57 protein-coding genes (2 of these 57 running past the window's edge) are annotated in these 54,498 nt (G+C 67.0%); 29 read left to right on the forward strand and 28 right to left on the reverse strand.

Annotated elements, in window-relative coordinates; genetic code table 11:
* The 3 genes in view from AB3147_RS21490 to AB3147_RS21500 are tightly spaced (each overlapping or abutting the next) and all read left to right on the forward strand, a layout consistent with a single transcriptional unit that may run on beyond the window.
* Positions 1-758 carry the 3' portion of a branched-chain amino acid ABC transporter permease gene (locus AB3147_RS21490; RefSeq protein ID WP_175138222.1) on the forward strand. Its footprint begins 373 nt before the window's first position, so the window shows 758 of its 1,131 coding nt (coding positions 374-1,131); the start codon falls outside the window, past its left edge; it ends in the stop codon at positions 756-758.
* Positions 751-1,512, forward strand: a complete 762-nt coding sequence (locus AB3147_RS21495) for an ABC transporter ATP-binding protein (RefSeq protein ID WP_175186265.1) — start codon at positions 751-753, stop codon at positions 1,510-1,512. Before AB3147_RS21490 ends, AB3147_RS21495 begins: the two co-directional genes overlap by 8 nt.
* On the forward strand, positions 1,512-2,222 hold the full coding sequence (locus AB3147_RS21500) for an ABC transporter ATP-binding protein (protein WP_175125886.1): 711 nt from the start codon (positions 1,512-1,514) through the stop codon (positions 2,220-2,222). Before AB3147_RS21495 ends, AB3147_RS21500 begins: the two co-directional genes overlap by 1 nt.
* Positions 2,223-2,277: 55 nt before the next feature.
* On the opposite strand, the gene AB3147_RS21505 is transcribed toward AB3147_RS21500, so the two are convergent.
* The 5 genes from AB3147_RS21505 to AB3147_RS21525 form a co-directional block, all read right to left on the reverse strand.
* Entirely contained in the window at positions 2,278-3,837 is a 1,560-nt protein-coding gene (locus AB3147_RS21505) for an acetolactate synthase large subunit (RefSeq protein ID WP_367352919.1), read from the reverse strand.
* A 198-nt stretch (positions 3,838-4,035) separates the two neighbouring features.
* On the reverse strand, positions 4,036-6,444 hold the full coding sequence (locus tag AB3147_RS21510; RefSeq protein ID WP_105240175.1) for a TonB-dependent siderophore receptor: 2,409 nt from the start codon (positions 6,442-6,444) through the stop codon (positions 4,036-4,038).
* A gap of 96 nt (positions 6,445-6,540) precedes the next feature.
* On the reverse strand, positions 6,541-7,503 hold the full coding sequence (locus tag AB3147_RS21515; protein WP_367352920.1) for a FecR domain-containing protein: 963 nt from the start codon (positions 7,501-7,503) through the stop codon (positions 6,541-6,543).
* Positions 7,500-8,018, reverse strand: a complete 519-nt coding sequence (locus tag AB3147_RS21520; RefSeq protein WP_105240177.1) for a sigma-70 family RNA polymerase sigma factor — start codon at positions 8,016-8,018, stop codon at positions 7,500-7,502. Before AB3147_RS21520 ends, AB3147_RS21515 begins: the two co-directional genes overlap by 4 nt.
* Positions 8,019-8,205: 187 nt before the next feature.
* Positions 8,206-9,228, reverse strand: a complete 1,023-nt coding sequence (locus tag AB3147_RS21525; RefSeq protein ID WP_063953202.1) for an amino acid ABC transporter substrate-binding protein — start codon at positions 9,226-9,228, stop codon at positions 8,206-8,208.
* A gap of 354 nt (positions 9,229-9,582) precedes the next feature.
* Between AB3147_RS21525 and AB3147_RS21530 the strand changes: the two genes are divergently transcribed.
* From AB3147_RS21530 to AB3147_RS21545, 4 genes are read left to right on the forward strand one after another with little or no spacing between them, the layout of a single operon-like run.
* Positions 9,583-10,602 (forward strand): Bug family tripartite tricarboxylate transporter substrate binding protein, encoded by a 1,020-nt coding sequence (locus tag AB3147_RS21530; protein ID WP_367352921.1) that lies wholly within the window; start codon positions 9,583-9,585, stop codon positions 10,600-10,602.
* A 43-nt stretch (positions 10,603-10,645) separates the two neighbouring features.
* The gene (locus tag AB3147_RS21535; RefSeq protein ID WP_175186261.1) at positions 10,646-11,326 is read left to right on the forward strand and encodes a 3-oxoacid CoA-transferase subunit A; all 681 of its coding nucleotides are present in this window, start codon (positions 10,646-10,648) and stop codon (positions 11,324-11,326) included.
* A gap of 25 nt (positions 11,327-11,351) precedes the next feature.
* Positions 11,352-11,993 (forward strand): 3-oxoacid CoA-transferase subunit B, encoded by a 642-nt coding sequence (locus AB3147_RS21540; protein ID WP_175125880.1) that lies wholly within the window; start codon positions 11,352-11,354, stop codon positions 11,991-11,993.
* The gene (locus AB3147_RS21545) at positions 11,993-12,820 is read left to right on the forward strand and encodes an IclR family transcriptional regulator domain-containing protein (RefSeq protein WP_175125879.1); all 828 of its coding nucleotides are present in this window, start codon (positions 11,993-11,995) and stop codon (positions 12,818-12,820) included. The genes AB3147_RS21540 and AB3147_RS21545 overlap by 1 nt, the downstream gene beginning before the upstream one ends.
* A gap of 12 nt (positions 12,821-12,832) precedes the next feature.
* On the opposite strand, the gene AB3147_RS21550 is transcribed toward AB3147_RS21545, so the two are convergent.
* From AB3147_RS21550 to AB3147_RS21575, 6 genes are all read right to left on the reverse strand, one after another.
* A complete protein-coding gene (locus tag AB3147_RS21550) occupies positions 12,833-13,882 on the reverse strand; it encodes an L-threonylcarbamoyladenylate synthase (protein WP_367352922.1) in 1,050 nt (349 codons plus the stop codon).
* 11 nt (positions 13,883-13,893) lie between these two features.
* On the reverse strand, positions 13,894-15,084 hold the full coding sequence (locus AB3147_RS21555) for a 5-(carboxyamino)imidazole ribonucleotide synthase (RefSeq protein ID WP_367352923.1): 1,191 nt from the start codon (positions 15,082-15,084) through the stop codon (positions 13,894-13,896).
* Between the two features lie 5 nt (positions 15,085-15,089).
* Positions 15,090-15,611 carry a 5-(carboxyamino)imidazole ribonucleotide mutase gene (gene purE / locus AB3147_RS21560; RefSeq protein ID WP_175125876.1) on the reverse strand — a complete coding sequence of 174 codons (522 nt, stop codon included), beginning with the start codon at positions 15,609-15,611 and terminating at the stop codon, positions 15,090-15,092.
* A gap of 103 nt (positions 15,612-15,714) precedes the next feature.
* Positions 15,715-16,287: a disulfide bond formation protein B gene (locus tag AB3147_RS21565; protein ID WP_367352924.1), complete on the reverse strand. Its 573-nt coding sequence runs from the start codon at positions 16,285-16,287 to the stop codon at positions 15,715-15,717.
* 10 nt (positions 16,288-16,297) lie between these two features.
* Positions 16,298-16,456 carry a DUF5993 family protein gene (locus AB3147_RS21570; protein ID WP_175138208.1) on the reverse strand — a complete coding sequence of 53 codons (159 nt, stop codon included), beginning with the start codon at positions 16,454-16,456 and terminating at the stop codon, positions 16,298-16,300.
* Positions 16,457-16,642: 186 nt separating this feature from the next.
* Positions 16,643-17,524, reverse strand: coding sequence for a phosphoribosylaminoimidazolesuccinocarboxamide synthase (locus AB3147_RS21575; RefSeq protein ID WP_175125873.1), 882 nt, complete (start codon positions 17,522-17,524; stop codon positions 16,643-16,645).
* Between the two features lie 243 nt (positions 17,525-17,767).
* Between AB3147_RS21575 and AB3147_RS21580 the strand changes: the two genes are divergently transcribed.
* Positions 17,768-18,220: a GFA family protein gene (locus AB3147_RS21580; RefSeq protein ID WP_367352925.1), complete on the forward strand. Its 453-nt coding sequence runs from the start codon at positions 17,768-17,770 to the stop codon at positions 18,218-18,220.
* A gap of 105 nt (positions 18,221-18,325) precedes the next feature.
* Here AB3147_RS21580 and fba read toward each other — a convergent pair whose 3' ends face one another.
* A complete protein-coding gene (fba, locus tag AB3147_RS21585) occupies positions 18,326-19,390 on the reverse strand; it encodes a class II fructose-bisphosphate aldolase (RefSeq protein ID WP_239215970.1) in 1,065 nt (354 codons plus the stop codon).
* 216 nt (positions 19,391-19,606) lie between these two features.
* A complete protein-coding gene (locus AB3147_RS21590) occupies positions 19,607-20,506 on the reverse strand; it encodes an SMP-30/gluconolactonase/LRE family protein (protein ID WP_175125871.1) in 900 nt (299 codons plus the stop codon).
* Between the two features lie 271 nt (positions 20,507-20,777).
* Between AB3147_RS21590 and AB3147_RS21595 the strand changes: the two genes are divergently transcribed.
* Both AB3147_RS21595 and AB3147_RS21600 read left to right on the forward strand, forming a co-directional pair.
* On the forward strand, positions 20,778-22,091 hold the full coding sequence (locus AB3147_RS21595; protein ID WP_343738599.1) for a dicarboxylate/amino acid:cation symporter: 1,314 nt from the start codon (positions 20,778-20,780) through the stop codon (positions 22,089-22,091).
* Positions 22,092-22,228: 137 nt separating this feature from the next.
* Positions 22,229-22,615 (forward strand): hypothetical protein, encoded by a 387-nt coding sequence (locus tag AB3147_RS21600; protein ID WP_367352926.1) that lies wholly within the window; start codon positions 22,229-22,231, stop codon positions 22,613-22,615.
* A gap of 42 nt (positions 22,616-22,657) precedes the next feature.
* On the opposite strand, the gene AB3147_RS21605 is transcribed toward AB3147_RS21600, so the two are convergent.
* Both AB3147_RS21605 and AB3147_RS21610 read right to left on the reverse strand, forming a co-directional pair.
* Complete coding sequence (locus AB3147_RS21605; protein WP_175125868.1) at positions 22,658-23,092, reverse strand: hypothetical protein; 435 nt, start codon at positions 23,090-23,092, stop codon at positions 22,658-22,660.
* 186 nt (positions 23,093-23,278) lie between these two features.
* Complete coding sequence (locus AB3147_RS21610; RefSeq protein WP_343738601.1) at positions 23,279-24,247, reverse strand: LysR family transcriptional regulator; 969 nt, start codon at positions 24,245-24,247, stop codon at positions 23,279-23,281.
* A gap of 111 nt (positions 24,248-24,358) precedes the next feature.
* On the opposite strand from AB3147_RS21610, the gene AB3147_RS21615 reads away from it, so the two are divergent.
* The 7 genes from AB3147_RS21615 (at position 24,359) to AB3147_RS21645 (ending at position 30,265) form a co-directional block, all read left to right on the forward strand.
* Positions 24,359-26,194 (forward strand): gamma-glutamyltransferase family protein, encoded by a 1,836-nt coding sequence (locus tag AB3147_RS21615; protein ID WP_367352927.1) that lies wholly within the window; start codon positions 24,359-24,361, stop codon positions 26,192-26,194.
* A 57-nt stretch (positions 26,195-26,251) separates the two neighbouring features.
* On the forward strand, positions 26,252-27,226 hold the full coding sequence (locus AB3147_RS21620; protein ID WP_175125865.1) for a Bug family tripartite tricarboxylate transporter substrate binding protein: 975 nt from the start codon (positions 26,252-26,254) through the stop codon (positions 27,224-27,226).
* Positions 27,223-27,729: a GAF domain-containing protein gene (locus AB3147_RS21625; RefSeq protein ID WP_286898019.1), complete on the forward strand. Its 507-nt coding sequence runs from the start codon at positions 27,223-27,225 to the stop codon at positions 27,727-27,729. Before AB3147_RS21620 ends, AB3147_RS21625 begins: the two co-directional genes overlap by 4 nt.
* Before the next feature lie 262 nt (positions 27,730-27,991).
* Positions 27,992-28,444, forward strand: a complete 453-nt coding sequence (locus tag AB3147_RS21630; protein WP_191575995.1) for a GFA family protein — start codon at positions 27,992-27,994, stop codon at positions 28,442-28,444.
* A 36-nt stretch (positions 28,445-28,480) separates the two neighbouring features.
* Positions 28,481-29,020 (forward strand): SRPBCC family protein, encoded by a 540-nt coding sequence (locus AB3147_RS21635; protein WP_175125862.1) that lies wholly within the window; start codon positions 28,481-28,483, stop codon positions 29,018-29,020.
* Positions 29,021-29,554: 534 nt separating this feature from the next.
* The gene (gene infA / locus AB3147_RS21640) at positions 29,555-29,818 is read left to right on the forward strand and encodes a translation initiation factor IF-1 (protein WP_056570934.1); all 264 of its coding nucleotides are present in this window, start codon (positions 29,555-29,557) and stop codon (positions 29,816-29,818) included.
* 159 nt (positions 29,819-29,977) lie between these two features.
* On the forward strand, positions 29,978-30,265 hold the full coding sequence (locus AB3147_RS21645) for a hypothetical protein (RefSeq protein WP_175125861.1): 288 nt from the start codon (positions 29,978-29,980) through the stop codon (positions 30,263-30,265).
* Positions 30,266-30,342: 77 nt separating this feature from the next.
* On the opposite strand, the gene AB3147_RS21650 is transcribed toward AB3147_RS21645, so the two are convergent.
* From AB3147_RS21650 to mog, 3 genes are all read right to left on the reverse strand, one after another.
* Positions 30,343-31,209: a peptidoglycan DD-metalloendopeptidase family protein gene (locus AB3147_RS21650; protein ID WP_438861030.1), complete on the reverse strand. Its 867-nt coding sequence runs from the start codon at positions 31,207-31,209 to the stop codon at positions 30,343-30,345.
* Positions 31,210-31,214: 5 nt separating this feature from the next.
* A complete protein-coding gene (locus AB3147_RS21655; protein ID WP_279975375.1) occupies positions 31,215-31,553 on the reverse strand; it encodes a hypothetical protein in 339 nt (112 codons plus the stop codon).
* A gap of 137 nt (positions 31,554-31,690) precedes the next feature.
* Positions 31,691-32,323, reverse strand: a complete 633-nt coding sequence (gene mog / locus AB3147_RS21660) for a molybdopterin adenylyltransferase (RefSeq protein WP_218343135.1) — start codon at positions 32,321-32,323, stop codon at positions 31,691-31,693.
* 376 nt (positions 32,324-32,699) lie between these two features.
* Between mog and AB3147_RS21665 the strand changes: the two genes are divergently transcribed.
* From AB3147_RS21665 to AB3147_RS21680, 4 genes are all read left to right on the forward strand, one after another.
* Positions 32,700-33,824: a D-alanyl-lipoteichoic acid biosynthesis protein DltD gene (locus AB3147_RS21665; protein WP_367352928.1), complete on the forward strand. Its 1,125-nt coding sequence runs from the start codon at positions 32,700-32,702 to the stop codon at positions 33,822-33,824.
* Positions 33,821-33,946: a hypothetical protein gene (locus AB3147_RS21670; RefSeq protein WP_255595213.1), complete on the forward strand. Its 126-nt coding sequence runs from the start codon at positions 33,821-33,823 to the stop codon at positions 33,944-33,946. The genes AB3147_RS21665 and AB3147_RS21670 overlap by 4 nt, the downstream gene beginning before the upstream one ends.
* A gap of 83 nt (positions 33,947-34,029) precedes the next feature.
* On the forward strand, positions 34,030-35,505 hold the full coding sequence (locus AB3147_RS21675) for an inorganic phosphate transporter (protein ID WP_175125856.1): 1,476 nt from the start codon (positions 34,030-34,032) through the stop codon (positions 35,503-35,505).
* A 108-nt stretch (positions 35,506-35,613) separates the two neighbouring features.
* A complete protein-coding gene (locus AB3147_RS21680) occupies positions 35,614-36,270 on the forward strand; it encodes a DsbA family protein (protein WP_367352929.1) in 657 nt (218 codons plus the stop codon).
* Positions 36,271-36,279: 9 nt separating this feature from the next.
* Here the strand turns inward: AB3147_RS21680 and AB3147_RS21685 are convergent, their stop codons facing one another.
* The 5 genes from AB3147_RS21685 to AB3147_RS21705 all read right to left on the reverse strand — a co-directional run bounded on the left by AB3147_RS21685 (position 36,280) and on the right by AB3147_RS21705 (position 39,434).
* A complete protein-coding gene (locus tag AB3147_RS21685; protein ID WP_175138198.1) occupies positions 36,280-36,891 on the reverse strand; it encodes a glutathione S-transferase family protein in 612 nt (203 codons plus the stop codon).
* A gap of 44 nt (positions 36,892-36,935) precedes the next feature.
* Positions 36,936-37,283: an AzlD domain-containing protein gene (locus AB3147_RS21690; protein WP_367352930.1), complete on the reverse strand. Its 348-nt coding sequence runs from the start codon at positions 37,281-37,283 to the stop codon at positions 36,936-36,938.
* Positions 37,280-37,915 carry an AzlC family ABC transporter permease gene (locus tag AB3147_RS21695; protein WP_367353566.1) on the reverse strand — a complete coding sequence of 212 codons (636 nt, stop codon included), beginning with the start codon at positions 37,913-37,915 and terminating at the stop codon, positions 37,280-37,282. Before AB3147_RS21695 ends, AB3147_RS21690 begins: the two co-directional genes overlap by 4 nt.
* Before the next feature lie 260 nt (positions 37,916-38,175).
* On the reverse strand, positions 38,176-38,490 hold the full coding sequence (locus tag AB3147_RS21700) for a chaperone modulator CbpM (RefSeq protein ID WP_175124564.1): 315 nt from the start codon (positions 38,488-38,490) through the stop codon (positions 38,176-38,178).
* Between the two features lie 2 nt (positions 38,491-38,492).
* Entirely contained in the window at positions 38,493-39,434 is a 942-nt protein-coding gene (locus AB3147_RS21705; protein ID WP_218343317.1) for a DnaJ C-terminal domain-containing protein, read from the reverse strand.
* Positions 39,435-39,637: 203 nt separating this feature from the next.
* Here AB3147_RS21705 and AB3147_RS21710 point away from each other — a divergent pair, with 203 nt between their 5' ends.
* The 7 genes from AB3147_RS21710 to fabI all read left to right on the forward strand — a co-directional run bounded on the left by AB3147_RS21710 (position 39,638) and on the right by fabI (position 46,930).
* Positions 39,638-39,967, forward strand: coding sequence for a DHCW motif cupin fold protein (locus AB3147_RS21710; protein WP_175124563.1), 330 nt, complete (start codon positions 39,638-39,640; stop codon positions 39,965-39,967).
* A gap of 131 nt (positions 39,968-40,098) precedes the next feature.
* Positions 40,099-40,731, forward strand: a complete 633-nt coding sequence (gene yfcF / locus AB3147_RS21715) for a glutathione transferase (RefSeq protein WP_175138197.1) — start codon at positions 40,099-40,101, stop codon at positions 40,729-40,731.
* Positions 40,732-40,756: 25 nt separating this feature from the next.
* Positions 40,757-41,164: a VOC family protein gene (locus tag AB3147_RS21720; RefSeq protein WP_218343131.1), complete on the forward strand. Its 408-nt coding sequence runs from the start codon at positions 40,757-40,759 to the stop codon at positions 41,162-41,164.
* Positions 41,165-41,317: 153 nt separating this feature from the next.
* Positions 41,318-43,957 carry a DUF3141 domain-containing protein gene (locus AB3147_RS21725; RefSeq protein ID WP_367352931.1) on the forward strand — a complete coding sequence of 880 codons (2,640 nt, stop codon included), beginning with the start codon at positions 41,318-41,320 and terminating at the stop codon, positions 43,955-43,957.
* 5 nt (positions 43,958-43,962) lie between these two features.
* Positions 43,963-44,907, forward strand: coding sequence for a phosphate acetyltransferase (locus tag AB3147_RS21730; RefSeq protein ID WP_367352932.1), 945 nt, complete (start codon positions 43,963-43,965; stop codon positions 44,905-44,907).
* 68 nt (positions 44,908-44,975) lie between these two features.
* Positions 44,976-46,160 carry an acetate/propionate family kinase gene (locus AB3147_RS21735; RefSeq protein ID WP_367352933.1) on the forward strand — a complete coding sequence of 395 codons (1,185 nt, stop codon included), beginning with the start codon at positions 44,976-44,978 and terminating at the stop codon, positions 46,158-46,160.
* Complete coding sequence (gene fabI, locus AB3147_RS21740; protein ID WP_367352934.1) at positions 46,157-46,930, forward strand: enoyl-ACP reductase FabI; 774 nt, start codon at positions 46,157-46,159, stop codon at positions 46,928-46,930. The genes AB3147_RS21735 and fabI overlap by 4 nt, the downstream gene beginning before the upstream one ends.
* A 51-nt stretch (positions 46,931-46,981) precedes the next feature.
* On the opposite strand, the gene AB3147_RS21745 is transcribed toward fabI, so the two are convergent.
* From AB3147_RS21745 to tkt, 4 genes are all read right to left on the reverse strand, one after another.
* Entirely contained in the window at positions 46,982-48,670 is a 1,689-nt protein-coding gene (locus tag AB3147_RS21745; RefSeq protein WP_367352935.1) for a SulP family inorganic anion transporter, read from the reverse strand.
* 189 nt (positions 48,671-48,859) lie between these two features.
* A complete protein-coding gene (locus tag AB3147_RS21750; protein WP_175186239.1) occupies positions 48,860-50,056 on the reverse strand; it encodes a phosphoglycerate kinase in 1,197 nt (398 codons plus the stop codon).
* A 93-nt stretch (positions 50,057-50,149) separates the two neighbouring features.
* Entirely contained in the window at positions 50,150-51,160 is a 1,011-nt protein-coding gene (gene gap / locus AB3147_RS21755) for a type I glyceraldehyde-3-phosphate dehydrogenase (protein ID WP_056570971.1), read from the reverse strand.
* Positions 51,161-51,175: 15 nt separating this feature from the next.
* A complete protein-coding gene (gene tkt / locus AB3147_RS21760) occupies positions 51,176-53,212 on the reverse strand; it encodes a transketolase (RefSeq protein ID WP_367352936.1) in 2,037 nt (678 codons plus the stop codon).
* A gap of 207 nt (positions 53,213-53,419) precedes the next feature.
* Between tkt and AB3147_RS21765 the strand changes: the two genes are divergently transcribed.
* Positions 53,420-54,151, forward strand: a complete 732-nt coding sequence (locus tag AB3147_RS21765) for a 16S rRNA (uracil(1498)-N(3))-methyltransferase (protein WP_367352937.1) — start codon at positions 53,420-53,422, stop codon at positions 54,149-54,151.
* A gap of 1 nt (position 54,152) precedes the next feature.
* On the opposite strand, the gene AB3147_RS21770 is transcribed toward AB3147_RS21765, so the two are convergent.
* Positions 54,153-54,498, reverse strand: partial view of a barstar family protein gene (locus AB3147_RS21770; RefSeq protein ID WP_056570977.1) — the 3' portion only. 122 nt of this gene lie beyond the right edge of the window; the window shows 346 of its 468 coding nt (coding positions 123-468); its start codon lies beyond the right edge, outside the window; it ends in the stop codon at positions 54,153-54,155.

The following is a 54,498-nucleotide window of genomic DNA, read 5'->3' on the forward strand; positions in this document are numbered from 1 at the left end:
ACTACGTCTTTCACGACACCAAGATCGGCGGCGGCAGCGACGGCATCTATCTGTACTTCCGGCCCGAACTCTCGGTGGGCGGCTGGATGCCGTTCGATTTAAGCAATGGCAGCACGTTCTACTTCTTCGTCCTGGCGTGCCTGGCGCTGGCGTGGGGGTTTCTGGCGCTGTTGCGGCGCTCGCCCTTCGGCGCGGCGCTGGCCGGCATTCGCATCAACGAACAGCGCATGCGCGCGGCGGGCTATTCGACCTATCCGTACAAGCTGGCCGCGTACGTCATCGGCGCCACGCTCGCAGCGCTGGCGGGCTTTCTGTTTGCGTTGAAGGACGGCTTCGTCACGCCCGAACTGCTGGCGTGGGAACAGTCCGGCTTGGTGCTGCTGATGGTCATCCTGGGCGGCATGGGCAGTCTGGGCGGCGCGGTGCTGGGCACGGTGACGATGGTGCTGCTGCAGGAACTGTTCCAGTCGCAGGAGTTGTTTGGCGACTACGCGCGCCACTGGCATCTGCCGCTGGGCATCGCGATCATTGCGCTGGTGGCGTTGCTGCCGAACGGGTTGGCAGGATTGCCGGCGCAATGGCGCGAGCGCCGGCAGGCGCGCTTGGCGGATGCTGGAAAGGGCGCAGGCAAGGGCACCCGAATCGACTCCCGAAGCGACACCCGAAGCGACCCCAGCCGAGACGCCATCACGCCGTCACGCGCGCCCTCCAAAACGCCCGCACCCCGCCTGCCGATTCAGGGAGAACGCCATGTCTGATGTCCTGCTTGCCGCCACCGCGGTCACGCGCCGCTTCGGCGGTCTCACGGCGGTCAACGGCGTGTCGCTGCAATTGCAGCGCGGTCAGGTGCACGCCGTCATCGGCACCAACGGGGCGGGCAAGTCCACGCTCATCAACATCCTGTCGGGCGAACTGGCGGCCAGCAGCGGGCAGGTCACGCTGGCGGGCCGCGACATCACCGCCTGGCCGCAGCCCGAGCGTGCACGCGCCGGGCTGGGCCGCAGCTACCAGCGATCCACGATCTTTCCCGAACTGAGCGTGTTCGAGAACTGCAGGCTTGCGGCGCAGGCCAGCCGGCAGCGCTTCTGGCACTGGTGGCGCGACGCCGCGAGCTGCCGCCGCAGCGCCGACCTGGCCGGCGAGGCGCTGGACCGCACGGGCCTGACGGGCGACGCGATGCAACCCGCCGGTCTGCTGGCCCACGGCCGCAAGCGCCAGCTGGAGATCGCGATGTGCCTGGCGGGCGAACCGCAGGTGCTGCTGCTGGACGAACCGCTGGCGGGCATGGGCCCCGAGGAAACCGACCGCATCCTCGACCTGCTGCAAACGCTGAAGGCCGGCCACGCGATCCTGCTGGTCGAACACGACATGGACGCGGTGTTCCGCATCGCCGAAACCATCACCGTCATGGTCAACGGCAGTGCGATCGCGAGCGGCGCGCCGGCTCAGATCCGCGCCAATCCCGAGGTGCGCACCGCCTACCTGGGCGAAGACGGACAAGGAGCGCATTGATGCACACGCTGATCGAAGCCGGCGGCCTGCACGTGTACTACGGCGCCAGCCATGTGCTGCGGGGCGTGGACATGCACATCGCACCGGGCGAATCCGTGGGTCTGGTGGGTCGCAATGGCATGGGCAAGACCACGCTCATCCGCAGCCTGATGGGCCACGTGAAAAGCGCGCAGGGCAACGTGCGGGTGCGGGGCAGCGACTGCACGCATGCGCAGCCGCACGCGATTGCGCGTATGGGTGTGGCCTACGTGCCCGAGGGGCGCGGCATCTTTCCCAACCTGAACGTGCGCGAGAACCTGCAGGTCGCCGCAAGGCCGGGCAAGCGCGCCGGCCAGGACTGGACGTATGCGCGCGTGCTGGACACGTTTCCGCGCCTGCGCGAGCGCCTGGGCCACGGCGGTCAGCAGTTGTCGGGCGGCGAGCAGCAGATGCTGGCCATCGGCCGGGCGTTGATGACCAATCCCGACCTCTTGATCCTGGACGAGGCCACCGAAGGCCTTGCGCCGCTGATCGTGGCAGAGATCTGGCGCATCATCCGCGACATCCGCGCGACCGGCATGTCCACGCTGATCGTGGACCGCAACTACCGCGCGGTGCTGGAACACACCGATCGGTGTCTGGTCATGGAGAAGGGATTGATCGTGCAGGATGGCGATAGCGCGTCGCTGGCCCGGCAGCCGGAGCAGTTGACGCGCTATCTGGGGGTGTAGCAGCGGGGCGCGTGCGAAGACTGTTCGCCAAGCGCCCGCGCCAATGCGGCAATCGTCAGATCACCGCTTCGATCAGGAAGGGGCCGCGGCGCTTCAAGCCTTCGGCAAGCGCGCGCGCAAAGCCTTCGACCGTATCCACGCTGACGGCTTCGACGCCCATGCCGCGCGCCAGATGCGTCCATTCCAGATGCGGATCCTGCAGGTCCAGCATGCGGCGCGCGTTGCGGCCCGGTTCCTGCACGCCCACGTTCTTCATCTCGCCGTGCAGCGTGGCGTAGGAACGGTTGGCCAGGATGATGGTCAGGCAATCCAGATTCTCGCGCGCCTGCGTCCACAAGGCCTGCAAGGTGTACATGCCGCTGCCGTCCGCCTGCAGGGTCACAACCTTGCGATCGGGGCACGCCACTGCCGCGCCCGTCGCCATCGGCAGGCCGATGCCGATGGCGCCGCCGGTCAGCATCAGCCAGTCGTGCGGCGCGCTGTTGACGCTGTAGAGCGGAAATTCGCGGCCCTGCGTGATGGACTCGTCGCAGACGATGGCCTGTTCGGGCAGGTGGTGCGCGACCAGGATGTTGACCGCGGCGCCGGTCAGCTTGCCGGACGCAGGCACTTCGTAGCTGGGCGCGGGCGCCACCAGCCGCGGCGCGTCGGCGGCGATGCCCAGTTCGTCGGCCAGCCATTCCAGCGCGTGCGGCAGGTCCTGGTCGGCGGTGGCCAGCACGAGCTGGTTGCTGTCCTGCGGGGCCAGCAGGCTGGGCTTGCCGGGGTAGGCAAAAAAACCGACCGGCGACTTTGCACCCGCCAGCACCAGATGCTTCACATCCTTCAGCTTGGCCACGGCCAGGTCGATCGGATACGGCAGACGGTCCACCGGGGTGCGCGCACCGCCACGCTCGATACGGCGGTTCGACGTCTCCGACACCAGGCGCACGCCCGTGGCCCGCGCGATGCGGCCGGCGGCATTCAGGGCGCGCTCGCGCAGCGCGGCGCCGCCCAGCATCAGCACGGTGACTTCCCCCGAACGGATGGCGGCAGCGGCGGCGCGCACGGCCTCAGCCGTGGTCTGCGCCAGCGGCTCGTCCTTGGCCACGATGGGCGCGGGCGCGTTGTCGGGCAGTTCGGTCCAGGCCGTGTCGGCCGGCAGGATCAGGGTAGCGATGTTGCCCGGCGAACGGCGCGCCACGGCCACGGCCTCGGCGGCATCCGCGGACAGGGCCGACGCCGTCATCGTGCGCTTGACCCAGTGCGACATCGGCCGCGCCACGCCTTCCACGTCGCTGGTCAGCGGCGCGTCGTACTGGACGTGATAGGTGGCGTGGTCGCCCACGATGTTGACCATCGGGGTGCGGGCGCGCTTGGCGTTGTGCAGGTTCGACAGACCGTTGCCCAGGCCCGGGCCCAGGTGCAGCAGCGTGGCTGCCGGCTTATCGGCCATGCGCGCATAGCCGTCGGCCGCGCCCGTCACCACGCCTTCGAACAGGCCCAGCACGCAGCGCATCTTGGGCTTGCGATCCAGGGCCGCCACAAAGTGCATCTCGGATGTGCCCGGATTTGCAAAGCAAACGTCCACATCATTGGCAAGCAAGGTGTCGCAGAGGCTGTCGGCGCCGTTCATCGTTGTTTCCCTGGTAGTTATCAATGGCAGGCGGGTGGCAAGGCCACCCGCGCAACGGACATCATAGGGAGCCTGGCGGATTCGCGATAGTGCCATTTCCGCTTGCGCGCATGGAACCATTCCCGGCAGGGTTCCGCCTGGCGGAACAAACCCGGGCGGCGTCCGGGGAGCGGACGGCCGCGCCAGGTTCGGGTGCCGTCAGAACGTGGCGCGCAGCGCGAGGCGGAAGGTGCGCGGCTGGCCGAAGTAGTTCCAGTAGTTGGTGTTGCCCACGGACTGGTAATAATTCCGGTCGAACAGGTTGTCCACGTTGAACTGCACCGCCAGGTTCTTGTTGACGTCGTAGACCGCATGCAGGCCGACCAGCGTGTACGCGCCCTGCGAGATCTTGTACTCGTCTTCGTCCGGGCCGCTGGCGTTGAAGATGCCGCTCTGCGCGTACACCGAGCCGCCCACGCGCAGCTTGTTCCACTGGTCCGGCAGACGGTAGTCGGTGGACACCTTCAGCAGGTGGCGGGGGTAGGTGCTGGCAAACACCTGGCCGGACTGCGGCCCCTGCGCGTACTTCGATTGCGTGTAGGTGTAGCCCAGGCTGACGTTCCAGGCTGGCGTGATGGCGCCGTTGACCTCGAAGTCCACCCCGCGGTTGCGCACCTTCTCGGCAGCGCGGTAGCAGGAGAAGATGCCCGGCGGGCACAGGTCGCTGTCCTGGATCAGGTCGGCCCGGCCCTTCTGGTCCGTCTGGAACAGCGCCAGCGCGGCGTTCACCCGGCGGTCCATGAACTCGCCCTTCAACCCGATTTCGTAGTTCTGCCCCGTCATCGGCGGCAGCACGCCGCCATCGACGCCGATGTTTTCCTGCGGCTTGAAGATTTCGGTATAGCTGGCGTAGGCCGACAGGTTTTCGTTCAGGTCCTGCACCACGCCCGCATACGGCGTGACCTTGCCGCGCTGCTCGTACCGGCTTTCGGTGCGCACGGTGGTCTGCGCAAAGCGGTCGAATTCGAACCAGCTCATGCGCGCGCCCAGGATGAAAGTCGTGCTGTCGGTCAGGCTGAAGCGGCCCGCGGTGTAGATGCCCTGCTGCTTCTGCGTGATGTTGTACTGCCACATATGCGCGTCCAGCCCGGTCGGCGCGGGCGGATTGAAGGCGCCCAGGTCATTCATGTCGACCAGATAGCGATAGCCGGCGTCGCGCCCGCCGTGATAGCTGAAATCGTCCTTGCGGGTGGTGGCGCCCACCACCAGCTCATGCTGGCGGCCCAGCAGCTGGAACGGGCCGGACGCGTACGCGTCCACGCCCCACTGCGTGTCGTCGTACTGGAACAGGCGCGGATTCAGCGTGAAGATATCGCCCGTCGTGCGCTGCGTGTAGTTGCCCAGGAAGTCCGACTTGGCGGACAGCCAGTTGCCGGCTACGGTCAGCTTCCAGCCATTGCCGAATTCGTGCTTGATGTCGGCGAACAGATTGGTGTTGCGCTTGTTCAGGTAATTCCAGTCGCCGACCAGGGCGGTCTTGCGCGACATCGGGTAGAACGAGCCATCCTCCCGTGTCGGCAGTCCGGACCAGTCGTAGCCCTGATTGCGGTCCTTCTGGTAGGTCAGGCCCGCCGTCACCGTGGTGGCGGGCGTGATGTCGGCCTCCAGGATGCCGTAGAAGAGCGAGTTCTCCTTGCCCGCCCGTTGCTGGAAGTCGCCCGCGTTGGTGTAGGCCACCACCGCACGGCCGCGCAGCGTCTTGGCCTCGTTCAAGGGCGAGGACACGTCCAGCATGGTGCGATAGTCGTCCCACGACCCCGCCGACAGCGTCATGACGCCCGTGGTCTCGTAGCCGGGCCGCTTGCGCACCAGATTGATGGCGGCAGCCGGATTGCCCGCCCCTTCCAACAGGCCCGTGGCGCCGCGCACGACCTCCACACGGTCATAGATCTCGGTGGTGGGTTTGTTGATGGCGTCAAACGAATACGCGTTGCTGATGTTGGCCGGCACGCCGTCGATCTGCAGGTTGTCGATTAACTGGCCGCGCGCCTGGTACACCGAGCGTTCGGAGCCGTTCTGCACCACCGAAATGCCGGTGGTTGCCTGCAGCACGTCGTCCAGGTTCTGCATGGACTGATCGTCCATGCGCTGGCGCGTCACCACCGTGACGGACTGCGGCGTTTCGCGCGGCGACAGGTTCAGGCGCGTGGCGCTGTTGGTGACCTGCACCACGTACGTGCCGCTGGTGTCCACCGGCGGCAGCATGCCGGATACGGTTACCGGCGCCAGCGTCGTGGTCTGCGCGGCCGGCGCGCGCCGCAAGGTCAGCGTGCCGTCGGCGGCCCGGGTGGATTCCAGGCCGCTGCCGGCCAGTGCGACGCGCAGCGCCGCATCCATCGTATAGACGCCCTGCACGGCCGGGGCATTCAGGCCGCGCACGAGCTGCGGATCGTAGGACACCACGGTCCGGGTCAACCGCGCGATTTCGGTCAGCGTGGCGTCCAGGCTGCCGGCGGGCAGGTCGAACGCGATGGGCGCCCGCGGCTGGGCGTGGGCCGGCTGGCCCAGGCTGGATGCCGCCAGGACCACGGCAAGGCTAAGGACGTGGGGAACAGGCAAAACGCGCATGAGGGTCTCCGATACGTTGCGCACAGTGATATGTGGGTATGTGCCGCGAGATCGGAAAAGTGACAGTCCTCGTGCAAAAAAAATGAAAAAGGCCGTTCAGGCGGCGCGGACGTCGATCACGGTCAGCCAGCGCGTGTAGCGGCTGATGGTGATCGGCAACGTATGCTCCAACGCGCTCAGCGCGCGGTCGGTGTCGTCCAGCGGATAGAGGCCGGACACGGCCAGGCGGGCGGCCTGCGGGCTGACGCGCAGCACGCCCGTGCGGTAGCTGGCCAGCGCCGCGGCAATTTCGCCCAGCGGCTGGTCGCGCGCCTTCAGCCACCCCTCGCGCCACGCGGCGGCGTCGTCCATCGGTTGCGGACGGTCCGCCCAGCCCTCGCCGAAGCGCGCGCCCTGCCCCATCGCCAGCGTCAGGGGCGCAGACTCGCGCGGCAGGACCTCGATGCTGTTCTGCAAGGCCACGGCCAGGCTGGCCTCTTGTTCCAGCCGCACCATGCAGCCCGCGCCCGCGCTGCGGACCTGCCCGTGCGCCGTATGCACCGCGAACATCGACGAAAGACCGGTGCGCGGTTGCACCACCAGCGCCCCCTCCAGCAGCCGCACGTTGCACGCGTCCGCCGTGAAATCCAGATCCACGCGGCTGCGCGCGTCCAGGGTCAGCAGGCTGCCGTCCGGCAGCGTGAAGGTCCGGCGTTCACCCGTGGCCGTACCCAGATCGGCCATCAGATTGCCCAACGGCGTGATGCGGTTGGCCACCGAGCCGCCGGCCGCTGCGGCGCCGGCCAAGGCGGCCGCGTTGAGCAGCACGCGGCGACGCGCCGGGCGCACCAGCGTGCGCCGCAACGCGTGATGCTCGTTCTTCATGACCGTTTCCAGCCGCCCCACCGACTGGCTCAGGCCCTGCTGCAGCCGCGCCCAGGCATGTTCATGGACCGGGTCGGCCGCGCGCCAGGCGGCACAGGCGGCGTGATCGGCGTCGGTCGCCTCGCCCGAGGTCAGCTTGACCCAGAAGCCGATCGCGCGGTCCCCGGCCTCGGCCGCGCTTTGCTCGCGGCTCATGGCGCGTCCGCCAGCGCGTAGCAGCGCTGCAGCGCCTGCGCGATGTACTGGCGCACCATGCTGACCGACACGCCCAGCGCGGCGGCGATTTCCTTGTGCGTCAGGCCGTCGAGCTGGCTGTACAGGAATGCCGCGCGCGCCTTCGCCGACAGGCCATCGAGCATCTGGTCCACCTGCTGCAGCGTCTGCAGGATGGCAAGCTGTTCCTGCGGCGACGGCGCAAACTGCTCGCCCTGATGGAACAGGCTTTCCAGCCACGCGGCTTCCAGCTCGCGGCGGCGCCACAGTTTCCAGACCAGACGTTTCGCGATGGTGATGATGAGGGCGCGCGGCTCGCGCACGGAGGCGAGCCGCGGCGTCTGGATGAGCTGCACGAACGTGTCGCCCGCGACGTCTTCGGCGTCTTCGAGGTTGCGCAGCCGGGTGTAAAGGCGGCCCAGCAGCCATGGCCTGTCTTCGGTGTAGATCCGGGCCAGCAGAGGATGGTCCGAGGTAAGCGTGGAAGGCGGAAGCATGGCGCGGCGGGCGGTTATCTGCAAATGGGAATCGCTCGCATTCTATCGCAGACGTGCCAGGGCGTCCCGTTTCCGAGGCGCCCTCTGTTCACGTTCGGGCCGCGCCCGGAAACGGCAAGGCCTCCCGAAGGAGGCCTTGCGCGATCACATCGGACGGGTTTGTCCTTCCGCTATGGGTGATTACCCATCAACGGATCGGCCACGGATACATCGCGCCGCCCTGGTTCCACAGCGCGTTGGTGCCGCGTTGCAGGCCCAGCTTGCTGTCCTTGCCCACATTGCGCTCGAACACCTCGCTGTAGTTGCCTACCGCCTTGATGGCGTTGTAGGCCCACTTCTCATCCAGGCCCATATTCTTGCCGGCGCCCGGCGTCACGCCCAGGATGCGCAGCACGTTGGGGTTCTTGCTCTTGAGCATTTCGTCGACGTTCTTCTGCGTGATGCCGTATTCCTCGGCTTCCAGCAGCGCAAACAGCGTCCAGCGCACGATGCCCAGCCAGTTCTCGTCGCCCTGGCGCACCATGGGACCCAGCGGCTCCTTGGAGAAACGCTCCGGCAGGATCTCGTAGTCGTTCGGGTTGGCGACCTGCGTGGCGCGCACGGCGGCCAGCTGCGAGGCGTCGTCGGTAAAGGCGTCGCAGCGGCCGGATTCAAAGGCGCGCACGACTTCGGTCACCTTGTCGATCACGACCGGCTTGAACTCGATGTTGTTGGCGCGGAACCAGTCGGCCAGGTTCAGTTCGGTGGTGGTGCCCGGCTGCACGCAGACCGTGGCGCCGTTCAGTTCCTTGGCGCTCTTGACGCCCAGCTTCTTGCTCACCAGGATGCCCTGGCCGTCATAGAAACTGGCGGCTACCGCGGACAGGCCCAGCGACGTGTCGCGCGTCTGGGTCAGCGTCACGGTGCGCAGCAGCACGTCGACCTCGCCCGATTGCAGCGCGGTGAAGCGTTGCTGAGTGGACAGCGCGGTGCCCTTGAATTTCGAGGCATCGCCGAACACCGCCGCCGCCACCGCGCGGCAGATGTCCACGTCCATGCCTTCCCATTCGCCCTTGCTGTTCGTCGCGGAGAATCCGGAGACTCCGTCCGTCAGGCCGCATTGCACGAATCCCTTCTTTTTCACCGCGTCCAGCGTGGGACCGGCCATCGCCGCCTGGGACGCGCAGGCCAGGGCAATCGCGCCGGCCGCAACCATCAATTTCCGCTTCATGTTCTGCTTCTCCTGAGATAGATGACCGCCCTGGGCTTGTAGCCGGGGACAGTTGAAACCAGGTCCTGCCTTACCGGACCGGCCGCCAGATTAAGGCATGTCCACAGCGTGAACAACGCGCCGATCCCTAGTGAAAACCCGTAAAAATGGCGCACCAGTGAACGCGAACCCCTTGTCCGGTGATCGAACTTTTTTGGCGGAGACATGCGCCGTCGTGCCGATTTCCCCGTGCCATACTTTTTTTGCGTCTTTGTCCGATAGCCGGCAAAGCCGCAGACCCTTAAAAGCCGTCGCGTCACATAAAAACCCGGACGCGCAGCGGCAAATCGGCCGATTCATGGAGGAGACAAGTCCATGGCACATGCATGCAAGTCGCAGCCTCATCACCCGGCGGCCACTGCCCGCCGCCGCGTTATTAGAAACGTGCTGTTCGCCGCGCTGGCGGCGGCCGGCGTGGCCACCGGCCCCGCCCACGCGGCCGATAACTGGCCCAGCAAGCCGATCAAGATCATCGTGCCGTACACGCCGGGCGGATCCACCGACATCGTGACGCGCATCGTGATGGAAAAGCTGGGACCGCGGCTGAACCAGACCATCGTTGTCGAGAATCGCCCCGGCGCAAACAGCAGCCTGGGGTCGGCGCTAGCCGCCAAGGCGGAACCCGACGGCTATACGTTCCTGTCGATGCTGCCGGCCTACATCATCAACTTCCATCTCTACAAGCTGGGTTACACGCCCGCGGACCTGACGCCCGTTGTGCAGATGGCGGACCTGCCGCTGTTCCTGTTCGTGGCAAACGAGCTTCCCGTCAAGACCGTGGCGGAGCTGGTCGCGTATGCCCGCAAGAATCCGGACAAGCTCACCTACGCGTCCAGCGGCAACGGCTCCAGCGCGCACCTGACCGGCGCCGACTTTGCGCTGCAGAACAAGATCACGATGACGCACGTGGCGTACAAGGGCAGCGCGCCGATCCTGACCGACATCCTGGGCAACCGCGTGAGCATGGTGTTCGATCCCGTGCTGGTGCCGATGCAATACGTGAAGCAGAACCGCCTGAAGGCGCTGGCGTTCACGGGCAAGGAACGCTGGCCCACGGAACCGGACATTCCCACCATGGAAGAAGCCGGCATGCCGGGCTTTGTCACCGGCTCGTGGGCCGGCCTGATGGCGCCGGCCAACACGCCCAAGCCGATCATCGAACGCATGGCCCGCGAGATCAGCGAGATCGTCAAGGAGCCGGACGTGCGCCAGAAGTTCGTGGATGCGGGCTTTCTGCCGGTGGGCGGCACGCCGGCGGAGTTTGCCGATTTGATGAAGAAGGACTCGGCACGGTACGCCGAGATCATCAAGCAGGCCAACATCACCGTGAACTGAGCGGGGCCGGGCGCCGCGGCGTCCGCCTCATCGGAGCCCTCCCATGATCGACAAATTCATCGACACGCCGGAAGCCGCCGTTGCGGATGTGCATGACGGCGCCATCGTGCTCATCAGCGGGTTCGGCGGCGCCGGCATGCCCACCGAACTGATCCACGCCCTCATCGACCAGGGCGCGCGCGAACTCACCGTGGTCAGCAACAACGCCGGCAATCGCGAGACGGGCCTGGCCGCGCTGGTCAAGGCCGGACGCGTGCGCAAGGTGATCTGCTCGTTTCCGAAGGCCTCACACTCCTGGGTCTTCGACGAGCTCTACCGGCAAGGCCGCATCGAGCTCGAATGCGTGCCGCAAGGCACGATCGCCGAACGCTTGCGCGCGGCCGGCGCGGGACTGGGCGGCTTCTTCACGCCCACCGCCTACGGCACCGAGCTTGCGCGCGGCAAGGAGACCCGCATCATCAACGGCCGCGGCCACGTGTTCGAGGAGCCGCTGCATGGCGACTTTGCGCTGGTCAAGGCCGACCGCGGCGACCGCTGGGGCAACCTGACCTACAACATGAGCGCGCGCAACTTCGGCCCCATCATGTGCATGGCCGCCAAGACGACCATCGTGCAGGTGCGCGCCAAGGCTGAATTGGGCGAACTGCCGCCCGAGGCCGTGGTGACGCCGGGCATCTTCGTCAAGCGCGTGACCGAAGTGCCCAACGCCGCCTTTTCCAGTTGACGCCATTCCGCTTGAAGGAGTCCGCATGTTTCATCCCCTGACCCGCGAAGCCATGGCGCGCCGCCTGGCCCTGGACATTCCCGACGGCAGCTACGTGAACCTGGGCATCGGCATGCCGGTGCTGGTGGCCGCCCATCTACCCGAGGGCCGAGAGATCGTGCTGCACAGCGAGAACGGCATCCTCGGCATGGGCCCGCCCCCGGCCGAGGCCGACATCAACCTGGACCTCATCAACGCCGGCAAGCAACCGGTGACCCTGCTGACCGGCGGCTCGTATTTCCATCACGCGGACTCGTTCGCAATGATGCGCGGCGGCCATCTGGACATTTGCGTGATGGGGGGCATGCAGGTTGCGGCCAACGGCGATCTGGCGAACTGGTCGCTGAACAAGCCCGGCGAAGCGCCGGCCGTCGGCGGCGCGATGGATCTGGCCGTGGGCGCGCGCAGCGTGTTCATCATGATGGAGCACAACAGCAAGAACGGTGATCCCAAGATCGTCGAACGCTGCACCTATCCGCTGACCGGCGCGGGCGTGGTGGACCGCATCTACACCGACCTCGCGGTCATCGACGTCACGCCGGACGGCCTGGTGGTCCGGGATATGATCGACGGCATGACGCTGACCGAACTGCAGACGCGCACCGGCGCGCCCCTGCGCGCAGCCTGATGCTGCCCAACCTGCCCGCTCCCGGCTATGCCGCGCCGCCCACGGCCGAAGACCATCCGGACCAGTTGCGCGGCGATCCGGACTATATGCTGACGCTGGCGCGCGGCCTGCACGTCATCCGCGCCTTCGGCACGCGCCGCCATCCGCAGACCGCGGCCGAACTGAGCCGGCGCGCCGGCCTGCCGCGCGCCGTCGTGCAACGCTGCCTGCACACGCTGATCCTCTTGGGCATGGCCGAGCAGCACGGCAGGCTTTACGTGCTGACGCCACGCATCCTGGGGCTGGGCTACGCGTACTTTTCATCTACGCCGTTCGTTTCGCTGGCGCAGCCGGTGCTGGAAGAATTGAGCGCGACCGTGAACGAGACCTGCGCGCTCGCCATCATGGAAGGCCACGAAATGCTTTACCTCGCGCGGTCCGAGGTGAACCGCCTGCTGGCCACGTCGATGGGGTTGGGAAGCCGCCTGCCCGCGTATTGCACGTCCATCGGGCGCGTGCTGCTGGCGGAACTGCCGGAGCCTGCGCTGGCGCGGTATTTCGCGGCGACCGACCTGCAGCCCTATACCGAGTTCACGCTGACCACCGAGGCAAAGCTGCGCGCGGAACTGGCGCGCATCCGCGAGCAGGGCTATGCGGTCGTCGACCAGGAACTGGAATTGAACGTGCGCGCGATCTCGGTGGCCGTGCGATCGGCCAGCGGCAAGGCCTGCGGGGCGGTGAACGTCAGCGTGAAGGCGGCGCGCGTGCCGCTCAGCCGCCTGCAAGACGACTTCCTGCCGCCCTTGCGGCAGGCCGTGGAACGGATCGGGGAATTCCTGGCCGCGTGAGCGGCCAGCAGGTTACAGGCCGGTGGTGTCCAGCGTGAAGGCCGCGGCGGCGCGGCCGATGCGGTCGTTGACCGCGTGCCAGTCATCGGTGGCGGGCGGCGCCTGCACGATGATGCGCGCATAGCCCTGACCATCCAGATCGCGCAGCAGGCCGTACAGCGCCTGCGCATAGCGCGCCGGGTCCGCGGATACCGGTTGCCACTGCACGCGGGGATCGGCTGCGGCGGGTTGCGGGCCGTAGGCCACCAGCACCACGCGGCCTTCGGGCAGATTGCGTCCGGCCAGCACATCGTTCATGCGGGCCTCATTGGCCAGTTCCAGCGGCGTGCGCGGCGCGTAATGCGCCTTCAACGTGCCGGACGCGCGCGGCGCCGCGGCGTCCGGCGCAAAGACCTGCACACCCAGCACGGCCTCGATCTGCGCGGCGCTGATGTGGCCGGGCCGCAGCAGCACGGGCCCCGCGCCGCGATCCAGGCGCGACAGGTCGAGAATGGTGGATTCGATGCCAACGTCCGACGCGCCGCCTTCCAGCACGGGCATGCCGGCCGCGACTTCGTCGGGGAACTCGTTGCGGACGTGCTCGGCGCGGGTGGGCGACACCTGGCCGAACTTGTTGGCCGATGGCGCCGCCACCCCGCCCTGCCCGTTCGGCTTACCGGCCGAAAACGCCGCCAGCAGCGCCTGCGCCACCGGATGCGACGGACAACGGATGCCGATGCTGTCCTGCCCGCCGCTCACCGTGTCGACGATGTGCGGCGCGCGCTTCAGGATCAAGGTCAGCGGACCCGGCCAGAACGCGTCGATCAGCAGTTGCGCCTCGGGCGGCACGTGCGCCGCCCAATACGCCACGTCGCCGTGCGGCGCGATATGCACGATGACGGGATGGTTCGACGGCCGGCCCTTGGCCGCGTAGATCTTGGCGACGGCCTGCGGGTTTTCAGCGTCCGCGCCCAGGCCGTAGACGGTCTCGGTCGGAAAGGCGGCCAGTTGGCCGTCCAGCATGCGCTGGGCGGCGTGGGCGATTTCCGCGGCGCTGGCGGAGACGGACGGAGATGAGGACATCGGTTTGCCGCTTACTCGGGCGCCTGCATGCCCAGCGCGGCGGCCACGCGGGCGGCGTCGTCGCGGGCCTGCTGCAAGGTGGCCGCCACGATCGTGATGTGGCCCATCTTGCGGCCACGGCGCGCCTCGCGCTTGCCGTACAGGTGCAGCTTGGCCGAGGGCACGGCCAACGCGGCCGCCCAATCGGGCTCGCGTTGGGCGTCACCCGTGGCGTCGGCGTACCAGATGTCGCCCAGGATGTTCAGCATGACGGCGGGCGCCAGCAGGTCGGTGCCGCCCAGCGGCAGGCCGGCCATGGCGCGCGCCTGCTGCTCGAACTGGCTGGTGACGCAGGCGTCGATCGTGTAGTGGCCGCTGTTGTGCGGACGCGGCGCGATCTCGTTGACGATCAGACTGCCGTCCTGGAGCACGAAGAATTCCACGCACAGCACGCCGTGATAGCCCAGCCCCTGCGCGATGGCCTGCGCGGCTTCGGTGGCGCGGGCCTGGCGTTCGGCGTGGGCCGCGTCCTGCTGCACGGGCGCCGCGGTGGACACGGCGAGGATGCCGTCGACATGCACGTTGCGCGCCACGGGAAACACCACGCTGGCACCATCAAAGCCGCGCGCCAGCACGACCGAGATTTCGTAGTCCAGCGGCATCAGCGCTTCCAGCACGCAAGCGACACCGCCGAATTCGGCGAAGGCGGCGACGGCTTCTTCGCGGGTGTTGATGCGGGCCTGGCCCTTGCCGTCGTATCCCAGGCGCGCCACCTTGAGGATGCCGGGGAACAGCGCGTCCGATGCGGCGATCAGATCGGCTTCGCTGCGGATCGCGGCGTGCGGCGCGACCGGGATGCCTTGCGCGGCAATGAAGGTCTTTTCAGCGATGCGGTCCTGCACGATGGCCACGGCGTCACCAGCCGGGCTGACGCGGCACTGGGTCGCCAACGCGCGCAGGCTGTCGGCGGGCACGTTCTCGAATTCGGTGGTGACGGCCTGGCACGTCTGCGCCAGGCGGGCCAGACCGGCCTCGTCGTCATAGGCGGCCTGGATGTGCAGGTCGGCCACCATGCCGGCCGGACATTCGGCGGCCGGGTCCAGCACCGCGACCTTGTAGCCCAGGCTTTGCGCCGCGTGACAGAACATGCGGCCCAGTTGGCCGCCGCCCAGCATGCCCAGCCAGCCGCCGGGCGCGATCAGGAAAGGAGTCGATTGAGTCATTCGCATCAGGCCTCGGGCGGAACCTTCATGTCGCGCGCGACCTGCGTCTGGCGGGCGCGGAACGCCACCAGCTTTGCGTGCAGGCCGGCATCGGTGCCCGCCAGCGTGGCGATCACGTGCAGCGCGGCGTTGGCGGCGCCGGCTTCGCCGATGGCAAAGGTGGCCACCGGCACGCCCTTGGGCATCTGCACGATGGACAGCAGCGAGTCTTCGCCGCGCAGGTATTTGGAGGGGACCGGCACGCCGAACACCGGCACTTCGGTCAGGGCAGCCATCATGCCCGGCAGGTGCGCCGCGCCGCCGGCGCCGGCGATGATGCCGCGCAAGCCGCGCTGGTGCGCCGCGGCGCCGTACTCGGCCATGTCCTGCGGCATGCGGTGCGCGGAGATGACGCGCGCCTCGTAGGCCACGCCGAAATCCTCCAGCATCGTCACCGCGTGCTTCATGACCTCCCAATCGCTGGAAGATCCCATAATCACGCCCACCACGGGGGAGGCTTGCGCCGCTGCGGAAGTCTGGTCTGTCATAACCGGTGTCTAGTAGTTGAGACACGGCGCACGCGCCGCGAAATGTCGGGGGACCGCGGGACCGGCCCGCGAAACCCGCTATTTTACCCGGCGCTGAAGACTGCTACGGCAACGTGGCGCTTTTCAGCCAAAGGTAGCTGACCGGATCGTCCGGGCACGGCCCGAAACCGCACTGCAGCGTGGTGCTGCCGGCATTGGCCAGGGCGACGACGAAAAACAGGGCCATGACCACCATGCCCAGCATCGAGACGGGCTTTTTGAGCATGCTGTCGCCCCACTTGCGGTCCACGCACAGCATGACGACGCAGAACACGATGATCGCCGTGAAGGCGACGAACGCCCAGGTATAGAAGTGCACGCCCAGAAAGGGCGTGCCGTAGCCCGCGTCGCCGGGGGCAATGTGCAGCAGCACCTGGCGTCCCGCGGCCAGCATCCCGGCCAGCGCGCCGGCAACGCTCATTGCATAGTGCATCGGCGACGGGCCCAGCCGCAGGTTCAAGAGGAAACCCACACCCGCAAGGATCAGCGCCACGCGCTGCAGCAGGCATAACGGGCACGGCAATTCGTCGTAGGCGAATTGCCAGGCGAAGGCCATGCAGAGGATGCCGGTGACCCCGAGCAGCGCCAGGGCATTGAGGATGCGCGAGCCGCGCGCCGGATTGCTGGAGAAGATCATTGCCGCCGCTTCACAGGGACAACGCCAGCGGGCTGGTCATATGGTATTTGCACCAGGCGGCAAAGATGGCCAGGGTCAGCAGCCAGAAGGTCACGCACGGACGGCGCCGGCCCACGAGTCCAAACCACACTGCCAGCGTCCCAGTCACAAAGGGCAGCATCATCACCATGCGGCGCTCCTTATCTCGGAAATCCCGTATCAAGCAGCGGACGAGTATAGCGTAACAATCCGAAATAATTTCGCGCTGAAAATGCGGGTTTGCCCGTGGGGTGCGTCAGCCTGCGGCGCCACGTCGAGACCCGCCGGCGAAAAAAAACCGCTCGGACGACGAGCGGCTTTTTTGGTGTGGACACGATCAGGCGATCAGGCGGTCCAGGGCTTCGCGGTACTTCGCGGCCGTCTTTTCCAGCACTTCCTGCGGCAGGCGCGGCGCGGGCGGGGTCTTGTCCCACGTTTGCGTCTCGAGCCAGTCGCGCACGAACTGCTTGTCGAACGACGGGGGGCTGATGCCGACGCGGTAACCGTCGGCGGGCCAGAAGCGCGACGAATCGGGCGTCAGCACTTCGTCCATCAGGTGCAGCGTGCCGTTGTCGTCCAGGCCGAACTCGAACTTGGTGTCGGCGATGATGATGCCCTTGGTGGCGGCAAAGGCGGCGGCTTCGGCGTACAGCTTGAGCGTCACGTCGCGGATGCGCTCGGCCATTTCCTGGCCGACTTCCTTGACCACGTGCGCGAAGTCCACGTTCTCGTCGTGCATGCCGAACTCGGCCTTGGCGGCGGGCGTGAAGATGGGCTCGGGCAGCTTGCTGGCCTGTTGCAGGCCGGCCGGCAGCTTGATGCCGCACACCGCGCCGGTGGCCTGGTAGTCCTTCCAGCCCGACCCGATCAGGTAGCCGCGGGCAACCGCTTCCACCAGGATGGGCTTCAGACGCTTGACCACCACGGCGCGGCCGCGCACCTGATCCACTTCGTCGGGCGCCACCACGTCTTCGGGCTTCACGCCGGTCGAGTGGTTGGGCAGGATGTGCGACAGCTTCTGCAACCAGAATTCGGTCAGTTCGGTCAGCACCTGTCCCTTGCCGGGAATGGGGTCGTCAAGGATAACGTCAAATGCGGAGATGCGATCCGACGCGACGATCAGCAACTTGTCGTCGCCGACCGCGTACATATCGCGCACCTTGCCGCGTCCCAGCAGCGGCAGGGACTTGATGCTGGATTCATGCAAAGCAGAAGTCACGGGAATGGCCTATGGCAAAAATGAACATTCCCGCCGCGGGCAGGCGCCAGGGCGGGAAGGGAAACGAAATCGGGCACCAGGCGGAGGCGGCGCCGGACGGCAGCTTCCGCAAAGCGCATAGATTACTGCAAATAAGTTCGTCTTGCCGCCGCTCCGGGCGCGGGGTAGGCTTTCTTTCCCATCCATGATTCGCGCCGGCCGCCTCGAGCGTCACGGCGCAACACCGCCCGGAGACAAAGCCGTATGCAGGATGCTTCCCCCAAACGCATGCCCCACGCCGACGCGCAGGTCCACATGACAGGCGGCTGCCAGTGCGGCGCCATCCGCTACGCACTCACCGACGAGCCCATCACCGCCGCCACCTGTCACTGCCGCGACTGCCAGTACTCCAGCGGCGGCGCGCCGGCCCACGCCCTGATCTTTCCCGCGGGCGCCGTCACGCTGCTGCGCGGACAACCCAAGGAACACCGCTACCAGGGCGACTCCGGCCACACCGTCATGCGCAGCTTCTGTGCGGCGTGTGGCACGCCGCTGTTCGGCAATTCGGAAGGCATGGGCTACGAAGTCGTGCGCGCAGGGTCGCTGGATGACCCCGAAGCGTTTCATTCCAAGGCAAACCTGTGGACGGACTCGGCGCCGTCGTGGCATCACGTGGACCGGACGGTGCCGAGCTTCGGGAAGAATTCGCCGGCGTAGGACGCGCGTCCGTCATGGCCGCAAAAACAAAAAGAGCTGGCCCGCGAGGACCAGCTCTTTTTCTGCCTGCGCCGCCTTCACAAGAAGGCGGCATGGGCGAGGACCTTATTGCACCACTTGCGACAGCTTGCCCGAGGCGTACTGCGCGGCGATTTCGGTCAGCGGCTGCGGCTTGATCTTGCTGGCGTTGCCGGCGGTGCCGAATTCCGTGTAGCGAGCGACACAGATCGCCTTGGCGGCGGCGCGGGCGGGCTTGAGGTATTCGCGCGGGTCGAATTTCTCGGGGTTCTCGGCGAAGAAGCGGCGGATCGCGCCGGTCATGGCCAGACGGATATCGGTGTCGATATTGATCTTGCGCACGCCGTACTTGATGGCTTCCTGGATTTCCTCGACGGGCACGCCGTAGGTTTCCTTCATGTTGCCGCCGAATTCACGGATCTCGGCCAGCAGTTCCTGCGGCACGCTGGAGCTGCCGTGCATCACCAGGTGGGTGTTGGGCAGGCGGGCGTGGATTTCCTTGATGCGGGAGATCGACAGGATGTCGCCGGTGGGCTTGCGCGTGAACTTGTAGGCGCCGTGGCTGGTGCCGATGGCGATCGCCAGGGCGTCCAGTTGCGTGCGGCGCACGAAGTCGGCGGCTTGTTCCGGGTCGGTCAGCAGCTGATCCATGGTCAGCTTGCCGTCGGCGCCGTGGCCGTCTTCCTTGTCGCCTTCCATGGTTTCCAGGGAACCCAGGCAGCCGAGTTCGCCTTCGACGGTCACGCCCAGCTTGTGTGCGATGTCCACGACCTTCTTGGTGACTTCGACGTTGTAGTCGTAGTCGGCGATGGTCTTGCCGTCTTCTTTCAGCGAGCCGTCCATCATGACGCTGGAGAAGCCCAGGTCGATGGCGCCCTGGCAGATCTTGGGCGATTGGCCGTGATCCTGGTGCATGACCACGGGGATGTGCGGGTAGGACTCAACGGCGGCCTGGATCAGATACTTCAGGAAGCCTTCGCCCGCGTATTTGCGCGCGCCGGCCGAGGCCTGCATGATCACCGGGCTGTCGGTCTCCGCCGCGGCTTCCATGATGGCCTGGACCTGTTCCAGGTTGTTGACGTTGAAAGCCGGAATGCCGTAGCCGTGCTCGGCGGCGTGGTCGAGCAACTGGCGCATGGAGACTAGGGCCATGAGTGGTCCTCCTTAGGTACTGTCTATTGAGAGATGGTTGAAGCCTTGCTGAATGGCGTGATTTTACGGGGGAATCGAAGAAAGGTCTTGCAACGGCCGGTATCCTATCCATTCAGGTGAAACCGGACGCCCTAGCCCGGCTGATATCCGCCTTGCGGCCCAGCCCATGCGGCCCACGGCCGCGGCGCCCTTGCCCTGCTTTCCCCCGCTTGTGGCCTAGGGCCTGCCCGCGTGCGGCACATCCACCCGGGTCATCAGGATGCGGGCCTGCGGCTTGGCGCGCCGGTTGGCTTCCACGAAATCCGGCGCGGCCGCCATGAAAAGCGTTTTGCCGTCCGGTCCGCCCAGCGCGGCCGCGAAGATGCCGAATTCGCCGGTGTCGATCTGCTCGAGAATCCGTCCGCCACGTTCAACGCGCACGATGCGCTTGCCGATGGCGTCGCCCACCCACAACGCGCCCTCTTCGTCCAGCGCGCCGCCGTCCGGCGCAATCTTGGACGCCGCGATCACGGCGGTCAGGTCGTCGGTTTCAGGCAGCTCGCCGAAATTGGCCCAGTCGCGGCGCGGCCCCAGCACGCCGTTGGGCTCGATGTCGAACTCGGAAATGCGGTTGGCGAAGGTCTCGTTGACGATCAGGGTCTTGCCGTCGGGCGTGATGAACGAGCCGTTGGGAAAGCACAGGCCGTCCGCCACCACCTGCGCCACACCGTCCGGATCCACGCGCACCAGAGTCGTCGTGCGCACGGGTTCGCCCGCCATGATGTCGAATCCGAAATTGCCCACGTAGGCGCGGCCTTGCGCGTCCACCACCATGTCATTGATATGGCCGCCGGTCAGCGCGGACAGGTCGGCATGCACCGACAACGTGCCGTCCGCCTCGCGCCGCAGCACCTTGCGGTCTTTCATGGACGAGATCAGCAGGCGGCCGTCGGGCAGCCAACCCAGTCCCGACGGTTGCTGCGGGACCAGACAGACGCGGTCCACCGCCCCCTGGAGCGTCACGGTGATGACCTGCCCCGTGTAGAAGTCCGAGGCCCACAGGCGGTTTTCGTGCCAGCGCAGCCCTTCCAGATAGGTGTAGCCGGAAGCCAGTACGGACAATTCGCGATTCGGCATTGCTTTGTCTCCTTTGTCGCCCCGCGCGGGGCTGGTTCCCAGGTGGCGCCCGGCCTTCCTGACGAGGCCGGAAGGGGCATTCTGGCACGGCTGATCCGTCCCCGAACTGACAACTGGCTGTCAGGTTCACGGCGTTAACATCGCGCCCCAAGGGTTAACCCGAGCAGCACCTGGACCCTGGCATGTCCGTCACCGGACCGTCTGCCCCGCCTCATGCCGGCGGGCCTGGCCCTCTGGGCCAAGCGGCGGCTCCCCGTTATCCCGTTTTCAAATGAACACTAAGAAGCTGACGCGTTATATCGGCATCGCCATGGTGCTGGGCATCGTGGTGGGCTATGTCTGCAACAAGTTCGCGCAGACCCCGGAAGAGGCGAAGCAGATCGCCTCGTACTTCAGCCTGATCACCGACATCTTCCTGCGCATGATCAAGATGATCATCGCTCCGCTCGTGTTCGCCACCCTGGTGACCGGCCTGGCCAGCATGAGCGACGCCAGCGCGGTGGGCCGCATCGGCATGCGCGCCATGATCTGGTTCATCGCCGCCTCGGCGATTTCTCTGCTGCTGGGCCTGGCGCTGGTCAACATCTTCCAGCCCGGCGCGCACATGAACCTGGCGATTCCGGACGCGGGCGTGACTTCGGGCCTGAAGACGGGCGATTTCACGCTGAAGGCGTTCATCGCGCACGTGTTCCCCAAGAGCATTGCAGAAGCGATGGCCAACAACGAGATCCTGCAGATCCTGGTGTTCTCGCTGTTCTTCGGCGCGGCGCTGTCGTTCATCCGTGGCAAGGGCCACAACACGATCTACAACATGATCGATGAACTGGCCAAGATCATGTTCCGCGTGACCGACTATGTGATGCGCTTTGCGCCGCTGGGCGTGTTTGCCGCCATGGCCGCCGCCATCACGACCGAAGGCCTGGGCGTGCTGGTCAGTTACGGCAAGCTGATCGGCGAGTTCTACCTGGGTCTGGCGCTGCTGTGGGCCATTCTGTTCGGCGTCGGCTACCTGTTCCTGGGCAAGTCCACGTTCCGCCTGGGCGGCCTCATCAAGGAACCGACCTTGCTGGCGTTCTCGACCGCGAGCAGCGAATCGGCCTATCCGAAGACGATCGAGGCGCTGTCGCGGTTTGGCGTGTCCAAGCGCATCTCGGGCTTCGTGCTGCCGCTGGGCTATTCGTTCAACCTGGACGGCTCGATGATGTATCAGTCGTTCGCGGTGCTGTTCATCGCGCAGGCCTACAACATCGACATGAGCTTCACGCAGCAACTGACCCTGCTGCTGGTGCTGATGGTGACCAGCAAGGGCATGGCTGGCGTGGCGCGCGCCTCGCTGGTCGTGGTGGCCGCGACGCTGCCGATGTTCCATCTGCCGGAAGCCGGCCTGCTGCTCATCATGGGCATCGACCAGTTCTTCGACATGGGCCGCACCGCCACGAACGTGGTCGGCAATAGCCTGGCCACGGCCGTGATCGCCAAGCTGGAAGGCAAGGAAGAAGGCAGCGAAGAAGGCAACGATGATGCCGCGTCCGCGCAGGCTTCGAACGAGGCGCCGCCCAGCCGGCCCGCCAGCCAGAACGCATAAGTGAAACGGGCCGCTAAGGCCCGTTTTACATGGGAGGCGCCCGCTTGACCGGCGCGGGCGGCCGGGCGCAACATAAAGGCCCATTTCGACCACGTACCGGCGCGGCGCGCATGGGCGCCGCGTCTGGCCCGCACACCATGAATCTTCTGTCTACCCGGGCGGCCGCGGCCGCCGCGCTTGCCGCCGGCCTTTTTGCGGCGGTACCCGCCGCGCATGGCTGGACCCGCATTTCGTGCGACCTTGCCGGCACCGTCGCCACGTTTCCCACCACCTTCCGCCAATTCCGCACCGACGGCACGGAACTGACACAGGTGCTGTTCAAGCTGAAGGTGAAGGCTGCCGACATACCGGACGGCGAGCGAGCCGACACCGACTGCGCCGAATTCGTGAACAAGGACGTCGACGTGGTGCTGGAGAACGTGGCCGCGCGCAACATTATGCGCGGCAAGGCCTTGAAGGTGCGCTACAAGTACGACGAATCGCTGGGGCAGACGCTGGCGACCAAATACGAACTGGCGCGCTGAGCCTGCCCCCGGTGTCCTGACCGCGGTATCAGTCGCGCGGTATCAGTCATTAACCGAGCAGGACACGGGCGCGCCGTCTTCGAATTCCACGTCGTAGGTGTGCACAGGATCCCAGGGCAGCGTGAACCACAGCTCGTAGCCATCGCCGTCTTCGTCGAACAGCCACAGCGCGCGCAGCACGGCTTTTTCGGCCATGGCTTCGGCGGTTTCTTCGGCCAGGAGCTGGTCGTCTTCGATGCCCAGTTTTTTGTAGTGCTCGTACGAATAGTTGTCGAGGAGGAACTCGGCCGCGGCAAGAATCTGTTCGTCCAGGTTGTCAATGATGGCCTTGACCACCTTGGAGGCGCCGGCAAGGGGCTCTTCGCCGTCGGTCTGGATCATGACGTGAATGGGGGGCCGACCCTCTCCGGCGGGGACGTTTTCCGCCGCCCACAGATCGGGTTCTTCGAGGTCCTGGGTGAAATTGAATCGTGCCATCGGGGGCTCCGTAAATTGAAACGGCAAGCCGGAAAAGGCAGCGGCTTGCCCTAGGCCGTGAGACCTTTCAGCCATTTAACCAGATGCCGGCTCCTGCGTCTGTGGCGGGAAGCGACGTTTTTGCGCCTAGGACATGCGCACGTCTTGCCAGACCGGCGCGGGGCAAGGCGCGGACCGCCCCTCGCGTTATCTGCCCTCGACTCCCGCCTGCGCAGGCGCCGCCGCATTCGCGCACAGGTCCAGCAGAATGTCGGAAAACTGCGATTCCGCCGTCAGCGCCTGTTCCCGCTTGCGCCGGATCAGGTTGATAGGCGGCAGCTCCCAGCCGAAATCCCACGGCACCATGCCCAGCCTGCCGCGCTGGCACAGTTCGCGCGCGATGTCCTCGGGCACCACCGAGATCGACGATTCGTTCAGCGACAGGATGCCCTCGATCACGTCCGTGGAGTAGGCCTCCAGCACCGGCGACGGCGGCTGCAGCCCGGCGCGGATGAAATGCTCCACGATCAATTGCCGCGTCGGCGTGTTGGCCGCCGGCAGCACCCAGTCCAGGGCGGCGACGGCAGCCCAGTCCGGCTTGCGCCGCGCCAGCCGCTGGGCCAGCCTGCCATGCGCTATAAGACGGGGCCGCTGGCGATACAGCACGCGATGCATCAGGTCTTCGTGCATCACCGTGGACGTGGCGCGGCTGACGATGCAGTCCAGTTCGTGCTGGCGCAGCATCGGCACCAGGTGATCCGTCGTGGCGCGGTGCAGGCTCAGCGTCACGCCGTGGCGCTGATGCAGGCGGCTGATGGCGGCGGTCAGCAAGGCGCTGGACACGTACGGCACCACCCCCACGTGCAGATGCGCCGACCGTCCGGCATGCAGCGCCTCGACCTCCCGCTCCCACAGATCCAGGTCACTGAGCATGTGCCGCGCGCGCACCAGCGCCAGATTGCCCAGGGCGGTCGGCTGCAACCCGCTGCCCGTACGCAGGAACAGCGGCGCGCCAAAAATGTCCTCCATTTCGGCCAGCGCCTTGGTGACCGCAGGTTGGCTGATGCCGGTCTGCGCGGCGACCCGCGTCAGCGATTTATGGCGGTCGATGTTGACCAGCAGCGTCAGATGACGGTGCTTGAGTCGGTTGGCAAGACGGACGGCATCCGGGCTCATGGCAGTTTTCTCTATAACCACTTGGTTATGCAATTATGCCCACAAAGATAAAACCAGTTATTTCAGGACCCTATACTGCTTGCATCCTTTTCTGCCTTGCGGACCCGCCCGATGAATCCCTCCTTCACCACCCGACCTGAAATACGCGGCACGTTCGGCGTGGTGTCGTCCACGCACTGGCTGGCGTCGCAAGTGGCCATGAGCGTGCTGGAACGGGGCGGCAATGCCTACGACGCCGCCGTGGCAGGCGGTTTCGTCCTGCAGATCGTCGAGCCGCACCTGAACGGGCCGGGCGGCGAAGTCCCCATCCTGTTCTGGAGCGAGCGCGAGCAACGCATGCGCGCGCTGTGCGGACAGGGCCCGGCGCCCGCGCTGGCGACGCCGGCGTACTTTCGCAAGATGGGGCTGGACCTGGTGCCGGGAATCGGCCTGCTGCCCGCGACGGTGCCCGGCGCGTTCGGCGCCTGGCTGACCCTGCTGCGCGACTACGGCACGTGGGAGCTGGCCGACGTGCTGCAACCGGCCATCGGCTATGCGCGCGACGGTTTTCCGCTGGTGCCGCGGATCTCGCAGGCGATTCTGGCGGTGCAGGCGCTGTTCCGCGACGAATGGAAGAGCTCGGGCGACGTCTGGCTGCCGGGCGGCCGGGTGCCCGCCCCCGACGCGCTGTTCCGCACGCCCGCCATCGCAACCACCTACACCCGCATCCTGGATGAAGCGCACGCCGCCAGCACCGACCGGCGCGGCCGCATCGACGCCGCGCTGGACCTCTGGTATCGCGGTTTCGTGGCCGACGCCATCGACAGCTTCTATACGAACGAGGCCGTGCTCGACACCACGGGGCAGCGCAACCCCGGGCTGCTGCGCAAATCGGACCTGGCCGGCTGGCGCGCCACGTACGACGAACCGCTGACCACGCAATATGGCCGCTACACGGTGGCCAAATGCGGTGTGTGGTCGCAAGGGCCGGTGCACCTGCAACAGCTTGCGCTGCTGCGCCATCTGGACGTCGACAAACTGGACCCGCTGTCGCCGCAGTTCGTGCACCGCGTCGCCGAGGCCGCCAAGCTGGCATTCGCCGACCGCACCGCCTGGTATGGCGATCCCGATCACGTCCAGGTGCCGCTCGCGGCCCTGCTCAGCGACGACTATGCGCGAGCGCGCGCCGCCGGCATCGGCGAACGCGCCTCGGCCACGCTGCAGCCCGGCAGTCCCGGCGGACTTGCGCCGCGCCTGCCCGACCTGGATGCCGCGATCCGCACGCTGGCCGCGTCGGACACGCGCTACGGCGTGGGCGAACCGACCTTTGCCGCGTTGCCGCCCGTCTCGGAGTGGGCGACGCGCGAGCTGTTCGTGGGCGACACCTGCCAGATCGACGTCATCGACCGCGACGGCAACATGGTGGCCGCCACACCATCGGGCGGCTGGCTGTCGTCCAGCCCCGTCGTGCCCGAGCTGGGCTTTTCGCTGACGACCCGTCTGCAGATGACCTGGCTGGACGACGGCGTGCCGGGCCAGTTGCAGCCGGGCAAGCGTCCCTGCACCACCCTGTCGCCCGGCCTGGCGCTGCGCGACGGGCTGCCGTACATGGCATTCGGCACGCCCGGCGGCGACCAGCAGGACCAATGGACCGTCGCATTCTTTCTGCGCCATGCCATGGGCATGAACCTGCAAGCAGCCATCGACGCGCCGTCCTGGCACATTGATCACTTTCCCGGCTCGTTCTGGCCGCGTTCGCAGACGCTGAACCGGCTGACGGTGGAATCGCGCATGCCCGCCGCCACGCTGGACGCGCTGCGCGCCGCCGGCCACGACGTCAAGGTCGGGCCGGACTGGTCCGAAGGCCGCATCAGCGCCTGCACGCGCGAGCCGGCCGCGGGCGGACAGATGCTGCTGCGCGCGGCGGCCAATCCCCGCGGAATGCAGGGATACGCCGTCGGCCGCTGAATCGATTTTCATACGACCGGCTCTCAGAAGCCGGACACAACGCAAGGGGTAAACACCATGACACTGCACTTCAAACGACTGCTGCGCACGTTCGCGCTGGGCCTGGCGATGGCCGCGCCCGCCCTATCGCACGCCGCCTGGCCCGAAAAGCCCATCACGCTGGTCGTGCCGTGGGCCGCCGGCGGCTCCACCGACATCCTGGCGCGCGTGCTGTCCGAAGGCTTGACGCAATCGCTGGGCCAGCCGGTCATTGTCGAGAACCGCTCGGGCGCATCGGGCAATATCGGCACCGCCTTCGTCGCGCGCGCCAAGCCGGACGGCTACACGCTGCTGGTGGGCTCGATGAGCACGCACACGATGAACCAGGCGCTCTATTCCAACATGCCGTTCGACGGCGTGAAGGACTTCACGCCCATCGCCGAGCTGGCCCTTGTGACCAACACGATGGTGGTGCATCCATCGGTGCCGGCATCCAACCTGAAGGAATTCATCGCGTACGCGAAGGCCAATCCCGACACCGTAGCGTATGCCTCGGCGGGCCAGGGCTCGACCAACCACCTGAGCGCGGTGCTCTTCGAAAAGGCCGCCGGCGTGAAGATGATGCACATCCCCTATCGCGGCGGTGCGCCTGCGGTTCTGGATACGGTGGCGGGCCGCACGCAGGTGCTGTTCAGCGCCGGCACGCAGACGCTGCCGCACGTGCAGTCGGGCAAGCTCAAGCTGCTGGCCGTCACCGAGGAACAACGCTCGCCGCTGCTGCCCGACGTGCCCACCGTGGCCGAAACGCTGCCGGGGTATGAGCTGGCGGTCTGGTACGGCGCGTTCGGTCCGGCCGGCATGCCGCCGGAACTGGCTGCCAGGCTGAACCGCGAGATCAACGTGATCCTCAAGCGGCCCGACGTCATCAAGAAAATGGGCGACATGGGCGTGCTGCTGACCGAAACCACGCCCGAGCAGTTCGGCCAGATCCTGGCGCGCGATGCCGACAAGTACGGCAAGCTGATCAAAGAACTGGGAATCACGGCGGAATGACGGACGCATCTCCCAGCCCGGCGCTGGCCGGCGTGCAGGCCATCGCCCGCGCCTACGCGGACGGCCAGCCGGCCGCCGCCTTTCAGGCAATCGACGACTATGCGCGCCTGCACCTGGCGCACGCGTTGTGCACCGTGAATCGCTACGATGCCGACGCCATGCGCGTGGTGCGCCTGTACAGTTCGAACCCGCAGGCTTACCCGCCGGGCGGCAGCAAGGACAAGACCGGCACGGCATGGGGCCGGCACGTGTTGCTGGAACAGCGGGTGTTCGTGGGCGAGGGAGAGGCGGCCATCCGCGAATTCTTCAACGACCACGATGCGATCCGCAGCCTGGGACTGCAATCGGTCATCAACGTGCCGGTCGCGTATGACGGCGTGTGCCTGGGTACGGTCAACTTCCTGATGCCACGCCCGGCGGTGTCGGACGACGACATTCACGCGGCGCGCGTGGCGGGTCTGCTGGCGCTGCCGGCGTTCCAGGCGCTGCAACGGGCGGCGTGAAGGAGGAGGCGCAGATGCCGTGAACGTTACGGTATCTGCCGCCGACGCCCGCCGTCGGAAACTTCCGCCGTCGGCAACTCCCGCCGCGGGAATGCCCGCCACGGCAATCGCACGCCACGGCAATCGCACGCCGCGGGAAAGGCCCGCCCCGGGAAAGGCCCGCCCCGGCAACGATCTGAAAGACATCTGTCACAAATGCCGAAGTCGCGGGACGGCGCCGCAGGTATATTGGACCTATTTCCCCCATTGCCTGGCGCTCATCATGATCAAAGGTTCCTGCCTCTGCGGCCGCGTTGCCTACGAGATCAACGGTCCGCTCACCGATGCCCTCAACTGCCATTGCGTGATGTGCCGCAAGACGCACGGCGCGGCCTTCCGCAGCCGAGCGACGGTCCAGTCGAAGGATTTCGCCTGGACGCAGGGCGAGGACCACGTGACCTGGTACGCGTCGTCGCCCGGCAATTACCGGGGATTCTGCGAGGCTTGCGGCACGCCGCTGCTCAGCCGCTTTGACCAGACGCCCGACGTCTACGGCCTGCCGCTCGGCGCGCTGGACGACGATCCGGGCGTCAAGCCCGAGGCGCATTACCACGTCGCCAGCAAGGCGCCGTGGTACGACATCACGGACGCGCTGCCCCAGCACCCCGGCGCCATGGACGAAGCCCCGGAGCACGAGCCGCAGGTATCGCCGCTGACCTTTTCGCACGGAAGATGAACCCACGTCCGGCTCCGGACTTCACAGGAGACTGATATGAGCGACTACGGCGTCGTACTGGACCCGACCACCTTGCAATTCACGCGCAGGCTGCCTGCGAGCGTGCAGGAGGTGTGGGCCTGGCTGACGGAATCCGACAAGCGCGGCCAGTGGCTGGCATTCGGCGACATGGACCTGATGGAGGGCGGCGGCGTCACCCTGCGGTTCCTGCATGCCGACCTGTCCTCCGTGCGCGAACCGACGCCCGAGGCCTACAAGCCCTACGAGGAAGGCCTGACCACGCAGGGCCTGATCACCCGGTGTGAACCGCCGCACGTGCTCAGTTACACCTGGGGCGGCTCGGCGGGCGCCCCGTCGGAAGTTACCTTCGAGGTGTCCCCTGAAGACGACGGCGCGCGGCTGGTGCTCACGCATCGCAAGCTCGCCACGCGCGATGACATGGTGGACGTGGCGGGCGGTTGGCACACCCACTTGAACGTGCTGGCGGCCCGTCTGGCCGGACGCGATCCGGGCCCCTTCTGGTCGGCCAACGCAGCCTGGGAAGCGGAATACCAGCGCCGCATCCCGCGCCGATAGAGTCGTTCAAGCGCAACTATCGCGGCCGAATCCGGGATAAAAGCTGGCTAAACCGCCGGCTTTGCAGTAACATAAACCCGTGATTTTTCCGCAAAAACCGGACTTCGGTCATCCTGCGTGCCAACCTGTAGCGCCCAAGAAAGGGCGCTACTGAATGAACGTCAGCGACGCGAACGAGATCCGGTTTTTTATTGGGGCCGCCCCAGTTGGGTGCACCCCGTCATTGCCCAGAACGCCGCTGCAGTCCCCGTGGCGCCCGGCGTTGCCGCAGACTCGGCAACCCCGCTTCATCCGGCAAGGTGCCCGCAGCACCCCCGCCGCGACCACCGCGCGCATCGCGCGCAATTACCTCAGGGCGCGAGTATCCGCCATTTCAGACATCCGCCCGGATGCCGTGGCCCATACCCACGCTTGCCCGAACGTTTTTTTGCGTTCAAACCGCTGGACCGGTTTATCCGAGTCCGACGCGCTTGCCGCCTTGCGCGGCGCGACATGCCGCAGGCATGCCTGCGCGTTTTGATCAAGGAGTAGAAGATGGCTAAAGAAGAACTCATCGAATTGGATGGCATCGTTGACGAAGTGCTGCCCGATAGCCGCTACCGCGTCAAACTGGACAACGGCATCGAAGTCGGCGCCTACGCGTCGGGCCGTATCCGCAAGCACCGCATCCGCATCCTCGCGGGCGATCGCGTCACCCTGGAAATGTCACCGTACGACCTGACCAAGGGCCGTATCAATTTCCGCCACAAGGACGAGCGCGCCCCCACGATGCAGCGTCCCCAGCACCACCGCCGCTAAGCCGGCCGCCCGGGCCGGCTTCTTGCCGGCGCCCGGCCCCCTCTTTTCGCGGATCCTTAAGCAGGATTCGCGCACTGCCGTAATGCGTGGATCGCCTGTTCATGAAAGAATGGCGCTCCTCGCCTGGCGCAACGCCAGGCCGGATACGCACGAAGCACGATGGACCTGAAAGAAGAATTGCAAGCCGCCGCAGACCAGCTTGCCCTCTCGCGAAGACGTTTCGCAAAGGGCGAGGAAGGGCTGCGCCTGCTGCGCCAGTCGCGCGAGGCGTTCATCAACAGCCTGCGCAATACCGGCCTGACCTACGCCGAAGCCAAGACCAAGTACGACAACTGCCTGGATGACCAGGAAGCCGGTCAGCGCAACGTGCAACAGCAGATGGAATACGCCGAGCGCATGCACCAGTATGTGCTCAAGCGCATCGCGCTCGAGGCCGAGAAGGCCTGAGCTTCGCCGCTCCGTCAGCGCGGCACTCGTCAGAACTTGAACGCGTCAAACCTTGAACGCGTCAAAGCCCATACGCGTCAGGGCTTGAACGCCCCGATGAAGATCGCCGGATCGATGCGCGCATCGTTCAGGCTGACGTTCCAGTGCAGGTGCGGCCCCGTCGCCCGCCCGGTCGCCCCCACCTTGCCCACCACGCCGCCGCGCGGCACCTCGTCGCCGACCTTCACGGAGATGGCCGACATGTGGCAGAACATGCTGACAAAACCCTGGCCATGGTCCAGGAACACCGTCTTGCCATTGAAGAAATAATCCCCCACCAGCACCACCACCCCGGCCGCCGGCGCCTTGATGGGCGTACCGGCCGGCACGGCGAAATCCAGGCCCGAATGCGGATTGCGTTCCTGGCCGTTGAAGAAGCGGCGCAGGCCAAAGGGGCTGGACAGGCGACCGCCGTCGACCGGACGATCCAGGATCAGGTTGCTGGGCGTGACGCCCGCGCGAAAGCCGCGGTAGGCCTCGACCTGTTCGGCCAGTTCCCGCTCAATGCGCTTGAGGTCGTCCGGATTCGGATCCACCTGACGCCGGTTCTTGAGCGTGATGTGCTGCGCCACGTAATCCTTGGCGCCGACCGTGAACGCCACCTGACGCGTGCCGCCGCCGTCCTTGACCTGCACCTGTTCCTGGCCAGGCTTGACGGTAAGCGGAATGCCGACCACGGCGATCCACTGCTTGCCCGCTTCCCGCACCACCAGCACGGGCCGGTCCAGGTAGGTGACCTGGGGCGCGGCCGCGCCGTCGCCCAGGCTCAGCACGGCCACGCCGCCCGGCACGCGGGCGTCGAGCTTGCGGGTGATGTAACTGGCCTGCTGCGCCCGCGCGGGCCAGGCCAGGCACAGGGCAGCGGCGGCCAGCCCGGCGCGCAGGACGTCGCGGCGGTCAACTATGACGTTTACAGGCACAGGTTGGCCGGTTCAATGATGGTCTGGTCGCGGCGGGCAATGCGCGTCGACAGCCTCGCCTCGGTCTTGCCCTTCCAGTGCGTCGTCGTCAGGACGGCCTCGACGCCCAGGCTGCCGTGCAGAACGAGCTCGTACCCGTTGCGCACCGGCTTCTGTTCGAAGTTCACGTCCAGTCCCTTCCAGGCGTCCGCCACGCATTGCGTGTAGTCCTGGGCGGTGCGCTGCGTGGATCCGTAGAACACGGGATCGCGGTCGCGGACGTCTTTGACATTGGCGCAGGCCGTCAGGGCAGCCAGGGCGGTAAGGGACAGGATGGTACGAACCTTCATGACGATGAAAACTCTCGGTCAGCAGGGGTTGATCGGGGCGGCCAACTATACCGCACGGTCTTGGCGGGGCGAGGCCCCGCCATGGTGTGCCGCGACGGCCAGCCACCGCGCAAGGCAATGCAGCGTTGTCGCCCGCGCTACGCTTGCGCGGGCCGCCGGGCGGACTTGGGGCGGAAGGCCGCGATGACCTCGGGGCGCGTTTCGGCGTACGGCCCGCCGATGAGGTCGATGCAATACGGAATGGCAGCGAAGATGCCGGGCACCAGCACGGCGCCGTCGTCGCCCTTGAGTCCTTCCAGTGTCTCGCGGATGGACTTGGGCTGGCCCGGCAGGTTCACGATCAGGGCAGCATGGCCGTCCGTTTCGCGGATGACTGCCACCTGCCGCGACAGGATGGCCGTGGGCACGAAACGCAGGCTGATCTGGCGCATCTGCTCGCCAAAGCCCGGCATTTCCTTGGTGCCGACCGCCAGCGTGGCCTCGGGCGTGACGTCGCGCCGGGCGGGGCCGGTGCCGCCGGTCGTCAGGACGAGGTCGCAGCCGCAGCCGTCGACCAGTTCGATCAGGGTCTCGGAGATGCGGGCGGGCTCGTCGGGAATCAGCCGCTCAACCGCCTGCCACGGCGACACCAGCGCGCCGCCCAGCCATTCGCGCAGCGCGGGCAGCCCCTGATCCTGATAGGCGCCAGTGGAGGCGCGGTCGGAAACGGACACCAGCCCTACGATGAGTTCGTCGGGGTGGCTGCGGGCGATACGGGCAAGGTCGGTCATGGCGAAAGGGGATATCCGGCGGTGAAGCGCCGCGACGGCGGCGGCAGGCGGTGCGGCGGGCCAGGGGTCCCGGACGGCCGCGCGACATCGATGCTATCGCATTCTGTTGGGCGGCATTCTGCTGGGCGGCATGCGGCGGGCGCGGGCGGGGTCTGAGCGGAGTGCGACCGGGGGGCCGGAGTGGCCGGAGTGGCCGGAGTGGCCGGAGTGGCCGGGGTGGCTGGAGTGGGCCGGGGCGGCCGGGGCCAAGTGTCGCAAAAAGGGGAATCGGCGCGCCGCCCAGGGTTTCCCGCGCTTGTTTGCGTCATGGCCGCTGGATAACATCCGCTAACAATACCGCCCCTTTGTCCCGGCGCGACGCATTTTCGGGTTTCCCATGTTCAAACGCACCCTTCGGCAGCACGCGCTTGCCGCGGCGCTGGCCCTGTCCGCCGCGGCCGTGGCCGGCTGGGCGGCCCTGCACACGCTGGCCCTGAAGACCGAACCGGTGCCCGCGGCCGCACCCGGCATCTACATCCCAAACCTGGGCAATACGCTGGACGAACAGACACGCAATCTGTCGCGGCTCAGCCAGGCGCTGCGCACGGGCGATCGCCTGGTGATCCTGGGATCGTCGGAGCTCACCAGCAACGACCTGCGCTTCGTGCCCTACCGCTTCCTGGCCGACGAGCTGCAGATGCCCGTCCTGGCGTACGGCCATTCCGGGTTCCAGTCGCTGGGCATGCAGTTCGTGCTGGCGGCGCTGGCCGATGATCTGTCGCCGGCCTCGCGCGTGGTCGTGATGCTGTCGCCGGGCTGGTTCGACGGAGAGGGCGGATTGGGGCCCGACGAGTTCAAGGAGCACGCCAACCCGCTGCTGCCCCGGCTGCTGCGCCAACCCGATGGCAGGTCGGAAGTCCTGCGGTGGCTGGACGCCAAGGGCGACGCGGGCGTGTACTGGTCGATGGCGGCCGAGCAGGCATACGTGTTCCGTCAACGGCTGGCCAGCCTGTGGGCGCCGGCTTACGCCGCCCCCATTCCCGAACGGGAACGCGAAGGCCCCGCGGCGGCGGCGCGCGTGGTGGACTGGGACGCCCTGGCCGGTCAGGCGCAGGCCGCCGAGCAGGCGCTCATGACGGACAACCGCTACGCCGTGCGTGACGAATTCTTCAACAAGTACCTGCGCAGCATCCCCGAGGGCGGCAAGACCGCCTACCAGCCCCAGCCCCTGACCGGCCGCGACGAATTGCGCGAACTCGACGCCCTGATGGCGCTGCTGCACCAGCATCACGTCAATGCGCTGTTCGTCATGCAGCCGCTGCACCCGATGGTCTTCAACGACCTGGCCCGGTTCGACCCGATACAGCGGCAGGTCGCCGGCCTGTGCCAGCGTTATGCGATGACCTGCATGGACATGTACGACGCGCCCTTCGAGGTCGGCACGCTGCGCGACGTGCAGCATCTGGGCGAGCTGGGCTGGCTGCGCGTCAACCAGAAGATCGCCGAGGTATTCCGCCCATGAAAAGAACGCTGTGGCTCTGCATGCTGTACCTGGGAATCCTGGCCGTGATGGTCATCCAGGCGGATACGTCCGCCAATCTGGGCAAGCCCATGGAGATCGAATTCCAGTATTCGAAGTTCTAAGATTTGGGGGCCGCTTCATTCAGGGACAGGTCATAAATCTGCAATAATCGGGGCATTCTCGCCGGAACCTCGCCCCCTCCCCCATGTTCGACCTCTTCCACGGCCTAGACCTTTGGGTTGGCCTCAGTCTTGTGCTGGCCCTGACATTCGTCCTGGCCTTCGAATTCATCAACGGCTTTCACGACACGGCAAACGCCGTGGCAACGGTCATTTACACCAAGGCCATGCCGCCGCATCTGGCGGTCGTCCTGTCCGGCATCTTCAACTTCCTGGGCGTCTTGCTGGGCGGCGTGGGCGTCGCCTATGCCATCGTCCATCTGCTGCCCGTCGAACTGCTGATCAACGTGGACACCGGCCGCGGCTTGGCAATGGTCTTCGCCATGCTGGCGGCGGCCATCGCCTGGAACCTGGGCACCTGGTACTTCGGCATTCCGGCGTCCAGCTCGCACACGCTCATCGGCTCGATCCTGGGCGTGGGCCTGGCCAATGCGCTCATCACCGACCTGCCGCTGGGCGAAGGCGTGAACTGGGGCAAGGCCATCGACATCGGCCTGTCGCTCGTGGCCTCGCCCATCGCCGGGTTCGCGGTGGCAGGCCTGCTGCTGCTGGCGCTCAAGCGCTGGCTGCCGCTGTCCAAGATGCACAAGACCCCCGAACAGCGCCGCGCCATCGACAACAAGAAGCACCCGCCGTTCTGGAACCGCCTGGTGCTGGTGTTGTCGGCCATGGGCGTGAGCTTCGTGCACGGCTCGAACGACGGCCAGAAGGGCATCGGCCTCATCATGCTCGTGCTGATCGGCATCGTGCCAGCCAACTTCGTGCTGGACACCCACAGCACCACCTACCAGATCGAACGCACCCGCGACGCCGCCAACCACCTGATGGTGTTCTACCAGCGCAACGAGGCGCTGCTGGGCGATTTCCTGGCGCTGCGCCGCGTCGACATCCAGGAAGACCTGCCCGCCAATTTCCGTTGCGACCCCGCCCTGACCGTGCCGACCATCATGGCGCTGCAAAAGGACCTGCACGGGGTTTCCAACTACGCCGACCTGTCCGCGCAAAAGCGCATCGACGTGCGCCGCTACCTGCTGTGCCTGGACGACACCGCCAAGAAGGTGGCGCGCCTGGAAGGCCTGCCCGCCCGCGAGGCCGCCGACCTGCAACGCTTGCGCGCGGACCTGACCGCCACCACCGAATACGCGCCCTTCTGGGTGATCGTGGCCGTGGCGCTGGCGCTGGGCGCCGGCACCATGGTCGGCTGGCGCCGCGTGGTTCTGACCGTCGGCGAAAAAATCGGCAAGCAGGGCATGACCTACGCGCAGGGCATGTCGGCGCAGCTGACCGCCGTGGGCGCCATCGGTCTTGCCAACGTCTTCAGCCTGCCGGTGTCCACCACCCACGTGCTGTCCTCGGGCGTGGCGGGCACCATGATCGCCAACAAGACGGGACTGCAGGGCAACACGGTGCGCAACATCCTGCTGGCCTGGGTGCTGACGCTGCCCGCCTCGATGTTGCTGGCCGCTGGCCTGTTCTGGATCGGCGTACAGATAGCGGGCTGATCGCAGCCTGACCGATTCGGCCGTGCAGGCAATCTGCACGGCCGCTGCAACACTCTGGGTAGCGCGCCGGCCTATGCGCCCGCGCCCGGCGCCGTCTACGATGGCGCCATGACACCCGCATCCCCTACCCTGCATTACATCTTCGATCCGCTTTGCGGCTGGTGCTACGGCGCCGCGCCGCTGGTGGAGGCCGCCCGCGCCGTTCCGGGCCTGAACATCGAGCCGCATGGCGGCGGCATGATGACCGGCAGCAACCGCCAGCCGGTCACCGACGCCCTGCGCCGCTACGTCATGCCGCACGACGAGCGCATCGCGGGCCTCACCGGCCAGCCGTTCGGCGCCAATTACTTCGACGGCCTGCTGCGCGACAGGGGCGCCGTGTTCGATTCCGAACCGCCCACCACCGCCATCCTGGCCGCGCAAACGCTGGCGGGCCGCGGCCTGGACCTGCTGCACCGGCTGCAGCGTGCGCATTACGTGGAAGGCCGGCGCATCGCCGATCCCGCCGTGCTGCGGGCGCTGGCTGTGGAGATCGGCCTGGACGCCGAGGCCTTCGACGCTGCCTACGAACAGGCACAGGGCGCCGAGACTGCCGCCCACATTGCCGCCAGCCGCCGGCTGCTGGCGCAAGTCGGGGGCACGGGCTTTCCGACGCTGGCGCTGGAGCGCAACGGCGCTTTCACGCTGCTGGAACCCAGCCGGTACCTCGGCCGTCCCGAGCAATGGCGCGACCACCTGACGGCGCGCATCCAGGGCGGCGCCTGACGCCCCGGATCAGGACTCTTCGATATCGCCGTCGCGCTGCAAAGCGCGGTGCATCGCCGGACGCTCACCCAGGCGTTCGGCGTACGCATTGAACACGGGCGTTTCGGGCACGATCTTCATCCGCATCATGTACTGCAGCGAGCCGCCCAGCACGATGTCCACAGCGGAGAACCTGTCGCCCAGGAAAAACGGCCGCGCCTGCAGCACCCGCGTCAGCACCTCTTCGACCTCGTCGGCCGACCCCCATCCCAGCGCGGCCTGATGCGGCGTCTTGAACGCCCGCTCGACCATCGCAGGCTCGAACACGCCCGTGGAATACGCCAGCCACGTCAGATAGGGACCGCGCTGCGGGTCGCCCACGACCGGTCCCAGCCCCGCCTGCGGAAACAGGTCGGTCAGGTACACCGCGATGGCGGGCGTTTCAAACACGGGCACGCCGTCATGCACCAGCGCCGGCACCTTGCGGTGCGGATGGATGTCGATGTAATCGGCAGGCATGTGCCCCGTGCTGTCGTGGCCGCGGATCGACACCATCTCGGTGTCGTAGGGCACGCCCAGTTCCTCGAGCAGCCACAGTATCCGGAACGACCGCGAACGCGGTGCGTGGTAGAGCGTAAGCATGGTCGGTCTCCTTGGGGGATCGGACCATTTTGCCCTGCGGGCCGCTACGCCGCCAAGGCCAGCAATATCCCGTATCCGCCCATGCCGAGCAGCACGGCCACGCCCGTGTTGCTGACCAGGCGCGCCGCCACGCCCGTGACGACAAGCCCGCCCACGTACGGCGCCATGTGAGCGGCCTCGTCGGCCGCGCCCAGCAGATCCGGCACGATGACGGCGGCGGCGATGCCCGCCAGCAGCGACGGCCCCAGCGCCGACACCGCCGAGCCCTCGCGGGACAGGTGCCGCAGCAGCCGGCTGCGCTCAGACAGCATGAAGGGCAGCGCGCGCGTGAGATACGTGATGACCGCCATCGCGATGACGGCGCCCCAGAATTCCAATCCGCTGGCGTTCATGCGGGCCTCACGAATCGATAGGCGGCGCAGCCGATGACGGCGCCTGCCAGGATGGCGAGGCTGGTGTATCCCAGCGCAGCCACCAGTCCGGCGCCGATGACGGCGGTCAGGATGGGCAGTCCCATGCCGCGCCGGGCGCTCTGGCACACCAGCGCCATGAACAGCGCGGGCAGCGCAAAGCGCATGACTTGCGACAGCATCGGATAGTGCCGCTCGAGGCCGTCGCCGGCGTACACGCCCACGGCGGTGCCGGCGATCCACGTCAGCCAGGCGCCCAAGCCCAACGCGACCATCCAGCCCTGGCGCCGGGCGGGTTCCACGCCCTGCAACCGGTTGAAGGCGGTGGCGAAGACTTCATCGGTCAAAAGAAAAGCAACCTTCAGGCGATCGCGCAGCGCCGCCGGCAAAAAGCGCGACAGCAGCGGGCCATAGAGCAGGTGCCGCGCATTGAGCAGCGAGCACAGCGCCACCACCCACAGCCACGGCGTGCCGGCCTTGATGGAGGCCAGCAGCAGGAACTGGCTGGCGCCCGCGTACACCAGCACGGAAATCAGGATGACCTGCAACGGCGTCAGGCCAGCCGCGATACCGGCGATGCCGAACGTCACGGCAACCGGAAAGTAGCCGATCATGACCGGCAGGCAGGATTTCAGGCCATCGATATGCGCGCCGCCGGACGGGGCGCGCGCGGCGGCGGGGGGAGTCTCCAAGGCGCTCATCGCTTTGACTTGTTGCGGCGGGCGCCCATTTTACTCAGTGGTGTGGGCGGCTTGGATTGGGGCGGCTTGGATTGGGGCGGCTTGGATTGGGTCGACCCGGCTTGGCGCGGTTCAGCGCGAATCGCCGCCGGCTCAGCCCAGCGGAACGCGGCCCGATCAGACGCCCCGCGCCGTCAAGGCGTCGCGCCCAGCGCCCGCAACTGCGACTTCAGACGGCGCACCTCCTGGCTCAGGTCCAGGATGAGCGCGACGGCGTCCAGGCCGGCGCCAAAGTCATGCTCGAGCCGACGCGCGTGCAAGGCGCGTTGCAGGTCCACGCTGTAGAAGCGCCATTCCGCCGGGCCGCTGCCGCTGGCATTGACGATGCCGACTTCGACCAGCCGGGCCACCCATTCCACTTCCGCGCCGCAGGCGCGCGCCAGGTCGTCTGCGTTGAGCGGCTGCGACTTGCCGACGACGGTGGCGCTGGTGATCACTATCTTCTTCATGCTCAGACCCCGAGATTGCGGCGCGGGTTGAAGGGCAGATCCTGCTGCAGCTTGCGGTAAGCGGCCTTGGCGGCTTCGCTGTCCGCCGGCGGCAGCACCAGATCCAGGACCAGGTACAGGTCACCCGGCGGATCGCCGGGGATGCCGCGCCCGCGCAGCCGCAGCTTGCGGCCGTTGCTGGACCCGGGCGGCACGGACACTTCGACCGTGCCGCCGGGCGTGGGCGCCTTGACGCTGGCGCCCAGCGCGGCTTCCCACGGGGCAACCGGCAAGGTCATGTAGAGATCTCGCCCTTCGGCGCGGTAGCGCGGATGCGGCTTGAAGCGCACTTCCAGATACAGATCGCCGCTCTCGCCGCCCCCATAGCCGGGCATGCCCTGTCCGGCCAGCCGGATGTACTGGCCTTCGCGCACGCCGGCCGGGATCTTGACGCTGAGGGTGCGGCTCTGCATGTGCGGCCGGCCCTGGTCGTCCATCTGCATGGACCGCAGGCTGATGTCGCGCGTCGCGCCCTTGATGGCGTCTTCCAGGTCGACTTCGATGGCGGCGTGATGATCTTCGCCGCGCGTGCGGAATTCCTGCTGGCGACCGCCGTGCCTGGCGCCTCGGCCACCAAAGAGTGACGAAAAGAACTCGCTGAATTGGGCTTCGTCGCCGGCCGCGGCGCCGCGGTGGAATTCGAAGCCTTCGTCCCATCCGGGCGGCGGTTGGAAGCCGCCTTCGGGCGAGACGCCCGCGGCCAGATTGTCATAGGCCTGGCGCTTTTCGGCGTCACGCAGCACGTCGTAGGCTTCGTTGACGTCGCGCATGCGGGTTTCGGCGTCGCTTTCCTTGCTGACGTCTGGGTGATATTTGCGGGCGAGCTTGCGGTATGCCTTGCGGATATCGTCGTCGGATGCGCCCTGCTCCACCCCGAGAATGCTGTAGTAGTCCTTGAACTCCATGTTCCAGCTCACGTAGAGGGTTGAGGCCGCGTCCGGCACAGCCGGATCCGGCCTTGAATAGCCAGAAGATAGGGGTTATGGACCGATTTTTCAATGTGCGGCCGCGCGCCAGGGGCCGGCCGGGGAAAGCCGGTAGCCCGATTGGCGTAGTATGTGTTTTTTCGCCCGGCATTCTGGGGCGGACCCACCTTGCAGGATCCACGATGAAGATGAGCAACATCCCCTTCGGCACCACCGACTGGTCCGAAGTGGAACGCACCGAACACGCCGGCGAAACCGGCACGGCGTACTGGCGTACCCGCCAATTCGGCGACCTGCGCGTGCGCATGGTGGAATACACGGCCGGTTACCTGGCTGACCACTGGTGCACCAAGGGCCACATCCTGTTCTGCCTGGAAGGCGAACTGCACACCGAACTGGAAGACGGCCGCCAGTTCGTGCTGACCCCCGGCATGAGCTATCAGGTGGCCGATCAGGCCGAACCGCACCGCTCGTCCACGCAGACCGGCGCCAAGCTATTTATTGTGGACTGACCTTTGCAGGCTGACCTTTGCGGACTGACGCGCCCGCGCGACACGTCCGCATTGCACTTGCGTTACGCTTTGCAAACCAGCCGCCCCGCGCGGCCTGACCATACGTTACTTCGCCTGACCGGAGACAAGCTTTGGGCGCCCCGATTACGCTATACGTCGATTCCCTGTTTCTCAGCCCGTACGCCATGTCGGTCTATGTGGCGCTGACCGAAAAGCAACTGCCATTCGAAGTGCGTCCCATCGACCTGGGTGCCGGCGAACAGCGCATGCAGCCGTTCCAGTGCCGCGCGCTCACTTCGCGGGTGCCGGCGCTGACCCACGCGGACTTCAACCTGACCGAATCCAGCGTCATCGCCGAATACCTGGAAGAAGCCTTTCCCCCGCCCGAACACACCGCCCTGTTTCCGTCCGCCCTGCAGGAACGCGCCCGCGCGCGCCAGTTGCAGGCCTGGCTGCGCAGCGACCTGGGCGCCCTGCGCCAGGAACGTCCCACGGAAACCGTGTTCTACGGCGAAGCCGGCCCGCCGCTGTCCGACGACGCCCATGCAGCCGCCGCCAAGCTGATCCGCGTGGCCAGCTATCTGGTCGGCGTCGGCCAGACGACCCTGTTCGACAAATGGTGCATCGCCGACATCGATCTGGCGGTCATGCTTAAGCGCCTGTCGAACGACGACCTGCCCGACACGCTGCGCGCCTACGCCGACGCCCAATGGCAACGGCCCGCCGTCCAGAAATGGCTGGAACACAACGCCGCCGCGCGGTGACCTGACCCTCATCCAAGGCGCCGCGATGCAGCTGCTGGATCACGTCTCCATCACCGTCGCCCGCCTGGACGCCGCCCGCCCGTTCTACGACGCCATCATGCGGGCGCTGGGCGCGGACAAGGTCTACGACCGTCCCGACGCGCTGGGATACGGCGAGCGCTGCGGTCCCGGCGACAGCGGCCATACCTATCTGTCGGTGTTCGCCACCCCCGACGCTTCTCCCGATCCCGCATCCGCCGCCCGGCGCCACTGGTGCTTCAAGGCGCCCACCCGGGCGGCCGTCGACGCTTTCCATGCCGCCGGCCTGGCGCACGGCGGCCGAGACGACGGCGCACCCGGCGTGCGCGCGCATTACCATCCCCTGTATTACGCTGCCTTTCTGCTGGACCCGGACGGCAACCGCGTCGAAGCGGTCTGCCATCAGTCCGATTGAGCTGGGCTGATCGGCCATTTGACGCCCCCCAAATCGTTCTGATGTTGCACCGCACCATCCGTTGCGGTGTAATGGGGAGGTCAATTTCGCCGGTTCCACTGGGGACCGGCTCGGCGGCCATCTGTCGCCGGCAGCTCATTACAGGAGATCGCCATGGCCGCATCCGGCACCGATCACACGCTCGCCCCGTCCCTCAACCCCTGGACGGCCGCCTACGAATACGCCGTGGACGCCTGGCAGCGCGGCGTGCTTTACGCAGACGTGATGCGCCAGCGCGGCAACCAGTATCACGAACACATGGCCAAGCGCGCGCCGAACGTGCTGAGCATGGAATTCGAGCTGGTGCTGGATGGCCGCGAGCTGCCCCGTCCCGTCAATTACGGTCTCTTGCGGATCAAGCCGCCGGCCGGCGTGGAAACGGACCCGATCAAGCGCCCCTTTCTGGTGGTGGATCCGCGCGCGGGCCACGGGCCGGGCATTGGCGGCTTCAAGCCGGAAAGCGAAATCGGCGTGGCCGTGCGCGCGGGGCATCCCTGCTACTTTGCGACGTTCCTGCCGCAGCCCATGCCCACCCAGACCGTCGAAGACGTGATGATGGCCGAGGCGCGCTTCCTGGAAGAAATCATTGCGCTGCACCCGGATGCCGAGGGCAAGCCCGTCGTCGTGGCCAATTGCCAGGCGGGCTGGCAGATCATGATGACCGCGGCGGTGCGTCCTGAACTGTTCGGGCCGATCATCGTCGCGGGCGCACCGCTCTCGTACTGGGCGGGCTGGCGCGGCATGAATCCCATGCGCTACGCGGGCGGCCTGCTGGGCGGAAGCTGGCTCACGGCCATGACCAGCGACCTGGGCAACGGCAAGTTCGACGGCGCCTGGCTGGTGCAGAACTTCGAAAACCTCAATCCGGCCAACACCCTGTGGTCCAAGCAGTACAACCTGTATTCCAAGGTCGACACCGAAGCCGACCGTTACCTCAGCTTTGAAAAGTGGTGGGGCGGCCACGTTTTCCTGAATGGCCCCGAAATCCAGTACATCGTCGACAACCTGTTCGTCGGCAACCGCCTGGCGACCGCCGGGCTGGTGACCTCCGACGGCATCCGCATCGACCTGCGCAACATCCGCTCGCCCATCGTGGTGTTCTGCTCCAAGGGCGACAACATCACCCCGCCGCCGCAGGCGCTGGGGTGGATTCCCGAGCTCTACCAGAACGAAGCCGAAGTCCTGGCCCACGGCCAGACCATCGTCTACGCCATCCACGAAAGCATCGGCCACCTGGGCATCTTCGTGTCCGGCAGCGTGGCGCGCAAGGAACACCAGGAATTCACCTCGAACATCGACATGATCGATGTGCTGCCGCCGGGCATCTACCAGGCCGAAATCGCCGACAAGACGCCCGACACGCCCAACGCCGATCTGGCTTTCGGCAACTACGTGCTGTCCTTCGAACAGCGCAAGCTGGACGACGTGCGCGCCATCGTCGACCGCAAGGAAGAAGACGACCAGCGCTTTGCCGCGGTGGCCCGCATCTCGGACATCAACCTGGGCATGTACCGCAGCTTCGTGCAGCCCTGGCTGCGCGCCATGGTCACGCCGCAATCGGCCGAGTGGATGCAGCGCATGCACCCGCTGCGCCTGCCCTACGAACTGATTTCCGACCGCAACCCGGTCATCGCGCCCATCGCCAAGGTGGCCGAACAGGTGCGCGAGAACCGGCAGCAGGCCGCGCCCACCAATCCGTTCGTGGTGGCGCAGGAAATGTTCTCGAACTGGATCGAGACCAGCCTGAACATCTGGCAGGAACTGCGCGATTCCGCCGACGAGCGCACCTTCATGAGCGTGTATGGATCGCCGGTCGTGCAGGATCTGGCTGGCCTGGGCGCCAAGTCCGGCCCGCCGCGCCGGCACCCGGGCGTCTCGCCGGAGCATCGCCGCTTCATGGAAGACCGCGCCGCGGAACTGCGCTCGATGCTGCAGGAAGGCGGTCTGCGCGTGGCCGCGATCCGGATGCTGTTGTATGTGTCCGGCGCCGAGGGCGGCCTGGACGAGCGCAGCTTCGCGCTCATCCGCAAGATGCGCGCCGAAGCCGACAACGCGCTGACGCTGGAGGCCTTCAAGGACGTGATCCGCGAACAGGCCCTGATGATGACGCTGGATTCGGACGCCGCCATTCAAGCGATGCCGCGTCTTCTGGAAGACTCATCGGCCGCGGAGATCCGCGCCAGCCTGGTCGCGATGAAGGGCGTCCTGGAAGCCGCCGAGCCGCTGAGCGACGCCGCGCGCGAAAGTCTGAACGAAATGGAACGCATCTTCGAAGCGGCCGAACGCCGCGCGCAGCGGCGCGGACAGGGTCAGGCGCCTGCCGCGTCGCGCGGCGCCGCCGACACGAAGTCCCCCTATCCGGTCCAGGATCTGGTCGACCTGGCAGCCGAGGTGCCCGCCAAGACCGCCCGGCCGCATCCTGATGCGGCGGGTAAGGCCGTGATTGAGGCGGAGCCGCCCAAGAAGGCCGCGCCGTCCGCATCGAAGAAGGTTGCATCGAAGGCTGCGTCCAACGGCACGTCCAACGGCGCGTCCAAAACGGCATCGAAGTCCCCGGCAAAGCCGGCAGCTAAAGCATCCAAGACTGCAGCCAAGACTGCGACCACTACTGCGGCCAATGGCGCCGCCAAGACTGCGTCCAAGTCCGCATCGAAGTCCGCAGCCAAGTCCGCGTCCAAGTCTGGCGCGGACGCTACCCCGGCCAAGGCGCCCGCCAAGCGCGCGGCCGCCGCCCGTCAACCTGCCAAGGCCTGAGACCCATGAGCCTCCCGACGTCCACGCACTACGACAAACTCATCGCGCGCGCGCAAACGCTGGAGGCGGCGCCCTGCTCGATCGCCCATCCCTGCGATGAACCGTCGCTGTCGGCCGCGCTGGAAGCGCGCGATCTGGGCCTGCTGCGGCCCATCCTGGTCGGTCCCGAAGGCAAGATCCGCGACACGGCCGAGCAGTTCAAGCTGAACCTGGGCGACGCCCGCATCGTCGATGCGCCGCACAGCCACGCCGCCGCGGAGTCCGCCGTGGCGCTGGTGCGCAGCGGCGAGGCCTCCCTGCTGATGAAAGGCAGCCTGCACACCGACGAGCTGATGCACGAGGTCGTGGCGCGCACGACGGGCCTGCGCAGCGGCCGGCGCATCAGCCATGTGTTCATCATGGAAGTGCCGACCTACGCCGAGCCGCTGTTCATCACCGACGCGGCCATCAACATCTTTCCGGATCTGGAAACCAAGGCCGACATCATCCGCAACGTGATCGACCTGCATCTGGGATTGGGTCTGGGCGAACCGCGCGTGGCGATCCTGTCGGCGGTCGAACAGGTCACCCCCAGCATCCCCAGCACCATCGAGGCGGCCGCCCTGTGCAAGATGGCCGACCGCGGCCAGATCGCGGGCGGCGTGCTGGACGGCCCGCTGGCGCTGGACAACGCGATCAGCCCCGACGCCGCGCGCATCAAGGGCATCCGCTCGCCGGTGGCCGGCGTGGCCCAGGTGCTGGTGGTGCCCGATCTGGAAGCCGGCAACATGCTGGCCAAGAACTTGACCTTCCTCGCCAACGCCGAGGCGGCCGGCATCGTGCTGGGCGCACGCGTGCCGATCATCCTGACGAGCCGCGCAGACAGCCCGCGTTCGCGCCTGGCGTCGTGCGCGGTGGCGGCGATCTACGCCAATCACCTTGCCCAGCAGCAGGCCAGACCGCTGGCCTGAACATCCCCAGCCCCGGCCTGCCCCCGCGGGCCGCCGAGCGACTTGTCTCAACGTGGAAGCACACCGCCATGAGCGACACCATCCTCGTCATCAACGCCGGCAGTTCCAGCATCAAGTTCTACCTGTACGACATCGACGACAAGCATGAACTGGCGCCCCGGCTGGGCGGCCAGCTTGAAGGCATCGGCACCACGCATCCGCGCCTGCGCGTGCGCGACGCGGTGGGCGAGACGCTGGTCGAACGCGACATCGCGCCCAGCCACGCCCCCGACGTGCCCAACGCGCAGGAAGTCGTCGGCACGTGGCTGAGCGGCCACCTGGGCGGCGCGCCGCTCGCAGTGGGGCATCGCGTGGTCCATGGCGGGCCGGATCTGTCCGAACCGGTGCTGATCGACGACGACATCCTGGCCCGGCTTGAAACCTTCACGCCGCTCGCGCCGCTGCACCAGCCCAACAACCTGGCGCCGATCCGCGTCATTCGCGAGCGACGGCCGTGGATTCCGCAGGTCGCCTGCTTCGACACGGCGTTCCACCGCAGCCATTCCGACGTGGCCGACCGCTATGCGCTGCCCGAGCGCCTGTATCTGGAAGGCGTGCGCCGCTACGGCTTTCATGGGCTGTCCTACGAATACATCGCACAACGCCTGAAGCAGACGCTGCCCGACATCGCGATGGGCAAGATCGTCGTCGCCCACCTTGGCTCTGGCGTATCGGCCTGCGTCATGCACCAGGGCAAGAGCGTGGACAGCACGATGGGGTTTACGGCGCTGGAAGGCCTGCCGATGGGTACGCGCCCCGGCCGCCTGGACCCCGGCGTGGTGCTGTGGATGATGGAACAGGGCATGAGCCACGACGATATCGAGCACATGCTGTATCACGACTGCGGCATGAAGGGCCTGTCGGGCATCAGCAACGACATGCGCGAATTGCTGGCCAGCAATGCACCGTCGGCCAAGCTGGCGCTGAAGTATTTCGCGTGGCGCGTGGCCGAAGGCATGATCGGCCTGGGCTGCGCGACGAACGGCATCGACGGCATCGTCTTCACGGCCGGCGTCGGCGAAAACTCGGCCGAGATCCGTCAGGCGATCAGCGAGCATTGGGGCTGGCTGGGCATCAAGCTGGACCCCGAGCGCAACGCCCGGCACGGGCCGCGCATCTCGGCCGACGACAGCCGCATCGGCGTCTACGTCGTGCGCACGAACGAAGAGCTGGTCATCGCGCAGCACACGCTCGCGCTCGTGAGGCAGCGATGAGCGCGCATCTGCCGCTGGCCGGCAAGCGCGGGCTGGTGACCGGCATCGCCAACGCCGACTCCATCGCGTGGGGGTGCGCCAAGGCGTTTCGTGCCATGGGGGCCGAACTGGCGGTCACCTACTTGAACGACAAGGCCCTGCCGCACGTGGCACCGTTGGCGCAGCAGGTTCAAGCACCCTTGCTGATGCCCATGAACCTGCTGAACGACGGCGAGCTGGAAGCCGTCTTCAGCCGCATCACGGACGAATGGGGCGCGCTGGATTTCGTGCTGCATTCGGTCGCGTTCGCGCCGCGCGACGATCTGCACGGGCGCGTCACGGATTGCTCGCGCGCGGGCTTTCTTCAGGCGATGGACGTGTCGTGCTGGTCCTTCATCCGTATGGCCAAGTTGGCCGAGCCGCTGATGCGCAATGGCGGCGCCCTCTTCTGCATGAGTTACTACGGCTCGCAGATGGTCGTCGAGCACTACAACATGATGGGACCGGTGAAAGCCGCCCTGGAATCCGCCACGCGTTACCTGGCGGCCGAGCTGGGTCCGCAAGGCATCCGCGTGCATGCGATCTCGCCGGGTCCGCTGAAGACGCGCGCCGCGTCCGGCATCGCGGAGTTCGACACGATGCTGGACCGCGCGCAGGCCAAGGCGCCCGCGCGTAGTCTAGTGTCGATTGACGACGTGGGCGAAGCGACTGCCTGGCTGGCCTCGGATGCGGCGCGATTGATGACGGGGCAGACGCTGTACATCGACGGCGGATATCACATCATCGATTGACGCGGCGTGTCAGACACTCGCGGGGTGTCAGACACCCCGGTCATGTGAAGGTCAGGCCAGCGTCGCCGGCCCGCCCTGGCGCCAGCGCTCGATGGCGTCGACCGCCTGTTCCGGGCTGCCGAAGATTCTGTCCGGCCCGATCTTCTTGACCAGCCCCGAACGCTGCAGCGCCTCGCGGAACTTGCCGTGGCCGCCGGCCACCAGCAGCGTGACGCCGCGCTCGTCCAGATTGCGCTTCAGTTCATACAGCGCCTCGACCGCGTCCGCGTCGGCCTGCGTCATGGCCTCGGCATCCAGCACGAACCAGCGCACGTCGCCCGCCTGCTCGATGATCTCTCGGGCGCGGCGGCGGAAAGCGTCCGCGTTGAAGAACCAGACCGAGGATTCGAACAGCCAGATCACGGCGCCGGGGACGGGCTTGGCTTGCGGATTCAGGTGCAGCTTGCCCAGCACGGTTTCACCGGGCAGCCGGCCCAGCAATGCATCCCGCGGATTGCCGGACACGTACATGGCGTAGAGCAGCGTCGCGCCCACCGAGACGGCCACGCCTTGCAACACGCCGAATCCCACGACGCCCACGGCGGCCAACACGCCGAATGCAAGCTCGATCCGCGAAATGCGCGCCAGCCGTTTGAAGGCCTGCCAATCGAACAGGCTGGCCGCAGCCAGCAGCAGGATGGCGGACAGCGCAAACTGCGGCAGCCAGTACAGCGGCGCGCTCAACAGACCCACCACGACGGCCAGCGCAGCCGCCGCGCTGATGCTGACCAGCGGCGACGAGCCACCGGCCACCAGCCCGACCGCCGTGCGCGAGTCCGCGCCCGTCACGACATAGCCCTGGAACAGCCCGGCCGCCACGTTGGCCGCGCCGAAGCCCACGAGTTCGCGATTGGGATCCACGTGCTCGCCCGTGCGCGCCGCAAAGCTGCGGGCGGTCACGATGCCACTGGAAAAACTGACGACCAGGACGCCCGCGGCGCCCAGCAAGATGCCGTCCACGCCTTCCAGGCTGACCGGCAGATTGAAGGACGGCAGTCCGGCCGGCACGTCGCCCACCACCGCGATGCCCAGCGCCGGAAAATTGAACAGCCAGGACAGTACGCAGGTCGCCACCACCAGCAGGATGGGACCGGGCCACGACGGCCGCACGCGCTTGACGACGACCAGGAAGATGCAAGAGGCCAGGCCGAGGAACAGCGTCGGCAGCCGGATCTCGGACAGGCGGTGCGACAGTTCCATGAACGGATGAATGAGGCCGCTGTTGCGCAGTCCCACGCCGGTCAGGCCGCTGAGCTGCGACATCGCCAGTGTGATCGCGACGCCTGCCATATACCCGATGAGCACGGGCCGCGACAGTAGATTGGCCAGCACGCCCAACCGCAGGACGCGCGCGATGAGGCAGCCCACGCCCACGGTCAGCGCAATGCTGGTGGCGCCGAGCAGACGCGCTTCCGGCGTGGTCAGCGCCATGCCGGTCAGCGTGGCGGCAATCAGGGTGCAGGTGGCGGTGTCGGGACCCACGATGAGGGTGCGCGACGAACCGAAGAACGCATACGCCAGCATGCCGGCAATGGCCGCCCACAAGCCGGCGACGGGCGGCACGCCCATCATGGCGGAATAAGCCAGACCGACCGGCAGGGCCACGGCGGCGACGCTCAGCCCTGCGGTCACGTCACGCCGCGCCGATTCGCGGGTAATGCCCTGGAAGTTGGCCAGGCCAGGAATAAAGCGGAGATTCATGGTGCAGCGAGACGGATCACAAGTGAATTCCCGCCAGCAGCGGGATGACCGCCCAAGCCTACACCAACCCCAAGCCGCGCGGCGCGCGGCGAATCAAGGCGGCGGCTTTGGGTGCCGCACGCTTGGTGCGGGCGGGCGTCTGACGCCCGCCGCACGCCGCCCCTTCGCAAGGGGCGTACACAGCCGGACTTAACCCGCCGCGCGGGCTTCCAGCACGGCCACGGCCGGCAGGGTCTTACCTTCCAGGAATTCCAGGAACGCGCCGCCGCCCGTCGAGATGTAGCCGACCTGCTCGCCGATCTTGTACTTGGCGATGGCGGCCAGCGTGTCGCCGCCGCCGGCGATCGAGAAGCCTTCGGAGTCGGCGATGGCGCGCGCCACCACTTCGGTGCCGTTGGCGAATTGATCGAATTCGAACACGCCCACCGGGCCGTTCCAGACGATCGTGCCCGCCTGCTTCAGGATGCCGGCCAGTTGCTCGGCGGTCTTGGGGCCGATGTCCAGGATCATGTCGTCGTCGGCCACGTCGGTGGCCGCCTTGACGGTGGCTTCGGCGTCGGCGCCGAACGACTTGGCGCACACCACGTCAACGGGAATCGGCACGGCCGCGCCGCGCTTTTTCATGATGTCGATCACGGCACGGGCCTGATCCACCTGGTCGGGTTCCGCCAGCGACTTGCCGATGGACAGGCCGGCGGCCAGCATGAACGTGTTGGCGATGCCGCCGCCCACCACCAGCTGGTCGACCTTGTCGGCCAGCGATTGCAGGATGGACAGCTTGGTCGACACCTTGGAGCCGCCCACGATGGCGACCAGCGGGCGCTTGGGTTCGTGCAGCGCACGGCCCAGGGCGTCGAGTTCGGCTTCCAGCAGCGGGCCGGCGCAGGCCACAGACGCGAAGCGGGCGATGCCGTGGGTGGTGGCTTCGGCGCGGTGGGCGGTGCCGAAGGCGTCGTTGACGTAGACGTCGCAAAGTGCAGCCATCTTCTTGGCCAGCGCCTCGTCGTCCTTCTTTTCGCCGACATTGACGCGGCAGTTTTCCAGCAGCACGACCTGGCCGTGATCGACCTTCACGCCGTCAACCCAGTCGCGCACCAGCTGCACGGGCATGCCCAGCAGCTCGGACAGGCGCTGGCCGACCTTGGCGAGCGAATCGGCGTCGGTCAGGACGCCCTCTTTCGGACGGCCCAGGTGCGACGTGACCATCACGGCGGCGCCGGCGTCCAGCGCCAGGCGGATGCCGGGCACCGAGGCGCGGATACGGGTGTCTTCGCTGATGCGGCCGGCGTCATCAAACGGAACATTGAGGTCGGCGCGGATGAACACACGCTTGCCGGACAGGGCGCCGGCCTTGGCCAGCGCGGACAAAGTTTTGACCTTGGACATATTTGGATTCCTTCGGTAGGCGAACAAAGGGGACGAACCCATTTTCCGCAATGGCGGAAAACAAATCCGTCCCCTTATGGACTGGCGGTGTGCTTACTTGGCCGACATCAGCGCGACGGTGGTGTCGAGCATGCGGTTCGAGAAGCCCCACTCGTTGTCGTACCAGGACGAGACCTTGACCAGACGGCCCGAGACCTTGGTCAGCGACGCGTCAACGGTGCTGGAGGCCGGGTTGTGGTTGTAGTCGACCGAGACCAGGGGTTCGGTGTTGTAGTCCAGGATGCCCTTCAGTTCGCCTTCCGAGGCGGCCTTCAGGATGCTGTTCACTTCTTCCGCGGTCGTGTCGCGGCTGGCCACGAACGACAGGTCGACCAGCGACACGTTGATGGTCGGGACGCGGATGGCGTAGCCGTCCAGCTTGCCGTTCAGTTCCGGCAGGACCAGGCCCACGGCGGCGGCAGCGCCGGTCTTGGTGGGGATCATGCTCATCGTGGCCGAACGGGCGCGGCGCAGGTCTTCGTGGTAGACGTCGGTCAGGACCTGGTCGTTGGTGTAGGCGTGAACGGTGGTCATCAGGCCGTTTTCCAGACCCAGCTTGTCGTTCAGCGGCTTGACCAGCGGGGCCAGGCAGTTGGTGGTGCACGAGGCGTTGGAGATGACGGTGTCCGTCGACTTCAGCACGCCATGGTTGACGCCGTAGACGATGGTGGCGTCGACATCCTTGCCGCCGGGGGCCGAGATGATGACTTTCTTGGCGCCGCCCTTGATGTGCGCGCCGGCCTTTTCCTTGGTGGTGAAAAAGCCCGTGCATTCCAGCACGACGTCGACCTTCAGGTCGCCCCACGGCAGTTCGGCCGGGTTGCGGTTGGCCAGCACGCGGATCTTGTCGCCGTTGACGACCATGAACTCGCCGTCGACTTCGACGGTGCCCGGGAACTTGCCGTGGGCGGTGTCGTAGCGCGTCAGGTGCGCGTTCGTCTTGGGATCGCCCAGATCGTTGATGGCGACGATTTCGATATCGTGCTTCTTGCCACCTTCGTAGTGGGCACGCAGGATGTTGCGGCCGATGCGACCGTAACCGTTGATGGCGACGCGAATGGTCATGACTAAGCTCCTTTTTTATAAAACTTGCTTGACGGTCTCGGCCACCTTGTCGGCGGTCAGCCCGAAGAACTTGAACAGTGCGCCGGCCGGTGCGGACTCGCCGTAGCGGTCGATGCCGACCACGGCGCCTTCCAGGCCCACGTACTTGTGCCAGAAAGCGGTGACGCCGGCTTCGACAGCCACGCGCGGCAGGCCCTTGGGCAGCACGGATTGCTTCCAGGCGGCGTCCTGCTTGTCGAAGACGTCGGTGCTGGGCATGGACACCACGCGCACGGCGATGCCTTCCTTGGCCAGTTGCGCCTGGGCGTCCAGGGCGATGGCGACTTCGGAGCCGGTGGCGATGATGACGGCGCGGGCGCCCTCGGCATCGCGCAGCACATAGCCGCCGCGGGCGATGGCGTCCACCGTGGCCGCGTCGCGCGGCACGAACGGCAGGTTCTGGCGCGACAGCAACAGGGCCGTCGGGCCGCCGTCATGCACGTCCATGCCGATGCTGGCCGGGCGCGTCACGGCGGCGTTCCAGGCCACGGCGGTTTCGGCCGTATCGCAAGGACGCCACAGCGACAGGTTGGGGATGAGGCGCAGGCTGGCCGCGTGTTCGATCGACTGGTGGGTCGGGCCGTCTTCGCCCAGGCCGATGGAGTCGTGCGTGAACACGTGGACGACGCGCTGCTTCATCAGCGCGGCCATGCGGATGGCGTTGCGCGAGTAGTCGGAGAACGTCAGGAACGTGCCGCCGAACGGCAGGTAGCCGCCGTGCAGCGCGATGCCGTTCATGATGGCGGCCATGCCGAATTCGCGCACGCCGTAGTTGATGTGGCGGCCGAGCTGGATGCCCTTGTCGCCGGCGCGGACGGCGGCAACGCCCTTCCAGTCGGTGAAGTTGGAGCCGGTCAGGTCGGCCGAGCCGCCCAGCATTTCCGGCAGCAGCGGCGCCAGCGCGGCGATCGCGAATTGCGAGGCCTTGCGGGTGGCGACGGTTTCGCCCTTTTCGAGCGTGGCGGACAGGAAGGCCTTGAACTGGTCGGCGTAGCCGGCGGGCATCTCGCCCTTCATGCGGCGCGTGAATTCAGCGGCCTCGGCGGGGAATTCGGCGGCGTAGGCGTCGAAGCGCTTCTGCCATTCGGCCTGGGCTTCGGCGCCCTGCTTGCGGCCGTCCCAGCCGTCGTACACGTCTTGCGGAATTTGGAAGGGTTCCGACGACCAGCCCAGCGCGGTGCGCGTGGCGGCGATTTCGTCCTTGCCCAGCGGCGCGCCGTGCACGTTGTGCGTGCCGGCCATGTTGGGCGAACCCTTGCCGATCACGGTGCGGCAGACGATCAGCGTGGGCTTGTCCGACTGCGAACGCGCGGCCTTGATGGCGGCGTCGACAGCGGCGACGTCATGGCCGTCCACGCCGCGGACGACGTTCCAGCCGTAGCCTTCGAAGCGCTTGGCGGTGTCGTCGGCGAACCAGTGTTCCACATGGCCGTCGATGGAAATGCCGTTGTCGTCGTACAGCACGACCAGCTTGCCAAGCTTGAGCGTGCCGGCCAGCGAGCACACTTCATGCGAGATGCCTTCCATCAGGCAGCCGTCGCCGGTGAACGCGTAGGTGTGGTGATCGACGAGCGTGTGGCCCGGCTTGTTGAATTCGGCGGCGAGCAGCGCTTCGGCCAGCGCCATGCCCACGGCATTGCCCAGGCCCTGGCCCAGCGGGCCGGTGGTCGTTTCCACGCCCGGGGTGATGCCCACTTCGGGGTGGCCCGGCGTCTTGGAATGCAGCTGGCGGAAATTCTTGATCTCTTCGATCGACAGGTCGTAGCCCGTCAGGTGCAGCAGGGCGTAGATCAGCATCGAACCGTGGCCGTTGGACAGCACGAAGCGGTCGCGGTTGGCCCAGGCGGGATCTTTGGGATTGTGGCGCAGGTTGCCGGCCCACAAGGCTTGGGCGATTTCCGCCATGCCCATGGGAGCACCCGGATGCCCGGAGTTCGCTTGTTGCACGGCATCCATCGCGAGGGCGCGGATGGCATCCGCCAAGGCAAGTTTAGGGGCGGTCGGATTGCTCATTCGGAAGGCTCTTTGAAACCGGCGCGCCTACAGAGGAAATAGGGCCGGTTGAGTAGGTTGCGAAGCAGGAGATTTTAGCATCAGGGGATTTCCCGGAGGCCATCGGCCGGATGCCCTATGTAATCGCGGGTTTCGGGCGAATTGCGCGGGCAATGTAAGCTACGCGAACTTGTCACCTCCCCCACTCTCCGAATTCCGCAATACGTCATGCCCGCCCCCCGTTTCTACTGCGACGCCCCGCTGACCGCCGGCGCCCGCATCGCCCTGCCGGAAGCCCTTGCCCATCACGCCCTGCGCGTGCTGCGCCTGCGGGCCGGCGAAGCCGTCACGCTGTTCAACGGTCAGGGCGGCGAGTATCCCGCGGTGCTGGAAGTCGAGGGCAAGGCCGGCTTCGCCCAGCTGGGTGACTTCAATCCGCGCGAAGCTGAACTCGGCGGGCGCATCATCCTGGCCCAGGGCCTGCCGTCGGGCGACAAGATGGATTGGGTGGTGGAGAAAGCCGTGGAACTGGGGGCGGCCCGGGTCAGCCCCATCGCCGCGCAGCGCAGCGTATTGCAGCTGTCGGGCGCCCGGCTGGAAAAGCGCGTCGCCCACTGGCAGCGCATCGCGCAATCAGCCGCGGAGCAATGCGGCCGCAACCGGTTGATGACCGTCGACGCGCCGCTGACGCTGGAAGACTGGCTGGCCCAGCCTGCCGACGGCCTGCGCGTGCTCTGCCACCCCGAGGCCGAGCAAGACCTGGCCGGCATGCTGCAAGGCGCATCGGATCAGGCGGGCATCACCCTGCTGGTCGGGCCGGAAGGCGGCTGGTCGGACAAGGAATTGGAAACGGCCCGCAAGGCGGGTGTGCAGGCCGTGCGCTTCGGCCCCCGGGTGCTTCGCACCGAGACGGCCGGGCTGGCGCTGCTGTCGGCGATCAGCGCCCTGCGCGGGTGGTAGGTCAGTCGTTCTCGCCGTAAGGGGCAGCGGCCACGCCGGGCTCGGGTTCGGGATGCGCGCCGGCGTGTTCGATCACATAGGCAAACACGCGGCCGTTTTCGTGCGCGAAATCCGCGGCATCGGAGCACACGGTTTCGATGCGGCCGGCGTCCTCTTCAAGTGCCGGATCGCCGGAATGCAGGCGGTAAAGCCACAGCACCACGCCGGATTTGTGATCCAGCACCGTGTCGCACAGGCAGTCGTACAGGGCGTCGAGATTGCCGCCGAAGTATTCAGGAAAATCCACCGCCTTGACGATGGCGCGCAATACGGCCGAGCGGCTGCGGCACGGGTCGCAATTGGCAACA

Origin of the sequence: Achromobacter animicus (assembly GCF_040775605.1) — a bacterium.
Taxonomy (GTDB): Bacteria; Pseudomonadota; Gammaproteobacteria; order Burkholderiales; family Burkholderiaceae_B; genus Achromobacter; species Achromobacter animicus.

What these genes read in the sequence shown, in the direction of transcription:
- AB3147_RS21495 (WP_175186265.1), top strand. Translation starts at nt 751, where the DNA reads ATGTCTGATGTCCTGCTTGCCGCCACCGCGGTCACGCGCCGCTTCGGC.
- AB3147_RS21500 (WP_175125886.1), top strand. Translation starts at nt 1,512, where the DNA reads ATGCACACGCTGATCGAAGCCGGCGGCCTGCACGTGTACTACGGCGCC.
- AB3147_RS21505 (WP_367352919.1), bottom strand. Translation starts at nt 3,837, where the DNA reads ATGAACGGCGCCGACAGCCTCTGCGACACCTTGCTTGCCAATGATGTG.
- AB3147_RS21510 (WP_105240175.1), bottom strand. Translation starts at nt 6,444, where the DNA reads ATGCGCGTTTTGCCTGTTCCCCACGTCCTTAGCCTTGCCGTGGTCCTG.
- AB3147_RS21515 (WP_367352920.1), bottom strand. Translation starts at nt 7,503, where the DNA reads ATGAGCCGCGAGCAAAGCGCGGCCGAGGCCGGGGACCGCGCGATCGGC.
- AB3147_RS21520 (WP_105240177.1), bottom strand. Translation starts at nt 8,018, where the DNA reads ATGCTTCCGCCTTCCACGCTTACCTCGGACCATCCTCTGCTGGCCCGG.
- AB3147_RS21525 (WP_063953202.1), bottom strand. Translation starts at nt 9,228, where the DNA reads ATGAAGCGGAAATTGATGGTTGCGGCCGGCGCGATTGCCCTGGCCTGC.
- AB3147_RS21530 (WP_367352921.1), top strand. Translation starts at nt 9,583, where the DNA reads ATGGCACATGCATGCAAGTCGCAGCCTCATCACCCGGCGGCCACTGCC.
- AB3147_RS21535 (WP_175186261.1), top strand. Translation starts at nt 10,646, where the DNA reads ATGATCGACAAATTCATCGACACGCCGGAAGCCGCCGTTGCGGATGTG.
- AB3147_RS21540 (WP_175125880.1), top strand. Translation starts at nt 11,352, where the DNA reads ATGTTTCATCCCCTGACCCGCGAAGCCATGGCGCGCCGCCTGGCCCTG.
- AB3147_RS21545 (WP_175125879.1), top strand. Translation starts at nt 11,993, where the DNA reads ATGCTGCCCAACCTGCCCGCTCCCGGCTATGCCGCGCCGCCCACGGCC.
- AB3147_RS21550 (WP_367352922.1), bottom strand. Translation starts at nt 13,882, where the DNA reads ATGTCCTCATCTCCGTCCGTCTCCGCCAGCGCCGCGGAAATCGCCCAC.
- AB3147_RS21555 (WP_367352923.1), bottom strand. Translation starts at nt 15,084, where the DNA reads ATGACTCAATCGACTCCTTTCCTGATCGCGCCCGGCGGCTGGCTGGGC.
- purE (WP_175125876.1), bottom strand. Translation starts at nt 15,611, where the DNA reads ATGACAGACCAGACTTCCGCAGCGGCGCAAGCCTCCCCCGTGGTGGGC.
- AB3147_RS21565 (WP_367352924.1), bottom strand. Translation starts at nt 16,287, where the DNA reads ATGATCTTCTCCAGCAATCCGGCGCGCGGCTCGCGCATCCTCAATGCC.
- AB3147_RS21570 (WP_175138208.1), bottom strand. Translation starts at nt 16,456, where the DNA reads ATGGTGATGATGCTGCCCTTTGTGACTGGGACGCTGGCAGTGTGGTTT.
- AB3147_RS21580 (WP_367352925.1), top strand. Translation starts at nt 17,768, where the DNA reads ATGCAGGATGCTTCCCCCAAACGCATGCCCCACGCCGACGCGCAGGTC.
- fba (WP_239215970.1), bottom strand. Translation starts at nt 19,390, where the DNA reads ATGGCCCTAGTCTCCATGCGCCAGTTGCTCGACCACGCCGCCGAGCAC.
- AB3147_RS21590 (WP_175125871.1), bottom strand. Translation starts at nt 20,506, where the DNA reads ATGCCGAATCGCGAATTGTCCGTACTGGCTTCCGGCTACACCTATCTG.
- AB3147_RS21595 (WP_343738599.1), top strand. Translation starts at nt 20,778, where the DNA reads ATGAACACTAAGAAGCTGACGCGTTATATCGGCATCGCCATGGTGCTG.
- AB3147_RS21600 (WP_367352926.1), top strand. Translation starts at nt 22,229, where the DNA reads ATGAATCTTCTGTCTACCCGGGCGGCCGCGGCCGCCGCGCTTGCCGCC.
- AB3147_RS21605 (WP_175125868.1), bottom strand. Translation starts at nt 23,092, where the DNA reads ATGGCACGATTCAATTTCACCCAGGACCTCGAAGAACCCGATCTGTGG.
- AB3147_RS21610 (WP_343738601.1), bottom strand. Translation starts at nt 24,247, where the DNA reads ATGAGCCCGGATGCCGTCCGTCTTGCCAACCGACTCAAGCACCGTCAT.
- AB3147_RS21615 (WP_367352927.1), top strand. Translation starts at nt 24,359, where the DNA reads ATGAATCCCTCCTTCACCACCCGACCTGAAATACGCGGCACGTTCGGC.
- AB3147_RS21620 (WP_175125865.1), top strand. Translation starts at nt 26,252, where the DNA reads ATGACACTGCACTTCAAACGACTGCTGCGCACGTTCGCGCTGGGCCTG.
- AB3147_RS21625 (WP_286898019.1), top strand. Translation starts at nt 27,223, where the DNA reads ATGACGGACGCATCTCCCAGCCCGGCGCTGGCCGGCGTGCAGGCCATC.
- AB3147_RS21630 (WP_191575995.1), top strand. Translation starts at nt 27,992, where the DNA reads ATGATCAAAGGTTCCTGCCTCTGCGGCCGCGTTGCCTACGAGATCAAC.
- AB3147_RS21635 (WP_175125862.1), top strand. Translation starts at nt 28,481, where the DNA reads ATGAGCGACTACGGCGTCGTACTGGACCCGACCACCTTGCAATTCACG.
- infA (WP_056570934.1), top strand. Translation starts at nt 29,555, where the DNA reads ATGGCTAAAGAAGAACTCATCGAATTGGATGGCATCGTTGACGAAGTG.
- AB3147_RS21645 (WP_175125861.1), top strand. Translation starts at nt 29,978, where the DNA reads ATGGACCTGAAAGAAGAATTGCAAGCCGCCGCAGACCAGCTTGCCCTC.
- AB3147_RS21655 (WP_279975375.1), bottom strand. Translation starts at nt 31,553, where the DNA reads ATGAAGGTTCGTACCATCCTGTCCCTTACCGCCCTGGCTGCCCTGACG.
- mog (WP_218343135.1), bottom strand. Translation starts at nt 32,323, where the DNA reads ATGACCGACCTTGCCCGTATCGCCCGCAGCCACCCCGACGAACTCATC.
- AB3147_RS21665 (WP_367352928.1), top strand. Translation starts at nt 32,700, where the DNA reads ATGTTCAAACGCACCCTTCGGCAGCACGCGCTTGCCGCGGCGCTGGCC.
- AB3147_RS21670 (WP_255595213.1), top strand. Translation starts at nt 33,821, where the DNA reads ATGAAAAGAACGCTGTGGCTCTGCATGCTGTACCTGGGAATCCTGGCC.
- AB3147_RS21675 (WP_175125856.1), top strand. Translation starts at nt 34,030, where the DNA reads ATGTTCGACCTCTTCCACGGCCTAGACCTTTGGGTTGGCCTCAGTCTT.
- AB3147_RS21680 (WP_367352929.1), top strand. Translation starts at nt 35,614, where the DNA reads ATGACACCCGCATCCCCTACCCTGCATTACATCTTCGATCCGCTTTGC.
- AB3147_RS21685 (WP_175138198.1), bottom strand. Translation starts at nt 36,891, where the DNA reads ATGCTTACGCTCTACCACGCACCGCGTTCGCGGTCGTTCCGGATACTG.
- AB3147_RS21690 (WP_367352930.1), bottom strand. Translation starts at nt 37,283, where the DNA reads ATGAACGCCAGCGGATTGGAATTCTGGGGCGCCGTCATCGCGATGGCG.
- AB3147_RS21695 (WP_367353566.1), bottom strand. Translation starts at nt 37,915, where the DNA reads ATGATCGGCTACTTTCCGGTTGCCGTGACGTTCGGCATCGCCGGTATC.
- AB3147_RS21700 (WP_175124564.1), bottom strand. Translation starts at nt 38,490, where the DNA reads ATGAAGAAGATAGTGATCACCAGCGCCACCGTCGTCGGCAAGTCGCAG.
- AB3147_RS21705 (WP_218343317.1), bottom strand. Translation starts at nt 39,434, where the DNA reads ATGGAGTTCAAGGACTACTACAGCATTCTCGGGGTGGAGCAGGGCGCA.
- AB3147_RS21710 (WP_175124563.1), top strand. Translation starts at nt 39,638, where the DNA reads ATGAAGATGAGCAACATCCCCTTCGGCACCACCGACTGGTCCGAAGTG.
- AB3147_RS21720 (WP_218343131.1), top strand. Translation starts at nt 40,757, where the DNA reads ATGCAGCTGCTGGATCACGTCTCCATCACCGTCGCCCGCCTGGACGCC.
- AB3147_RS21725 (WP_367352931.1), top strand. Translation starts at nt 41,318, where the DNA reads ATGGCCGCATCCGGCACCGATCACACGCTCGCCCCGTCCCTCAACCCC.
- AB3147_RS21730 (WP_367352932.1), top strand. Translation starts at nt 43,963, where the DNA reads ATGAGCCTCCCGACGTCCACGCACTACGACAAACTCATCGCGCGCGCG.
- AB3147_RS21735 (WP_367352933.1), top strand. Translation starts at nt 44,976, where the DNA reads ATGAGCGACACCATCCTCGTCATCAACGCCGGCAGTTCCAGCATCAAG.
- fabI (WP_367352934.1), top strand. Translation starts at nt 46,157, where the DNA reads ATGAGCGCGCATCTGCCGCTGGCCGGCAAGCGCGGGCTGGTGACCGGC.
- AB3147_RS21745 (WP_367352935.1), bottom strand. Translation starts at nt 48,670, where the DNA reads ATGAATCTCCGCTTTATTCCTGGCCTGGCCAACTTCCAGGGCATTACC.
- AB3147_RS21750 (WP_175186239.1), bottom strand. Translation starts at nt 50,056, where the DNA reads ATGTCCAAGGTCAAAACTTTGTCCGCGCTGGCCAAGGCCGGCGCCCTG.
- gap (WP_056570971.1), bottom strand. Translation starts at nt 51,160, where the DNA reads ATGACCATTCGCGTCGCCATCAACGGTTACGGTCGCATCGGCCGCAAC.
- tkt (WP_367352936.1), bottom strand. Translation starts at nt 53,212, where the DNA reads ATGAGCAATCCGACCGCCCCTAAACTTGCCTTGGCGGATGCCATCCGC.
- AB3147_RS21765 (WP_367352937.1), top strand. Translation starts at nt 53,420, where the DNA reads ATGCCCGCCCCCCGTTTCTACTGCGACGCCCCGCTGACCGCCGGCGCC.